Below are 43,721 nucleotides of genomic sequence, written 5' to 3'. Positions count from 1 at the left end.
ATCCCCCGCGATATCGCTACCGGCGCATCTCAGCTCTGAGGCGCACCGCCGCAGCCCCCCACCGCGAGTGGCCAGTTATCGCACGTTACGCCCGAAAAGCGGTGCAATAACTGGCCATTCGACGACCGAAAGCGGAAGCTAGCCGCGCGCCTTGGCCCGTGCCTTGGCCCGAGCCCGCAGCGAGGCGGTCAACTCGACCTTGCGGACCCGGACGACCTCGGGGGTCACCTCGACACACTCGTCCTCGGCGCAGAACTCCATGGCCTGCTCGAGTCCGAGGTCCAGGGGCCGGGCCAGGGTTTCCATGACGTCGGCGGTCGAGGACCGCATGTTCGTCAGCTTCTTCTCGCGGGTGATGTTGATGTCGAGATCCTCGGCGCGCGGGTTGATCCCGACGACCTGGCCTTCGTAGGTGTCCTCGCCCGGCTCGACGAAGAACTGTCCGCGGTCGGCCAGCTGGATCATCGCGAACGGGGTGATCGACCCGGACCGGTCGCTCACCAGCGAGCCGGTGTGGCGGGCCCGGATCTCCCCGGCCCACGGCCGGTAGCCCTCGAACACCGCGTTGGCGATGCCGGTGCCACGCGTCTCGGTCAAGAAGTCGGTGCGGAAGCCGATCAGTCCGCGGCTGGGCACCACGAAGTCCATGCGCACCCAGCCGGCGGCATGGTTGGTCATCTGTTCCATCCGGCCCTTGCGGTTGGCCATCAGCTGGGTGATGGAACCGACAAACTCCTCGGGACAGTCGATGGTCAGCTCTTCGAACGGCTCGTGCAGCTTGCCGTCGATGTTCTTGGTGACCACCTGCGGCTTGCCGACGGTCAGCTCGAAGCCCTCACGGCGCATCTGCTCGACGAGGATGGCCAGCGCCAGCTCACCACGGCCCTGCACCTCCCAGGCATCAGGGCGGCCGATGTCGACGATGCGGATCGACACGTTGCCGACGAGTTCGGCGTCGAGACGGTTCTTCACCATGCGGGCGGTCAGCTTGTGACCCGACACCCGGCCGGCCAGCGGCGAGGTGTTGGTGCCGATGGTGACCGAGATGGCGGGCTCGTCGACGGTGATGCGCGGCAGCGCGTGCGAGTTGTCGGGATCGGCGAGGGTGTCGCCGATCATGATCTCGGGAATGCCCGCGACGGCGACGATGTCGCCGGCAACGGCCTCCTCTGTGGGGTTGCGGTCGACGCCCTCGGTGGCCAGCAACTCGGTGATCTTGGCGTTGGTGATCACCGGCGAGCCGTCGACCTCGCGCATCCACGCGACCTGCTGGCCCTTCTTGAGCCGGCCGTTGTAGATGCGGATGAGGGCGAGGCGGCCGAGGAAGGCCGAGGCGTCGAGGTTGGTGACGAGCGCCTGCAGCGGCGCCTCCGGGTCACCCGAGGGTGCCGGGATGTGCTCCATCAGCACGTCGAACAGCGGGTCCAGGTTCTCGCCGTCAGGGTTCTCACCATTTTCGGGCTGCGTCGTCGACGCGATGCCGGCCCGGCCCGAGGCGTACAGGGTGGGCAGATCCAGTGCCTTCTCGGCGGCCGCCTGGGCCTCGTCGTCAAGATCGGAGGCGACGTCGAGCAGCAGGTCGTGGCTTTCCTCGACGACCTCGGCGATGCGGGCGTCGGGCCGGTCGGTCTTGTTGACCACCAGGATCACCGGAAGGTGCGCGGCCAGCGCCTTGCGCAGCACGAACCGGGTCTGCGGCAGCGGCCCCTCCGAGGCGTCCACCAGCAGGACCACACCGTCGACCATGGACAGGCCACGCTCCACCTCGCCACCGAAATCAGCGTGACCAGGGGTGTCGATGACGTTGATCACCGTCATGGTGCCGTCGGCATGGTGCCGGTGTACCGCGGTGTTCTTGGCCAGGATGGTGATGCCCTTTTCCTTCTCAAGGTCACCGGAGTCCATCAGGCGCTCGACTGCGTCGTCGCCGCGGTGCGTCAAGGCACCGGACTGTCGCAGCATCGCGTCGACTAGGGTCGTCTTGCCGTGGTCGACGTGGGCGACGATGGCGACATTGCGAAAGCTCGGGCGTGAATCCACACCGACATTCTCGCAGGCTGGCCGGTCGATCACGAAAACGAGAGAGCCCCGTCACGTTGAAGTCCGCAAAAATCGCCGGCCTGAAGCCCAAGAAAAAGTGCTGCAAAAGCAAGCCGCGCTGCAAACGCTGCCCGCTGGTTCTGCACAAAGTCCGCAAGGCCGAGAACAACGGATTGCACGGTAAAGAACTGGACAAGGTCTTCAAACGGGCCAGGAAGTCCTAGGTTTCGCGAGTACCGTTTCAGGTATCCGTCACGTTGCGATAGGCGAGCTTGGAGGTGCCGGTCATGACGGTTTATGAAGCGCTCACGGTCGCGTTGATCATGGTGCTCGCTGCGGGAACCACAGTCGCGATCTATGTGGGTATGGCCAACTGGATCGGCGCCTGCTACATGGTCCGCTGCAGCGAATGCCACCACCTGACCTTCGCGTCGGCGAACCAGCCGCAGGCCTCCTGCGCGCACTGCCGTCACCCGATGCTGATGCACCCGCTGTATGCGACGCAGCATCCGGGCCACGCCGTGCGGGTCGTCGACGACCGGCTTCGGTACTAACCGCCGCCCGCCGCACCGTAGTGCGGCATCGCATGGTTCCGGAGCTGACGCCCGGTGACCTTCTCCGACCGTATCCGCACGAAATGATCGCGGCGCCCCTCAGCCCACGGCTGCACGAACGTCCCGGCGACCTGCACCTGCTCGTCCACGTCGGTGATGTGCTCGGCATGCCCGACGATCGTCACGCTCCAGCCGGTGCGTAGGTCGGGGTCGAGCTCGTCGGCCTCGAACGCCACCACCTGACGATCGGTCGCGGCGATCAGCTTGGGCCCGCCGGCCACCCGGATCACCACATCGTCATGCCACACCCGGAAATTGACGGGCTGCACAGCCGGCAGGGCGTCCTCGGTGAACACCAACCTGCCGACGCGTACCCCCTCCAGCAGATCCAGGCACTGCCTGCGGGTGAGAACGCCGAGTTCAGATCCCTTCATCGGTCAACCTCCCTGTACGAGTTGCAGAGTACCCACGGGGGTGGCCCGCCAGTGGCCAATGCCGATATCGACCAGACGGGCGACCGCGCGTTCGATGCCACGGGCCAATTCGGACACATCGGGCGCCGCGTCGTAATCACCGATCACCCCGAACACCAGGCGGTCGGCGTAGCTCATGATGGCCACACCGGTGCGTAGCTGCAACGCCAGCGGCGGAATCGGAAGCAGCCGGACGATGTCGCAACCCATGACACACAGTCGATTCCGCGGGCCCGGCACATTCGTGGCCACGGTGACGACGCCGCGCTGCGGCAACCGGGTCAGTGCCCGCACCGTCCAGGCGGTGAGCGGGAACGGGATTGCGTTGGCCGCCGACACCAGGACATTTCCCGCTTCGCGCTGCCCGCTGGCTTTGGCCCGGGACAGCCGCGAATGCACGGCGCGCAACTGCTGTAGCGGATCGGCCTTGTCGACCGGGAGGTACGGCAACATCACCGACACGCGGTTGTCGGTCCGATCGTCCGCATCCGCGGTGCGCACCGAGACCGGCACCAAGGTACGGAGCGCATCCCGGCTGGGCTTCTCGCCGCGACGGATGAGGGTGTTGCGAAAGCTGTCGGTGATCGCCGCCAGGGCAACATCGTTGACGGTCACCCCGAATTCCCGGCATACCGTGTCGACGTCGTCCATCGACACCTCGCCGGCGGCGTAGCGTCGCATGCTGGTAACCGGGCCGGTCAACGAGGTGGCGGCCGCCGGACGCAGCAGGCCGGTGACGATGCCAACCGCACCCTGGACGGCCTGCATCGCGGCCACGGGCAACCCAGTCGAAATGCGCCACGCCTTACCGATCCACTCGACGGGGTTGAAAACAGCGGTCCCCCCGGCGGTTTGTTGCTTCAGGGCATGGCCGGTCAGGTCGCCGTCGTCGCACAGGCGGCTGAGCAGCCGGGTGGCCGCGATCCCGTCGGCGATGCAGTGGTGGACCTTCAACAGGATCGCCCATCTGTTGCCGGCCAGACCGTCGACGACCCAGCATTCCCACAGCGGTCGGTCCCGGTCCAGGCGCCGTTCCATGATGTCGGCGGCCCACCGGTACAGCGCCGCATCGTCGCCGGGTTGGGGCAGCGCCGCATACCGGATGTGGTGTGCCGCGTCGAAATTGGTGTCCTCTACCCATCGCGGCGCCCCGAGGTCGAGGGGCTGGGTGTGCAGCAGCTGATGCAGGCGGGGCGCGGTCATGGCCCGTTCGGCAAGCGAGGCCACGACGGTGTCGGCGCCGGGCATCGGTCCGTCCAGCACGGCGATCGCCCCGATCGCCAGGCTCGCGTGCCGGTCGGAGTCCTCTGCTTCCAGGAACCCCGCGTCCAGGGCGGTCAACTGCTCCATACCGTTGATCCTCCGCCTGACGGGGATCCGCACAGCAGGGCCGAAGGTCCCTAGTTCGGGATCACCAACCCCGACGCTGCGGGCGGGATCCGACCAGTTCACTCTCCTTGGCGACGTCGCGGCTGCGGTACACGACGTAGGGCCGGAACAGGTAGCCGATCGGCGCGCTGAACACGTGCACCAGCCGGGTGAACGGCCACAGGCAGAACAGCACGAGCGCGATCATCACGTGGATGTGGAAGTACACCGGCGCCTGGACCATCAAGTCGCCGCGGGGCTGGAAGATCCAGATCGAGCGGAACCACGGCGAAACAGTCTCGCGGTAGTCGTGCTCGGCGCCCTCGGGCGTCGCCCCGATCGCCGTACAGGCGAACCCGGCCACCATCGCGGCCACCAGGACGACGTACATCGTCTTGTCGTTGACAGTTGTGGCCATGAACACCGGGCCGGTGGCGCGGCGGCGGTAGATCAGCAGTGCGATGCCGACCAGGGCTGCAATTCCGGCGATGCCGCCGAGGATCACCGCCTGCAGGTGATAGATGTGGTCACTCATCACCAGATCCATCCACGATTCGGGGATGAACAGGCCGATGACGTGTCCGACGAACACCACGAGCATGCCGAAGTGGAACATCGGGCTGGCGATGCGCAACAACCGCGACTCATAGAGCTGGGACGAGCGGGTGGTCCAGCCGAACTTGTCATAGCGGTACCGCCACCAGGTGCCCACGGCCACCATCGCCAAGGTCACATACGGCACCACGTCCCAGAAGATCTCCCAGCCCGACATCAGAGCACCTCCTGTACCCGGCGGGGCGGAACGGTCAGCTGAAATGGCTGCAGTCCCACCGATTCCGCAGGCGGTCCGGACATCATCAGACGCGACACGTCATCGACCGAAGCCAGCGACGGCAGGGTTCGGGCCACCGCCGCGACAACCGGCGAGTACGGTGACCCTGCGTCGGCCAACGCGCGCGCAACCACACCGATGGGCACCCGGTATTTGGCGAGCAGCCGTCGTCCCGCCTCCGGGTCGACAGTGGCCGCAAACTCCAGCACCACCGGAAGATGGTCGGGTGCCTCACCTTTCGGGATCTCGACGCCTGCGGCCCGGTAGGTCTGAGTGAATTCGACCATGTCTGCGCCTCGGTTGCGGGTATCGCCCGATGTCCAGTACGTCAGCAGCATGGTGCACCGCTTCTGGAGGTCGAAGGTGTCGACGTACTCCTGCTGCAGCTCCATGGTGGGGCGCAGGCTCAACCCGACGACGGTTTCGCCGAGCAACGCCCTGGCGTCACCGGTGACGTGGTCCAGCAGGCGTGCCGCGGCCTGCAGCCGGTCGGTATGCCCGTCGTCCGGGTAGGCCAGCATCAGCGACGCCGCCTGCCACACCAAGCGGTCCTGCATGGTGTTGTCGCGGGTGCGACGCGTCAGGCCGCTGTCGCGGGTTCGGTTGCGACGCTTCATCACCGATCACCACCTGGGAACATCCCGGACGGCACTCCCCTGCCGTCCCAGTTGAGCAGATTGACGCGCGAGGGCCGGTCGGCGTTGGCGGCCATGCCGTCGCTGGTCTGCCGGTGTTGCAACGCGTGGAACGTCTCCACCGCCACCGGGACGGGCCCACCGCTGGCCTCACCGAAAGGACCCGACTCGTACATTCCGGGGCCGCCTTCGAAGGACAGCGAGCAACCGGGCTCCTCCGTCCCGGGAATGCCCTCGGTGCTGTACGCAGTCGGAATGACGTAGCGCTCCTCGTATTTCGCGAGCGCCAGCAGCCGGTACATCTCGTACATCTGTTCCTCGGTCATCCCCACCGCGGCCGGGATGTGCGGCTGGGTGTCGCGCCCGAGGTTGATGTCACGCATGTACGAGCGCATCGCCGCGAGACGGCGCAGCACTCCCTCGACGACCGCGGTGTCTCCCGCGGTGAACAAGCCGGCGAGGTATTCGATCGGGATCCGCAGTGCCTCCAGGGCTCCGAACAGATTGCCGACGTCCTCGCCGTCGTGCCCGTCGCGGCTGACCGCGTCGACCACCGGCGACAGCGGCGGGATGTACCACACCATCGGCACCGTCCGGAATTCCGGATGTAGCGGTAGCGCGACACCATAGGTGTGGATCAACTTGTACACCGGGGAACGTTGGGCGGCCTCGATCCATTCATCGGAGATGCCCTCGGCCCGGGCCCCGGCGATCACCTCGGGGTCGGTCGGGTCGAGCAGGATCTGCCGCTGCGCCTCGTAGAGGTCCTTGTCGTCGGGCACCGATGCCGCCTCCAGCACCCGGTCGACGTCGTAGAGCACCAGACCGAGGTAGCGCAACCGGCCCACGCAGGTCTCGGAGCACACCGTGGGTAACCCGACCTCGATCCGCGGGTAGCACAGCGTGCACTTCTCGGCCTTGCCGGTCTTGTGGTTGAAATACACCTTCTTGTAAGGACATCCGGACACACACATGCGCCAGCCGCGGCAACGGTCCTGATCGACCAGCACGATGCCGTCCTCGGAACGCTTGTACATCGCGCCCGACGGGCAGGACGCCACACACGCCGGGTTCAGGCAGTGCTCGCAGATCCGGGGCAGATAGAACATGAAGGTCTGCTCGAGTTCCAGCTTGATCTGTTCGCTGACCTGTTTGAGGACCGGATCCCCTGGCACGATCTCCGGCGACCCGGCCAGGTCGTCGTCCCAGTTCGCCGACCACGACACCTTCATGGGCTTGCCGGTGATCAGGCTGCGCGGCGGCGCGGTCGGGATGTGCTCACCCAGCGGCGCCGAGGTCAGGTTCTCGTAGTCGTAGGTCCACGGCTCGTAGTAGTCGTCGATCGAGGGCAGCTTCGGGTTCGCGAAGATCCTGGCCAGCTTGGCCAGCCGACCGCCGTCACGCAGTCGCAGCCGGCCACGCCGGTCCAGCTTCCACCCCCCGCGCCACTTCTCCTGGTCCTGGTAGGTACGCGGATAACCCTGCCCCGGACGGGTTTCGACGTTGTTGAACCAGACGTACTCGGTGCCGGCCCGGTTGGTCCAGGCCTGTTTGCAAGTCACCGAACACGTTTGACACCCGATGCACTTGTCGAGGTTCATCACCATCGCCATCTGGGCCATGACCTTCACTGGTACTTCACCTCCTGCGAGCGGCGGCGGACCACCGTCACTTCGTCACGCTGATTTCCGGTGGGGCCGAGATAGTTCCAGGCGAACGAGTGCTGGGCGTACCCACCGGCAAGATGGCTGGGCTTGACCAACAGCCGGGTCAGTGAGTTGTGGATACCGCCGCGGGTTCCGGTGGTTTCGCTCAGCGGTACGTCGATGGTCCGTTCCTGGGCGTGGTAGACGTACACCACTCCCTCTGGCATGCGGTGGCTGACCACGGCGCGGCACACCAGTACGCCGTTGCGGTTCACCGCCTCGATCCAATCGTTGTCCTTCACATCGATCTTGTCGGCATCCAACGGACTCATCCACATGGTCGGGCCGCCGCGCGACAGTGACAGCATGAACAGGTTGTCCTGGTACTCCGAGTGGATCGACCACTTGGAGTGCGGGGTCAGATACCGCACGGTCAGGCCGATACCGTCGCGGCCCAGCTTCGATTCGCCGAACAGCCGCGCCATGTCCAACGGTGGCCGGTAGATCGGCAACTGTTCGCCGAGTTCCTCCAACCAGTCGTGGTCGACGTAGAAATGCATTCGGCCGGTGAGGGTGTGGAAGGGCTTGAGCTCCTCGATGTTCACCGTGAACGGCGCGTAGCGCCTGCCGCCGGTCTCACTGCCCGACCACTCGGGGCTGGTGATCACCGGGACCGGTCTGGCCTGGGTGTCGGCGTAGGTGATCCGGCGTTCCTCGTTGCCGATGGCCAGGTGAATGAGCTTGCGACCGGTACGTCGTTCGAGTTCCCGGAAGCCTTCCACCGCGAGCCGGCCGTTGGACGTGCCCGACAGTGCGAGGATCACATCGGACATCCGCTCAGCCGTGGTGATCGCCGGGCGGCCCTGGCCGGCACCCGAATCCATCACCCCGAACTTGGCGGCGAGTTCGGCCACCTCCTGGTCGGGATGGGTGGTGACGCCCTTGGTGGTCAGACCCAAGCTCTCGACCAGTGGGCCCAGTGTTGCCCACTTCTCGGCGATTGCCGTGTAGTCGCGCTCGACCACCACCAGCGGACCCATCGTCTTGCCCGGCACCGGCGTCTCACCGGTGACCCGCCAATCATGTTCGGTGCCACCGGGATACGCCATCGCACCCGGGGTGTCGTGCTGCAGTGTGCCCATCACCACGTCGGTGCGGGTGCCCAGGTGCCGGGCCGCGAGCGCGCTGAAGGTCCGGGCGATCGCACCGAAAGCTTCGAAATCCGAACGGGTTTCCCACGGCGGGTCGACCGCCGGACTGAAGGCGTGAATATAGGGGTGCATATCGGTGCTGGACAGGTCGGACTTCTCGTACCAGGTCGCCGCGGGCAGCACCACATCGGAGAGCAACGTCGTCGACGTCATACGGAAGTCGATCGACATCAGCAGGTCGAGCTTGCCCTCGGGAATGTCCTCGGTCCAGGCCACGTCCTTGGGCCGCAACTCCGCCCCGGCCGGCTCGGCCTGCACGTTCGACGTCGTGCCCAGCAGGTGCCGCAGGAAGTACTCGTTGCCCTTGCTGGACGAGCCCAACAGGTTGGCCCGCCAGACGTTGAGTACACGAGGCCAGTTCGCCGGATTGTCGGGATCGGTGACCGCGAGTTTCAGCCCACCACTTGCCAATTGGCCGGCCACATAGTCGGGCACTTCCTGGCCGGCAGCCTTGGCCTCGTCGACCACATCCAGGCTTGAGCGGTCGAACTGCGGGAAGAACGGTGTCCACCCCATGGCCACCGCCGAACTCATCACATCCATCGTGTGCTTGTCGCGGAATCGGCCCCGCCCGACCGGACTGGACAGCGCGTCGGCCCGGTATCCGTCGTAGCGCCACTGGTCGGTATGGGCGTACCAGTACGACGTGCCGGCCATCTGCCGCGGTGGGCGCGACCAGTCGGTGCCCATCGCCATGGCGGCCCACCCGGTGACGGGACGGCACTTCTCCTGGCCGACGTAGTGTGCCCAGCCACCGCCGTTGCGGCCCATCGAACCGGTGAGCAGCAGCAGTGCCAGCACGGCCCGGTAGGTGGCATCGCCGTGGAACCACTGGCAGATACCGGCGCCCATGATGATCATCGACCGGCCGCCGGATTCCTCGGCGTTGCGGGCGAATTCGCGTGCCACCCGGATGGCCTGGCCCGCCGAGACTCCGGTGATCTGCTCCTGCCAGGCCGGGGTGTACGGCTGGGTGGCGTCGTCGTATCCGGTGGGCCACTCACCGGGCAGTCCGGGCCGATGCACGCCGTACTGGGCCAGCATCAGGTCGAATACCGTGCACACCAGGTGCTCACCGACCCGTCGCACCGGCACCCCGCGCTGCATGGTCGCGCCGCTGCCGTCGACGGTGTCGAACCGCGGCAACGTGATCTCGGCGGTCTCGAAGATGTCCCCCGACACCGTCAGCGCGGGAACCAGGTCCTCCAGATCGAGATTCCACTTACCGACACCATCGGCGCCGTACCGGAACCCGAGCGAGCCCTGCGGGACTGCGACACTGTTGCTCGCACCGTCGAGCAGCACCGGCTTGAACGCCGCGTTCTCCTGCTCGGCGGTCGGGCCGCCGAGATCTGCTGCGGTGAGGTTTTTCCCGGGCACCAGCACACCGTCGCGCTCTTCGAGCTTGACCAGGAACGGCAGATCGGTGAACTTGCGAACGTAGTCGACGAAATAGGGAATCCGCTTCTGCACAAAGCATTCGTCGAGGATGACGTGGCCCATCGCCATCGCCAGCGCCCCGTCGGTGCCCGCCGCGCACGGCATCCACTCGTCGGCGAACTTGGTGTTGTCGGCGTAATCCGGGCTGACCGTCACCACTTTGGTTCCGCGGTAGCGGACCTCGGCCATCCAGTGCGCATCGGGCGTACGCGTCACCGGGACGTTCGAGCCCCACATCATCAGATAAGACGCGTCCCACCAATCGCCGGACTCCGGCACATCGGTCTGATCGCCGAACACCTGCGGAGAGGCCACCGGCAGATCGGCGTACCAGTCGTAGAACGACGTCATCACCCCGCCGATGAGCTCCACGAATCGGGAACCGGCCGCGAACGACACCATCGACATCGCCGGGATCGGTGAGAAACCCGCCACCCGGTCCGGCCCGTAGGTCTTGATGGTGTGCACATGCGCGGCGGCGATCATCTCGGTGGCCTCGGTCCAGCTGACCCGGACCAGGCCGCCTTTACCGCGCGCCCGGTGATAGCGCTTGCGGCGTTCCGGATCGCCCTGAATGTCGGCCCAGGCGAGCACCGGATCCTTCAGGCGCGCCTTGGCTTCCCGATACATCTCCACCAGCACGCCACGCGCATACGGGTACCGCACCCGCGTCGGCGAGTAGGTGTACCAGGAGAACGCCGCACCGCGCGGGCATCCACGTGGCTCGTACTCAGGTCGGTCCGCCCCCACCGACGGGTAGTCGGTCTCCTGGGTTTCCCAGGTGATGATCCCGTCCTTGACATAGATCTTCCAGGAGCAGGAACCCGTGCAGTTGACCCCGTGGGTGGAGCGCACCACCTTGTCGTGGCTCCACCGGTCGCGGTAGAACACGTCGCCCTGACGGCCCCCCTGGCGTGTGACCGTACGCAGGTCGTCGGAGAACTCACCGGCGGTGAAGAACCTCCCACTGCGCTCGAGCAATTCCTCGATCGATCCGCCGACGTGGGGCTTGCTCATCGATGGGCCTCCTTGGCCTGCTGAGGTTCGTGGGCGTGCAGTCGTAGAGCGGTGTAGCCGAACGCCACCAATGCCGTCGCCACCAACAGCACAAGCCCGACGGAGTAGTCGTGATCCACAGCGTCGTACGTAGCGCCCATCACCAGCGGCGGGAAGTAGCCGCCCAAACCACCTGCGGCGGCCACGATTCCGGTGACCGAGCCCACCTCTTTGGCCGGTGAACGACGCGCCACCCAGGCGAACACGCCGCCGGTACCGATGCCCAGGAAGATCGCCAGGCCGATGAAGGTCGCCGCCGACCACACGTCCGGGGGCGGCTGGAACATCGCGATGAAGGCGAGTACCGCGGTTCCGGCGAAGGACGTGAGCACGACGTACTTGGGCGGTATCCGATCCGATAGCGCACCGCCGATCGGCCGGGCCAGCACCGCGGCCAGTGCGAAGCCCGCTGTGCGGGAACCTGCTTCGACGGAGGAGAACTCGTACACGTTCTTGATGTAGGTGGGCAGGTAGTTGCTGAATGCGACGAACCCACCGAAGACCACCGCGTACAGGAACGACATCTCCCACGTCACCGGAAGTTTCAGCGCCGACTTGAGCTTCGGCAGCACCGGGTCGGTGTTCGGCTGGAATGCCGGTGAATTGCGCATCACCACAATGCACAGCACCGCCGTCAGCGCCAGGGCCGCCGCGATGATGAGATGCGTCGGGAACAATCCGAACCACCGCACAAATCGCGGAGTGAAGAATGCCGACAGCGCTGTGCCGACCATTCCCATGCCGAATACGCCGGTGGCATATCCGCGGCGGGACGGCTCGTACCAATTGTTGGCGAACGGGATTCCGACCGCGAATATGGTGCCCGCGATTCCCAGGAAGAATCCGCACACCAACAACATCGGATAGGACCGGGCCTCACCCGCCGCCCCGACGGCCAGCACCGGCACGATCGAGGCCAGCGTCACCGCGAGGAACATGGTGCGACCGCCGTACCTGTCGGTCAGTGAGCCGACCGCTATGCGGCCCAGCGATCCGACCAGTATCGGCGTGGCGACGAGCATCGAAGCCTGCGTGGCACTGAGCTTCATGTCGCCGGCGTAGGTAGTGGAGAGTGGGCCGATCATGTTCCAGGCCCAGAAGTTGATGGCCGAGACCCAGGTGGCCAGCGCAAGATTCATGCCCTGCCCTTGGCCCAGGTACGGCGTACTTGCCGTGGTCACTCGAACAGCAAAACATCATGTTCGGCGCGGTCGCGTCATTTTCCCGGAAACGTTGTGGGTGGTTTCACGGAAATGTAATCCGCAACATCGATATGCCCAAATAAATCTCATGCGCCCGAGGCCCGCGGTCGGGTTGTTGTGCGAGCATGCGCGGCGGCAGCCGAAATCCCGTCGTGTCAGGTACTTTCACGTCCGCTGGCCGGGGTAAGCGCTGCGGTCAGATCCGCAAGCCAAGCCCGATCGGCCGGTACCCATGGGAGTTCGTCGAGTTCGTCGGCGGTGACCCATCGCAGCGCCCGGTGATCGTGCGGTTGCGGGCTGCCCGCGGTCAGTGTGGCCCGGTAGGCGCGCAGGGTCATGCCCGCCTTGAGCGTGACATCCACGCCGAGGCGGGCGCCGACACTCACCTCGACCCCCAGTTCCTCTCGCAGCTCGCGGGTCAGCGCATCGGCGTCGCTCTCGCCGGCGGCCACTTTGCCACCGGGCAGTTCCCACATTCCGGCAAGCTCCGGCGGCCGCCGGCGTTGGGCGACCAACAGCCCGGCCTCGGAGAACAATGCACCGGCCACGACGATCTGTTCATCCATCGCGCCCGACGGTATACCGTCGGGTATGGCCGTGTTATCGAACGATCAGGTCGACGCCGCACTGCCCGATCTGCCGGGCTGGGAACGCGCGGCGGGTGCCCTGCGCAGATCCACCAAATTCCCGACGTTCCTCGACGGCATCGACGCCGTGCGCCGTGTCGCCGAATTCGCCGAGGAAAAAGACCATCACCCTGACATCGACATCCGCTGGCGCACAGTCACATTCGCACTGGTGACGCATTCTGCCGGCGGAATCACCGAGAAGGACCTCCAGATGGCTACCGAGATCAACCGGATTCTGGCCGACCAGCCGAGCTAGACGCGCTTGGCGTAGTCGTCGCGATCCAGGCCATCGTCGCCAGCGTCGCGACGATGTAGACCAGCCCGGCCCAGGCCAGATACCAGGGTCGGCCGATCTCCCAGATCGTCGGCTGGGCGAAGCTGAGCAACCACGGCACGCCGACCAGTGTGAGCGCCAGCCAACCCCAGCCCAGCACCCGCGCGCCCAGCCGGTTCGCCAGCGGCCCGTGCAGCAACCAGATCATCAGTGGAATCAGCCAGACCCAGTGGTGCGTCCACGAAATCGGCGAAAGCAGCAACCCGAACAGGCTCACGATCACGATCGCGCCCAGCCGGTCGGCGCTGCCGCCGATAGCCCGCCAGGCCAGCACGGCAAGGACCGCGGTGACGGCGATGCCGAGCAGGACGGCCGGACCGTATCCCGCGTCATGGCCAAGGATCCGGGAGATCCCGCCCCGCCAGGACTGGTTGAACGACGTGCCGATCGGCCCGATCCGGTCTGCGTCACCGAGAAGCTCGGTGAAATACCGGCGCGCCTCGTCGCCGATCACCAGCACCGAGAACGCGACCGTCCCGAAGAACACCACAGCCGAGAACACCGCAGCGCCCCACCGACGCGCACCGAGGAAGTAGAGCCCCGAGACCGCAGGCGTCAGTTTCACCCCCGCGGCCAGACCGACCAGCAGCCCCGACAGCCACCAGCGGTTGCTGTAGACGGCGCACAGCACCGCCAGCACCAGGACGACATTGACCTGCCCATAGTCGAACGTGCTGCGCAGCGGCTCCGTCCAGATACCGACGGCCGTCCACAACATCGCGACACGCCGGGGCGCCGGTCCGCCGAGCAACAGCTGACTGACCCGCACCACGCCGTACAGAGCGGCGATGATGCCGATCTGCCAACAGAACGCCACCAACCCGAACGGCAGCAGATGCAGCGGGTAGAACACCACCGCCGCGAACGGCGGGTAGGTGAAAGGCAGTGGGAAATCCGGTGTCTGGTCCGCGTAGACGTAGTCGTAGAGCGGGCCGGCGTGACCGTCCAGGGTGGCGGCGCCGCCGACATAGACGTGCAGGTCGACGAAGTTCGCGCCGTTGGGGACGAGATAGGTCCAGGCCAGGCGCGCCGCAATGCTGAGGACCAGCAACGCAGGCGCCAGACGGTAGAGCCGCGCGGTTGCTGAGACGTGGGTGGCCGGTTCGGTGTTAACGGACACGACTTTAGCGACCCGCCCGGCTCGTCTCGTCGGCGGTTTGTCACGCCAGCGTGGCTCTCGCCGCCGAGCGTCACGCTGGAGTGACGGGCGACCCGCGGCCTGGCCCCGATTGTCACGCTGGAGTGGCTCTCGGCGGCAGGCGTCACTCCAGCGTGACAATCGCCGAGAGTGAGGTTTCCGATCCCGACGCATCACGCCCAAGGCACTGCGAGATAACGAATTCGGTCAGGGCAGTAACGGTTGAATAACCGCCACACGTGTCACTTGAGTCCCATCAGTAACTCGATAGTTTTCCCTTCAGACGTGCAAGCAACCGATTGGGAGAACCATGATCTTCACCTGGAAAGCACTTTCCACCAGCATGATCGCGGCCGCCGGCGCAGTCCCGGTCGCGTTGGCCCTCAGCGCCTCAGCGAACGCCGAACCGGTGGCCCCGGCCCCGGTCCCGGCACCGAACCTGCCGATCGTCAACCAACTCGCCGGCGTGCCGGCCGCCGCGCCGCAACTGCTGCAGGGTGTGAGCTCCGCGTTGACCGGCACCCCTGCCGCCGCACCGGCTCCGGTTCCGGGCGCTACCGCCTCGGTGACGCTGCCGCAGGCACCGACGGCTGCCGCACCCGCTGCCGCCTCACCGCTCGGGTCGTTGCTGCCCGGCGCCACCGCACCGGCCGCGGCACCCGCGGTTCCGGCCGCGACGGCTCCGGCCTCCGGCCCGGCATCCCTGATCCCCTCTGCGGAGCTGACGATCCCGCAGGTGCCCGGGATGCCCATCCCGCTGCCCCAAAAGGTGAACATCCCGGGTGATCTGGCCTCGCTGGCTCCGGTTGCCGCCCAGACGGCGCTGCCCGCCGCGGCGTCGCCGTTGGCCCCGGCAGCGGCGGCAGCTCCTGTGGTTGCGGCTCCGGCCGCCGCCGCTCCGGCTGCCCTCAACCCCGAGGTCGCGGCGCTGGCTCCACTGCTGACCGCCGGCCTGCCCTGATCCCCGAACTGGTCTGACCGCCCGAAACGATTGGGAAAACCATGTCACCGCGCAAGTCTCTGAAAACGATGTTCGGCACCGCCGCCGCAATCGGGTCCACCACCCTGTTGCTGTTCAGCAGCGCCGTAGCGAACGCCGATCCGGCACCGCTGCCGATCGACGCGGTACAGGCACCCGGTCTGCCGGCGATGGAGAATCTCAGTCCGATCATCCAGCAGGCTGCAGCCGATCCCGGCGGCGCCGTGCAACTGCTGATGGCAGCCGCGCAGGCATTCGCTGCCAACAAATCGGAATCGGCTGAATCCCGCAACGTCGCCACGGCGGTCAACCATTTCGCGGCGCAGCCCGTCGCCGCACCCGAGCATGTTCCTGCTCTGGGCGCCGGCGGCGACGCTCACCTGCCGATGGGTGTCGACCCGGCCCATGCGGCCGGGCCGGCCCCTGAGGCGCTGCCCGCACCGGCACCCGCGCCCGCTCCCGAGGCCGCACCCGCTCCCGCGCCGGCACCGGCTGCACCCGCTGCCCCGGCGGCACAGGCGGCGGCACCCGCACCCGAAGCTGCACCCGCGCCCGCCCCGACTCCCGGGGCAGTCCCGGTCGCGGCCACCATTCCCGCGCCGGCCCCTGAAGCTGCGCCTGCACCGGCACCCGCGCCTGAAGCCGCCCCGGCGGGTGCCCCGGCTCCGCCCCCTGGCTTCGGGCCCGACACGCCGACGACGCAGGACTTCATGTACCCGTCGATCAGCAATGGCTGCCTCAAGGACGGCGGAAACGTTCTGGCGACGGCGATCTCGGTGGCCGGCCCGGCCACGATCCCGCTGCCCGGTCCGAAGGCCGGTCAGACCGCGTACGTGTTCACCGCGATCGGCACTCCGGGCCCGGCCGCCGAGCAGAAGCTGCCGCTGAACGCCACGTGGGTGAACCTGACCACCGGCAAGTCCGGCAGCGTGACGCTGCAGCCGCGCTCGGACATCAACCCCGAAGGACCGACCACGCTGACCGCGATCGCCGACACCGGATCGGGCAGCATCATGACCACGGTTTTCGGCCAGGTCACCACGACCGAGAAGCAGTGCCAGTTCATGCCCACCATCGGATCCACGGTGGTGCCCTGACCACACCATATGAATGGGGAAACGAAATTCCCGGTCGCTTGCCTCACGGCTGGCGACCGGGAATTTTGTGTAGGGCTGTTTTCGGTTGAGTCTGGAGGCCTCAGTAGGCCATGAAGAGGATCATTTCGCGGTCGTACTCACGCCCGGGGTGCTGCTGAGCCAGATGCGCCTGAGCCTTCTCGACCAGGTCGTCCTCATCGGTCCCGCTGATCGCTTCTCCACACGGGCAGTTCAGATGTGTCTTCGCCATATGTTCACCATTGCATAGGTAGTCGAGCTTTCAACCCCGAGTGTGCACCCAGATCGCGATTTCGCCGCGAAACGCGATCTCAGCGCACGCTCGACGCAGACATCAGCTCTTGGCCTTGGCTTCTTTGGCGGCGGCCTTCATCTGTTTCTTGTAGGTGCGGACCTTCTGCAGCGACCCGGGATCTACCACGTCGGCCACCGACATGAAGCTGCCGGCCGTGCCGTAATCCCCCGCCGCCTCACGCCAACCCGTCGGCGTCACGCCGTACTGCTTGCCCAACAGCGCCAAGAAGATCCGGGCTTTCTGGTCACCGAACCCGGGCAGCCGCTTGAGCCGGCGCAACACCTCTTTGCCGTCGGGGTCGCCACTGGACCACAGCGCCGTGACATCGCCGTCGTACTCGTCGACGATGGCCCGCGCCAGGTCCTGTACCCGCTTGCCCATCGACCCCGGAAACCGGTGAATGGCAGGCGTTTGCGACACCAGCGCGATGAACTCGTCCGGGTTGTAGCCGGCGATCTCGCGGGCGTCGACACGACCGAGACGGTCGGCGATCTTCTTGGGCCCGGCGAACGCCGTCTCCATCGGAATCTGCTGAAAAGTGTCAACACGATTACGATCGTCGGACCGAGCCGCCGCCAAGCGGTCGGCGATCTTCTTCGGTCCCGCGAACGCCACTTCCATAGGTATCTGTTGATCAAGCAACATGCCCGTGAGCAGCGCAAACGGGCTTGACTCCAGCAGGGCGTCAGCCTCGGGGTCCTGGGCCAAGCAGAGCTTCGTCATGCCAATGAGCGTACGACGCGGCCAGGCGTGAAGGCAGCAGACGGGCGCGTTCCTCAACTACGCCGTCGAGATCATGGCGAACTACCGCTACGGCATCGGCTTCTTGCACGAAGAGGCCAACGTGCGCGGCTACCACGCCGCCTGATCATTCAGCCGGCCGGGCGAGGACGGTCACCGCGGCCGTCCTCGCCTGTCTGTATAAGCTCGTAGGAATGGGGGATGATCAATCGAACTCGACGCCGTTGAATCAGTTGTTTCTTGGTGGCGTAGGAGTTCTCGTCATCGCGGGCGCGATTTTCGGATCCGTCAAAGGCGTACCCGATGCAGTAGCCGTCGCGGGAGTCATCGCTGGCTTCGCGTTAATCGTCTGCGCAGCATTCGCGTCGAGGATCAAGAAAATTGTGCTTGCCAAGGACAAGGTCGAGTTTGAACTAGACGCTGCCGAGAAGAAGCTTGAGCAGGGCGAAGTAGTTGACGCTGAACAGGTTCCGGCGGCAGTCGAAGCAGTGAAAGAGGCCGTTTCTCAGTTCGGAGTTCCGACTGTCAGTCAGGAGCCAGCGCCACAGGAGGTCACTCCTCCCCAGCCGCCCTCACAGCAGGAGCCTTCTTCGCAACAATGGAGACTTGGTCGGAATGTGCAACTAGTTGATGACGCGGTCGTCACGATGGCGACGCTGTCTAATGCCGAGGTCGGCCTGGTGCGTACGGAAATTGCCCGAATGAGCAACCCCGGCTTTCGAGAAGAAGACGACCCGCGTGCGATCAGGCCGGGGGACCAAGGGCGTTCGTATCGAGTGCGGAAGGTGCCAGGCACCGACCTTCGCCTGTGGTACCGACCCCTCAACGAGGACCATCCTGAGACGCTCGTTGTAATGCTCATTCAGCGGCAGGGCGAGCGCGTCTAACTGCTGTTCGTTATGCACCCAGGTGTAGGCACTTGGTGTTGGTGCAACCCACGGCGCTCCAGCTCTACCCGAGCCCGGTCGTCGCCCGACCGCGACCGCTCGATTAGCTCAGCGTCATCCCACACTTTGTAGGCCGAGCCGCCACACGTCGGCTGGTCTGGTGGGTCGTACGGGTTCATCCGCTGATCGTTGCACTCGGGTCCGAACCAAGCACCGCGCCCTGGCCTGTTTCAGTGACCCCGATTCTTAGCCACGTGTCGGGTGCAAAGTAGTGGACCGCATCCACCTGCTTCTCACGCATCTCCTGCACGCCGTTCTGGATTCTGATCATGCATTGACCTGTTGACATCCAGGATATGTCTGGCATGTCTTCTCTCCAGAACACGTGAGCCTGTTCGCCGTCTATCCACTCGATCTCATTAGTACTCATCGTGGGATTGTGACCCACCGCGAGCCGCAGCGTGTTGTCCCAAGGGACGAATAACACTTACACCCGTAGGTAGGCAATGTATGGGTCATCCAGTGCACAGAGACCCGACTCACGACACCGTCGCGCCAGACCCAGACGACCCAGGCGTCTTTGTCGTGAGTCTCTGCGATACTTCGCGCATGGGGGTTGTACACGACACAGACGACGTTCAACTAGCGGAGTTGGCGGCTCTCATCAAGGAGCGCAACTCGATAGACGCTCGTCTAGGGGCGATCCTCAATCGACCTGCCTCAATCGGGAACATCGGCGAGTGGATTGCCGCGCAGGTCTTTGACATCGATCTCGTCTCGTCTGGGAGCAACGCTGCTTTCGACGGCCACTTCACTAGCGGGTTGCTGGCCGGAAAGACGGTGAACGTCAAGGCATACGGACGGCAAGAGGGCCTCCTTGATGTCATCACGAATCCAACGCTTGACTACTACCTGGTAATGACTGGCCCAAAAGGGGCGCTCAAATCTTCGAAAGGTGGGTTGCGACCGTTTTGCATTGACTCGGTGTACCTCTTCAACTCGAAGGACTTGTTAGCAGCGTTGGAAGTCACCGGGGTCAAGGTTGGTGTCGCAACCAGTGTTCGAGCCGCGCAGTGGAACGCGGCGGAAATCTTTCCGAACTCCGCGAATCCCGCACTCGTCCTGACTGAGCTGCAGAAGTCGCGTCTGGCGATGTTCGAGTCGGAGAAGGGGGGACGATGAGGTTTCTGACGTGGAACATAGGCAAAGGCGGCGGAAAGCGAATATCGCAGATTATTAACGAGATTGACCTCCAGGCGCCAGACTTCGTCACGCTGACAGAGGTGACCAACACCAATCTGTCATCGCTGCGTCGATCCTTGACAACTAGCGGTCTCGTGCACATCGAAACAACGTGCAGGCCAGGCGGGCCCCACAGCGTCTTTGTCGCATCGAAAGTGCCGTTCGAAATGATGGATGATTCGAATCCGTCCGACCCCGAGCGGTGGCTGCCCGTACGGATTGAGAGTCTGAATCTCAATGTTTTATGCGTCCATATCCCCGGTGCAACCGACCACATACTGGGCAAGGACGGTAAAGGCGACGTACATGGGAAGCGCCGCAAGCAGAACTTCTGGGACGAGGTCATTCGGTATGCTCAGCTGCACAAAGATGAGCGAACGATCCTCACAGGTGACTTCAACACTGGACTGAAAGAAGACGCCCAAGGCACCCCCTTCGAACTTTCAGATAATATCCGCATATTGCGCCTAGAGAAGTACACCGATACTTGGCGACATCTGAATCCCAAAACGAGGGAGTACACGTTCTACTCTCAACAAAAGGGCGCAGACTACAACGGTTTCCGACTCGACTACGTGTATGTCTCGGCAGCTCTGCGTGACAGTATCGTCAAGACTGAACACGTCCACTCTGTCCGCGTGAACAAACTTTCGGATCATTCGATGGTGGTATCGGACTTATCGGTCTAGGGGATGCAGCCGTTGAGCTGACACGGCACTGCATCCTCAGTCGGCGACGCATCACATTTCGCGCGCACTTCTGAGTCAGCGAGTCGCAATCGTATCTACACCTGCTGATCCAACAACATCCCGACCAACAGCGCGAACGGGTTGGACTCCAGCAGGGCGTCGGCCTCCGGGTCTTGGACTAGCTGCAGTTTTCCCACGTCGCCAGTCTAGGACTAGCCACGTTTTTGACGTCTGTGTCGGTGGAGTGTGCGAATGTGTACGCGTTAACCGGTGATGTGCCCACAGGAGATGGACATGAGACGCGTCGTTGCACCCTTCTTTGCAGCGGTGATTACCGCGCTTGCCTTGGCCGCCACGGCCAACGCGATCCCCGATCAGGGCACGCCGGAGTTCGACAACTACATGCAGGGCCTGGAACGCAACGGCTATCACCTGAATCCCGACACCGCGTGGCGCGTTGCTCACCAGGCGTGCCACGGCGGCCTTATCGGATACATCGGTTTGGAAATGTCCGCACAAGGGGTTATCGGCATCGGAGCGCAGGAACGGGTAATGGACGTGGCCCGAAAGTACACCTGCCCCGTTCAGTAGGTGAGCTAGCTGCGGTTTCGCCGCACAGCCATCTAAGGTTGGCCCACGATGTCCGGCGAAGTGGCAGTCGCGCTGGCCCTGGCGCTGATCTTGGCGGCGATCGCCGCCGTCGTCGTGGTGCGCACCCGGCGGGTGGTGGCCACCCCCACCGAGCGTGCCGTACACGCCGCACTGCACACCGCAGCCCAGGCGGCCCGCGCGTTACGTCAAGGCCTGGACACCGAATCCGCCCAGACCGCGGCGCCTTATCTGCGCGAGCTGACCGGGACCGCGGGGCTCGCGCTGTTCGACGATGACGCGGCCCTGCTGGCCCGCGACCACGACGACGAGGCGATCTGGCAGTCCGGCACCGTCGACGTCTGTGCCGACACCGCCCGCGAGTCGATCAGTGCCGGTCGCCGGGTACTGCACACCGCACGATCGACAGCTGTCGTGGCGCAGCCGCTGCTAACCGAGGGCGGCGAGGTACTCGGTGCCCTGGTGGTCCTGGCACCGGCCAGCCCTGGCCCGGGCATGCTCGGCGCGGTCGGCGAGGTGGCGCGCTACGCCGCCAGCCAGCTCGAGCTGGCCGAACTCGACGCGTCACGCGCCCGACTGGACCGGGCCGAGGTGCTGGCGTTGCGTGCCCAGATCAGCCCGCACTTCATCTACAACGCGCTCAACACGATTGCCTCGTTCGTCCGCACCGACCCCGACCGGGCCCGCGAACTGATCCTGGAATTCGCGGATTTCACCCGCTACTCGTTCCGTGCGGCCGGGCAATACACCACGCTCGCCGACGAACTGCGCAACATCGACCGCTACCTGACGCTGGAACGGGCCCGGTTCGGCACCAGTCTGCGGGTGCGGCTTCAAGTGGCGCCCGAGGTGCTCAACGTCGTCGTGCCGTTCCTGGCGCTGCAGCCGCTGGTGGAAAACGCTGTGCGGCACGGGCTGGCGGGTCAGGGCGGCGGATCCGTGGAGATCATCGCCCGCGATGCGGGCACTGAATGCGTGATCACCGTGGAGGACGACGGGGCAGGCATCGATCCCGACACGCTGCGCGCCGGCCCCGGCGACGCACTGGCCGACCGTACCGGGGAGTCCGCGCATGTCGGGCTGACGAATGTGGACCATCGGCTGCGCGCGGCATTCGGCAACGATTACGGTCTTGTGGTCGAGACAGCGGTCGGCGCGGGCACCAAAGTGGTGATGCGCGTGCCGAAGTTCCGTTCAGGGGTCCGAGCCGGCGGAGGTGGTTTCGCATGAGTTCTGGCCTGACCGTGCTCGCCGTCGACGATGAGGCGCCCGCCCTCGACGAGTTGGCCTATCTGCTGGGGCAACACCCCGACGTCGGTGAGGTGCACACCGCGTCCGACGCCACCTCGGCACTACGCGAACTCAACCAGCACGCTTTCGACGCGGTGTTCCTCGACATCAACATGCCCGGCCTGTCCGGCATCGAATTGGCCGGGGTGCTGGCCAATTACGCGAACCGGCCCGCCGTGGTGTTCGTGACCGCCCACGAGGACAAGGCAGTGGCGGCCTTCGATGTCGGCGCCGTCGACTATCTGCTCAAGCCGATCCGGCAGAACCGCCTCGACGAAGCCGTGCGCCGGGTCGCGTCCGCCGCTCCGAAGGCCGCGGCCGCTGAACCGGCGCAGCCCGAGGATCGGGATTGGAACGTGGTTCCCGCCGAACTGGGCGGTATAACCCACCTGGTGCCCCGCGACAGCATCGGCTGGGTCGAGGCCGAAGGTGACTACGCCCGGCTGCACTCGGCCACCGGTGCCCACCTGGTGCGGATCCCGTTGAGCACCTTGGAAACCCGCTGGCGCGACCATGGGTTCCAGCGCATCCACCGGTCGTACCTCGTGTCACTGCGACAGGTCACCGGTCTGCGTACGGCCGAAGGCGCCGTGCTGGTGCGGTTACGCGCCAACGGAACCTCCCCCGCCGTGGAGCTTCCGGTGAGCCGGCGCCAGGCCCGCGAACTGCGGGACCGACTGGTCCGCGATCCGATGCGTTCCCTCAAACCGGTGGGCAGCGATGAGTGAGCGGCCTGGGTCCTCTGGGCGGCCCGCCGCCGCGCGCGAACGCGTCGTGCTGGCCCACCGCCGCGGTACCCGCATGGTGCGAACGCGCATCGAGGTGGCCGAGCAGACACAGGTGGGCGACGCACTGGTACGCGGCCTGGTGCGCACGCAGTTGGGGCTCGCCTTGCGACTCGCCGCCGTAGTGGTCACGGTCGTGGTGGCCCTGGTACTACTCAATTCGGCCGTACCGGAGTTCGCCGCGCTCACCGTACTCGGCATCCGGCTCAACTGGCTGATCCTCGCCGGGCTGCTGTATCCCCTGCTGTACGGCGTAGGCCGGCTCTATATCCGACTGGCCGAGCAGGGCGAGCGCGATTTCGTCCGCGTCGTCGACAGCGAACCATGACCGGCGCACCGCTGACCGCCGCTGCCCTGCTCGCTGCCGTCGTGTCCACCATCGCCATCGGCGCCTACGGGGTTCGGTTGTCGCGCACCACCTCCGACTTCCTGGTGGCCTCGCGCAGCGTCGGCCCGCAGTGGAACGCCGCCGCGATCTCCGGTGAATATCTCTCCGCCGCCTCGTTTCTCGGGGTGGCCGGGCTGATCGCGAAGTACGGCGCCGACGCGCTGTGGTATCCGGTCGGCTTCACCGCGGGTTATCTGGGCGTGCTGCTGTTCGTGGCCGCACCGCTGCGACGCTCGGGGGCCTACACCGTCCCCGACTTCGCCGAATTCCGGCTCGGCTCGGTCCGTCTGCGCAAGGTGGCCATGCTCGTCGTCGTGGTGATCTGCCTGTTCTATCTGGCGCCGCAGTATCAGGGCGCCGGGCTCGCCCTGAAAACGCTTCTGGGCGTGCCGGTCTGGATCGGGCCGCTGCTGGTCGCCGCGATCGTCATCACCAACGTGGTGGCCGGCGGCATGCGGTCGATCACCTTCGTGCAGGCGTTTCAATACTGGCTCAAACTCACCGCCATTGCCGTCCCGGCGCTGGCCCTGCTCGGGCTGTTCATCGGCGACCGTGGCGATTTGGGCGGTCCACTGCCGCCCACTGTGCAACAGCAGACCACCGTGCAGATCGAGACCGCAGTGGTGGTCCAGGTGATCGATCCGGCGGGCATCACCGTGTCCGGCGACCTGGACGGCCGACACGTCGACTCCGCCAGGATCACCGCGCCCGGGCAACATACCCTCGGCGCGGGCACCACGCTCACGCTGGCCGCGGGCGCCGCCACGCCGGTGGTGGCCGGCACTCCGGGGACCGGCAGTGAGTGGATCGCCTCGGGCGGCGGCCTGGGCGGTGGACATCCGCTGTATCAGGTGTTGTCGATCATCGTCGCGACGTTCCTGGGCACCATGGGCCTGCCGCATGTGCTGGTCCGCTTCTATACCAACCCCGACGGTCTGGCGGCCCGCCGTACCGCGCTGGCGGTGGTGGCACTACTGTCGGTGTTCTACTTCTTCCCGATCCTGCTCGGGGTGTTCTCCCGGTTGTACGTGCCGCAGCTGCTCATCACCGGAACTGCCGACGCTGCAGTGCTTTTGGCCCCCGGCGCGGCCGTCGGCGGGATCGGCGGCCAACTGCTGGCCGCCCTGGTGGCCGCCGGCGCCATCGCCGCGTTCCTGGCAACCTCCTCGGGCTTGCTGATCAGCGTCGCCGGCGCCCTGGCCACCGATGTGCTGCGCGGCCGGGTGCGCGACTTCCGGATCGCCGCAGTGTTCGGTGGGCTCATCCCGATCCCGTTGTCGCTGATGGTGTCCGGGCTGGAGTTGTCACGCAGCGTCGGCTTGGCCTTCGCGGTCGCCGCGTCCACCCTGTGCCCGCTACTGGTGCTCGGCATCTGGTGGCGCGGCCTGACCGCGATCGGTGCGGCATGTGGCCTCGCGGTGGGCGGATGTGTGTGCGGCAGCGCGGCACTCGTGGCGATCAGTGGTGGTATCGATGACGACGTACTCGGCGGATGGCCGGCGGTGATGGTCGGTTACCCGGCGGCGGTCAGCGTGCCGATCGCCTTCCTCACCATGATCGTCGTCAGCATGTTCACCCGGCCCATCGCGGGCGTCGCGCAGATCTTCGCGCGCATGCACGTGCCCGAACGCCTCGGCCTCGGCGTCGAGCGGGTGCCCGCAGGCTGAACCGCCTGCCGCTCAGCCCCGACGACCGACCGCTCGGCGCAGCGATGACCGAATTCGGCGTATCGACCTCGATACCCCGCCCATGTGACCCAGCTCTCAATTAGGTTCAGGCGCTATCCGCTCTCACAGCCAATTGTCAGGAGTTCTCGGGTGACCGAAACCGACCTTCCCGAGAGGGTTGCCCCCACCGGGGAGCAGTTCCTCGCCATGCAGGCCAGTCCTGAATTCCAGGAACTGCGTACCCGCCTGCGCCGCTTCGTCTTTCCGATGACCGCGTTCTTCCTGGTCTGGTACGGCCTCTACGTCGCTCTCGGCGCGTTCGCCCACGACTTCATGGCCATCCGGGTGTTCGGCAACGTCAACGTCGGCCTGCTGATCGGGCTGGGCCAGTTCCTCACCACGTTCCTCATCACCGGGTTGTACGTACGCTTCGCGAATCGGGAGCTCGACCCGCGGGCCACCGCCATCCGCGAAGAGCTGGAGGGCACCCGATGACAGTCACAACCCTCGCTGCGGAGACCGTCGGTAACCCGGTGGCCAACATCGGAATCTTCAGCCTCTTCGTCGTCGTCACGATGATCGTGGTGATCAAGGCCAGCAAGCGAAATGCGACCGCCGACGAGTTCTTCACCGGCGGCCGCGGCTTCTCCGGCCCGCAGAACGGCATCGCCATCGCCGGCGACTACCTGTCGGCGGCCAGCTTCCTCGGCATCGCCGGCGCCATCGCCGTCTACGGCTACGACGGCTTCCTGTACTCGATCGGGTTCCTGGTGGCCTGGCTGGTCGCCCTACTACTGGTGGCCGAATTACTGCGCAACACAGGTAAATTCACCATGGCCGACGTGCTGAGCTTCCGGCTCAAGCAGCGTCCGGTGCGGCTGGCCGCGGCCATCTCGACACTGACGGTTTCGCTGTTCTACCTGCTGGCCCAGATGGCCGGAGCCGGCGGTCTGGTCGCCCTGCTGCTCGACGTCAACAGCCGCACCGGGCAGTCGATCGTGATCGCCGTCGTCGGCATCCTGATGATCGTCTACGTCTTGGTCGGCGGCATGAAGGGCACCACGTGGGTGCAGATCATCAAGGCCGTGCTGCTGATCGCGGGTGCCGCTCTGATGACCGTGATGGTGCTGAGCAAGTTCGGGCTGAACTTCTCCGAGATCCTCGGTTCGGCACAATCGGCGATCTCCGGGGCCACCACCAAGGGCGTGTCCAGCCGTGACGTGCTCGCCCCGGGCGCGCAGTACGGCGGATCGCTCACCTCGCAGATCAACTTCATCTCGCTGGCGCTGGCGCTGGTGCTCGGTACCGCGGGCCTACCCCACGTGCTGATGCGCTTCTACACCGTGCCGACCGCGAAAGAGGCTCGGCGATCAGTGGTCTGGGCGATCGCGCTGATCGGCGCCTTCTACCTATTTACTTTGGTACTCGGCTACGGCGCGGCCGCCCTGGTCGGTCCGGACCGCATTCTTGGGGCAGCCGGTGGCGTCAACTCGGCCGCCCCGCTGCTGGCGTTCGAACTCGGCGGGGTGATCCTGCTCGGGGTCATCTCGGCGGTGGCGTTCGCGACGATCCTCGCCGTCGTGGCCGGTCTGACCATCACGGCGTCGGCCTCCTTCGCCCACGACATCTATGCCTCGGTACTCAAGTCGCACAAGGTGACCGAAGACGAGCAGGTGCGGGTCTCGCGTATCACCGCGGTCGTGCTTGGCGTGTTCGCGATCGGGCTGGGCATTCTCGCCAACGGCCAGAACGTGGCGTTCCTGGTGGCCCTCGCATTCGCCGTGGCTGCTGCGGCCAACCTGCCGACGATCGTGTACTCGCTGTACTGGAAGCGGTTCAACACCCGCGGTGCCCTGTGGAGCATGTACGGCGGCCTGATCTCGACCATCGTGCTGATCGTGTTCTCCCCCGCCGTATCGGGTTCGAAGACCGCGATGATCCCCGGCGCGGACTTCGATTTCTTCCCGCTGGCCAACCCAGGCATCGTGTCCATCCCGCTCGCATTCGCGCTCGGCATCATCGGCACGCTCACGTCGCCCGACACCGGGAACCCCGAACTCAACGCCGAGATGGAGGTCCGGTCGCTGACCGGCGTCGGCGCCGAGAAGGCGGTCGCGCACTAGACGCCACTCCGCCGAAACGGCATTCCAGCAGAGAAACTGCGAGTAGCAGCCTGCTGGAATGCCGTTTCGGCGGAAGAAGCGGAATAACAGGTTGGGCGGCGCCGCTACCATTCAGCGTGCGCCGCCTCTCCTTTCCTCTCCTCGCGTACGCGTTCGCCGCGATCATGGTGGGCACGACGCTGCCCACCCCGATGTACGCGCTGTACGCCGACCGCATGCATTTCGCGGTGCTGACCACGACGGTCATCTATGCCACCTACGCCGGCGGTGTGTTGTTCGCGCTGCTCGTGTTCGGCCGCTGGTCGGATGCCATGGGCCGGCGGCCCATGCTGCTGGCCGGCGTGGCGGCGGCCCTGGTCAGCGCCGTGGTGTTCCTGTATGCCGATTCGGTGCCACTGCTGCTGATCGGTCGGGTCCTGTCCGGTCTGTCGGCGGGTCTCTTCACCGGAACGGCCACGGCGGCCGTCATCGAGGCCGCCCCGCAGGCCTGGAAATCCAGGGCCGCGGCGGTGGCGACAGTGGCCAACATCGGCGGCTTGGGCGCCGGCCCGCTGCTGGCCGGTCTCCTGGTGCAGTACGCAGCCCAACCCCTTCTGCTGCCGTTCCTGATTCACATCGGCCTCGCTGTGCTGGCCGGGATCGCGGTGTTGGTTGTGCCGGAGACGTCGGCGCGCACCGGGAGGATCGGGTTGCAGCGGCTTTCCGTGCCCACCGAGGTGCGGACCGTCTTCGTCATCGCCGCACTCGCCGCGTTCGCCGGATTCGCGGTGACCGGACTGTTCACCGCGGTCGCGCCGTCATTCCTGTCGAACGTCATCGGCATCGGCAACCACGCGGTGGCGGGCGCGATCGCCTGCTCGATCTTCGCGGCCTCGGCCCTGACCCAGGTGGCAGCGAATCGAACGGCCGCCGAGCGGGCGGTGGCGGTCGGCTGCGGACTGCTGATCGTGGGCATGATGATTCTGACTGCGGCACTGTATTTTTCCTCGCTGCCCGGCCTGATCGCAGCCGCAGTGGTATCCGGCATCGGCCAGGGCATGAGCTTCAGCCGGGGCCTGGCCGCGGTCGTCGAGCGGGCCCCGGCCCAGCGTCGCGCCGAGGTCAGCTCCACCTACTTCGTCGTCGCCTATGTCGCCATCTCGCTTCCGGTGATCGGCGAGGGCCTGGCCGCTCAATCACTGGGCCTGCGGACCGCCGGCATCACTTTCGCGATCACGGTCGCGGTGCTGGCCGCGGTCTGTCTGACCGCGATCCTGTTCGCGGAGGCCAGAGCGAAGTTGAGTGCTTCTACCTAGGGACTACGCAGCCGTGGGGCCATAGCGTTCTAGCCATGACCGTTGCTGCTGACACAGCTGCCAAGAATGCCCCCGCGAAAGCCGGGCTGTTCCCCTCGCCCGCCGAGGTCGAGGCGCAGACCCCACCCGACCGGGACCGCGCCATCGACGTCATCCGGATCGTGTCCCTGGTCGGTGTGGTGTTCGGCCACACGATCATGGCGACCAGCACGATCCGTGACGACGTGTTCATCTGGAGCAACCTGCTCACCGCGTCCGTCGTGTTTCAGGCGCTGACCTGGGTGTTCCAGATCATGCCGTTGTTCTTCTTCGCCGGCGTGGCCGCTTCGGTGCAGTCCTGGAAGCCGGGCTCCTCGTGGGGCGGGTGGCTGCTGCGACGCTGCACCCGGCTGTACCGGCCGGTGTTCTACTACCTGGCTTTCTGGACCGCGGGCCTGGCGGTGTTGCGGTTCGTGCTCCCCGAGCACGTCTACGAGCCCATCGCCGGGATCTCCATACAGCTGCTGTGGTTCCTGGGCGCTTATGTCCTGGTGCTGGCGGCGGTGCCGCTGCTGGCCCGTATCACCACCACCGGGCAGATGGCCGGCGCGATCATCGGCACATATGCGTTCATCGCCGTGATCGACATGGTCCGGATAAACATGGACGGCTACGCCACACTCGGCTACCTCAACACCGTGGTGTGGTTGATCCCCGGAGTGTTCGGTGTGGCCTACCGTCGCCACCTGCTGTCCAGCAGTGCCGCGCTGAAGATCGGGATCGGCATGCTCGGGGTGAACCTGGCATTGCTGTACTTCGGCCCCTACGAGCTGAGCCTGGTCGGCATCGAGACCCAGCACCTGAAGAACATGACGCCGCCGTCGCTGCTGCTGGCCGGCCACGCAATCATGATGTGCGCGTTCGCGATTGCCGCCGCCCCCGCCATCAACCGGTGGGCCCGGCGGCCGCGGGTGTGGTGGCTGACCGCGATCGGCAACTCCGGTGCGATGACGCTGTACCTGTGGCACATGCCGCTGCTGCTGGGCCTGCACCTGGTGTTCGACTACCTTGGGCTCGACCGCATCGACCCGTCTGCCCCCGGCTTCATCGCGCTGTCAGTGCTGCAGTTGGCCGTGATGGCCGGACTGGTCGCGGTCGCCTTCGTCGCGCTGCGACCGCTGGAGAACTCGCCGCTGCCACTGTGGGACGGTGGCGCGGTGGCCGACACCGGCATCCGCAGCGCCACGGTAGGACTGCTGCTGTGCCTGGCCGGTGCGGCGACACTGACCTCGGTCGCTTGGGGCCTGAAGGATCAGGGCGTGTACTGCGTGGCGGTCATGTTGGCCGCCCTCGTGGCGGCCCGGGCGCTGGCCCGCGACTAACACGTCGAGTGTGCGTACAGATCGCGAATTTCCACGGAATAGCGATCTGTACGCACACTCGGCGTTGACGAACCTGTATCTACCCGCTCTTGCGGCGGAATTCCCGCCGGTTCTCGACCGGGCCATGTGCCCGCGATTTGTCACGCCCGCCGTCCTTGTGCGCAGCGCCCCCAGACGACTGCGCCTTCTTGCGCTCCAGGGCCTCCCGGAATTTGCGCTTGTTGTCGTCTTCCGGTGTGTCGTCAGCCATACGCCGCAGCGTAGTCCGACTCCGAGTCCATAGTCACGCGTATTACCGACGGCCCGGCGGCATCCCGTACACGTGCGTGATCGGCAGGGTCAGCAACACGCGGCGATCGTCGACCATGGCGCGCCGGTAATCGTCCCAGTCGGGATGCTCTCCGGCGATGTTGCGGTACAAGGCAATCAGCCCCTCGACCGTATCGTCGTCGGGCGCGGCGGCGGGTGGGGTGAGGATCGCGTCGCCCTCGGCAACCGCATACGACCAGCCGTCGTCGGAGCTGACATGGACGGATGCCCGGGGATCCCGCCGCAGATTGCGGGTCTTGGCCCGCGGCTCGGTGATGGACACCTGGATCTGCACTGCCCGCGGGTCGAAGTAGTAGGAGACATTCGACAGTTGCGGACGACCGTCCTGCTTGATCGTCGCGAGAACTCCCATCGAGTTGCCGCCGATCAAGGCCAAAAGCTTGTCGTCGAAAACCTGGCGCCCCATGTGACGAGCGTACGTCTTTACCATCGGTTCGATGAGCGTGATTGACGGCAACACCCTCGACGGCGTCTCGGCGACGTCGCTGTGGACCCTGAGCAACCGTGGTCTCGAGGCCAGACGTTCCGACGGCGTGATCCGCGACCCGTGGGCCGTGGCCCTTCGTGACTCCATCGACTACGACTACCGCAAGTTCGGCAGGCCCACCCAAGCCCATGCGCTGCGGGCCCACACCTTCGACGTCGAGACCCGCGACTACCTCTCGTCGCATCCGAAGGCCGCGGTGGTGGCATTGGCCGAGGGGCTGCAGACCAGCTTCTGGCGCCTCGATCAGGCCGGGGTGGCTGACGAATTGACCTGGTATTCAGTCGATCTACCGCCTGTGGTCGCGATCCGGGACAAACTATTGCCTCATGACGACCGCATCGTCGCCCTGGCCCAGTCGGCACTCGACCGCAGTTGGATGGACCACGTCGACGCCACCAACGGTGTGTTCATCACCGCCGAGGGACTTCTGATGTACCTGGAACCCGACGACGTGCGCAGCCTGATCGCCGACTGCGCGGCACGGTTCCCCGGGGGGCGGATGGTGTTCGACTCGATCCCGCACTGGGCGAGCCGGCGCACCATCAAGGGTCTGCACCTGTCCGACCGCTACATCGCGCCGCCGATGCCGTTCGCGCTGACCGCCGAAGAGGGCCTGGCCATGGCTGGGACGGGACCGGGAGCCATCGCCGGGGTGAGGTCGGCTCGGGACGTGCCCATGCAGGCCGGGCGCGGCCTGTTCAAGCTGGCGGCCGAGCCGTGGCTGGACCGGATCGGCGCGATCCACCGCATCAGACCGTCCATCACGGCACTGGACTTCTGACCCGAGGGATCGAGAAAGAGACGACTGTGCTGATTCCAGGACTGCATCGCCGGCGGTACCGGCGGGCGCTGATCGCGCTCACCGCTTTGCTCGTCGTCGGTGTCACGCCGTCCTGCACGACTGTGGCGAAAACGGAAAAGAGGTCCGCTGCGGTCGCGGTGGTTCCCGAGGCCCTCACCCTGCACGACGTGACTGTCACCCGCGTCCACTACCGGTCCGACGCCCGGCCCACCGACCGGTACCCCGACCAGAACTGGGCCGATCTCTACCTGCCCGCCGGTAGGCATGCGTTCAATTCGGTCCCGCTGGTGGTGCTGATCCACGGCGGCGGGTGGCAGAGCACGATGGGCGCGGGGGTGTTCCAGGGCCTGGCCCGCGAGCTCAGTAGCCGCGGCATGGCGGTCTACAACATCGAGTACCGCAGGATGGGGTCGGGCGGTGGGTGGCCGACCACGTTCGACGACGTGGCCGGCGCCATGGACTATGTCGCCGAGGTGGCCCTGCAGTATCCGCAGCTGGCCATCGACGACGCGCTGGTCGTGGGCCACAGTGCAGGAGCCCAATTGGCAGTATGGGCCAGCACCCGCCAGGACCTGCGCGGTGACGAGGTCGGATCCCGGCCTCGGTTCCGGCCGACCAGGGTCATCTCGCTGGCCGGTCCGCTCGACATGGTCTACGCCGCCGACCACGGCGACAAACGCATCGTCGCAGTGCTCGGCGGCCGCCCGGCAGAGGTGCCGCAGCGGTACGCCTCGGTCGATCCGATCCAGAACCTCGACCCGAGCGTGCCGGTGATCGCGGTGCACGGAACCCTCGACACCGTTGTGGCACCGGCCAATTCGCAGCGCTACGTCGCAGCGCTCAAGAAGCGCGGCGGCCGGGCCAGCGTCGAACTGCTCCCGGGTGAGAATCACACGTCGATCGTGTCGACGCGATCCCCCAGCTTCCGGCGGGTGCTCCACCTCATCACCGCCACCTCGAAGGCCGAATTGGACCAACTGCCGGTGAAGTGACTGGTTAGGCTGGAGCGGTGACGGGCTACATCGCGTTCCTGCGCGGCATCAACGTGGGAGGCGTGAATCTCAAGATGGCCGACGTGGCCAAAGCCATGGAGGCAGCCGGATTCACCGAGGTCAAGACGATTCTGGCAAGCGGAAATGTCTTGCTGGACAGCACTTCCAAGGCCCCGAAGGTCCGCACCACCGCCGAGAAGGCACTGCGCGACGCCTTCGGCTACGAGGCGTGGGTGTTGGTGTACGACATCCCAACGCTGCAGAAGATCTCCGCCGGTTATCCGTTCGAGCGGGAAGTCCCCGACCACCACTCCTATGTCACGTTCGTGAGTGACGACAATCTGCTCGACGAGCTCGCGGCGCTGACCCCGGGCGACGACGAAAAGGTGCAACGCGGCGACGGGGTGCTCTATTGGCAGGTGCCCCGAGCCGCGACGCTCGACAGCGCGATCGGCAAGACCATGGGCAAGAAGCGCTACAAATCCTGCACCACCACCAGAAATCTACGGACCCTGGACAAGGTGCTGCGCTGAGCCGTCACCCGCGCGCTCTTCGCAGCCACCCCAACCCTGCGCTCGTACCGGCGGCGGGACGGTACTCACAGCCCACCCAACCGTCGTAACCGGTCTCGTCGATGACGGCGAGCAGGTAGTCGATCGCCAGTTCGCCGCTGTCGGGTTCGTGACGATCGGGAACTCCGGCGATCTGCAGGTGCCCGACGCGACCGGTCGGAATGTCCGACCGCAGCCGGACCGTCACGTCACCCTCGGTGATCTGGCAGTGATACAGGTCGAGTTGCACCTTGAGGTTCGGCGCCCCGATACCGCCCACGATGCGGTGCGCCTCGTCCTGCCGGCTCAGCAGATAGCCGGGCATGTCGCGCTGGTTGATCGGTTCGATCAGCACGTCGACGCCGAGGCCGGCGGCCTGATCGGCGGCCCAGGTGAGGTTGTCGCGGTACACCGCCAGCCGCTCCTCGCGCCCGGCACCGGTCGGGACAACGCCGGCCATCACGTGCACCCGTGGGCAATTCAGCGCCTCGGCGTAGCCCAGTGCGCGGACGAATCCATCCCTGAACTCGGCCTCGCGGCCGGGCAGGGAGGCGGTGCCGCGTTCCCCCGCCGTGAAATCGCCGGGAGGAGCGTTGAACAACGCCTGCTCCAGACCGCAGGCATCGAGGCGACCGCGCAGCTGCTCGGCCGGGTACTCGTACGGGAAGAGGAATTCCACCGCGGTGAACCCGTCGGCCGCCGCGGCGGCGAACCGGTCGAGGAAGGCGTGTTCGGGGTACATCATGGAGAGATTGGCCGCGAAGCGTGGCACGGCGGACTCCTTCCAGCTGAACCGAATCACCCTTTGAGAGCATCTTTGCGCGTGCGATCGACGAGGTTGGCACCGGCCGGCGGAACGCGGGTACATTCGCGCCATGACGGGTGGCTCAGAGAAGGTCAGTGGCAGTGCGCTCACCGGTGTCTCCGAGACGGCACTGCTTACCCTGCAGGTGCGCGCGCACGAGGCACGCCGCCCGGACGGTCTGATCGACGATCCGGTGGCGGTGCAACTGGTCGACTCGATCGATTTTGATTTCGCCAAGTTCGGCTACACCCGCCGCCAGGACATGGCCCTGCGCTCACTGCTGTTCGACCGGATCACCGGCGACTATCTTCGCGAGCATCCGAAGGCCACCGTGGTGGCGTTGGCCGAGGGGCTGCAGACCAGCTTCTACCGCCTGGACGCCGCCGGCGTGGGACATGAGTTCCGCTGGCTGTCAGTCGATTTGGAGCCGATGATCGAGCTCCGCAACAAGCTGCTGCCCAAGCCCGACCGCGTCACGCAGCGCGCCCAGTCGGCACTGGACTTCAGCTGGATGGACCACGTCGACACCGATCACGGCGTGTTCATCACCGCCGAGGGCCTCCTGATGTATCTGCAGCCAGAGGAGTCCATGTCACTGATCCGTGCCTGCGCGCAGCGCTTTCCGGGCGGACAGATGATGTTCGACCTGCCTCCGGCGTTCTTCGCGTTTCTCACCCGCAAAGGGATGCCGACCTCGATGCGCTATCGGGTGCCGCCCATGCCGTTCAGCCTGTCCCCGGGCGAGCTCGCCGATCTGGTCAACACCGTCCCCGGAGTACGGGCGGTGCGCGATCTGCCGATGCCACCCGGCCGCGGCGCGATCTTCAACGCCCTGTTGCGGACCTACCACCTGCCGATCTTCGACCCCGTCCGCCCGGTGGTAGGTCTGCTGGAGTTCGGCTAGTCCGCCGAACTAGACGGCCACCAAGGACTTTTCGAACCTGAGGTGAGGGTCCTCGACGGGTCCGTTGCGCAACGTCTCGGCATCCAACGTGTAGTTCATGGTCATCTGCCACGGTCCGTCGACCCCCTGGCGGGGAATCTCGTCGATGGCACGCTGCACGTACCCGGCCCCGAAATCCAGGAGGGGGCGGGTCTGACCGCCGGCGAACTCCGGCCGGACGACGTCGAAACCGTTGTCGTCCATGTGCTTCAACAACCGGCAGAAGTGCTCGCAGAGCAACCCGACCTTGAGCGTCCATGACGAGTTGGTGTAGCCGAAGGCGAAGGCGAAGTTCGGCACGCCCGAGAGCATGATGCCCTTGTAGGCGACCGTGTCGGCGAGGTCCACCGGTGCGCCATCGACGGTCAGCGACATCCCGCCGAACAGCTGGATGTTGAGACCCGTTGCGGTGACGATGATGTCGGCGTCAAGCTCACGGCCGGACTCCAGCAGGATTCCGTTCTCGGTGAACGTCGCGATGCGGTCGGTGACCACCGAGGCGCTGCCGTTGCTGATGGCCTCGAAAAGGTCGCCGTCGGGTACGGCGCACAACCGCTGGTCCCACGGGTTGTAGTGGGGCGCGAAGTGCTCGTCGACGGGGTAGCCCTTGGGCAGCTTGGCGGCGTTGACCTTCTGGATCAGCCACCGGGCGGCCGTCGGGTACTTCTGGCACAGCACGTAGACGGAGCGCTGCTTGATGATGTTCTTGCGCCGGGCCGCGGCATACCCGAGGCGGTCACCCAGCAGCCGCCTGGCGGTGTTGGCGAAGGCGTCCTTGGCCGGGACGGGAAGCACGTAGGTGGGTGAGCGCTGCAGCATCGTGACGTGCCCGGCGGTCGGCGCCATCGACGGCACCAGCGTCACCGCGGTGGCACCGCTGCCGATCACGACGACCTTCTTGCCGGTGTAGTCGAGATCCTCCGGCCAGTGCTGCGGATGCACGATACGTCCGGTGAACTGGTCCTGACCTTCGAAGGTCGGGGTGTAGCCCTGGTCGTAGCGGTAGTACCCGCCACCGCAGAACACCCAGTTCGCCGAGATCTGCACGAGTTCGGGATCCGCGTCGTCACTGCCGGTCCGCTCGATGTCCACGGTCCAGGCGGCAGTCGCGGAGTCCCAGGCCGCGCCGAGCACCTTGTGGTGCAACCGGATGTGGCGGTCGATGCCGTTCTCCGACACCGTCTCGCGCAGGTAGGCCAGGATCTTGTCGGCGGTCGCGATGGCGTGCTCGTCGCGCCACGGTTTGAATTCGTACCCGAAGGTGTGCAGGTCTGAGTCCGACCGAATGCCCGGGTAACGGAACAGGTCCCACGTGCCGCCGGTAGCGCCACGGGCCTCCAGGATCGTGTAGCTGCGGCCCGGGTGTTCGCGCTGCAGGTAGTAGGCGGCACCGATGCCGGAGATTCCGGCGCCGATGATGAGTACGTCGACGTGTTCGGTGTGGTTCATGTCTCAATGGTTGCGGTCAGCCGACCGTCGCCCAAGGTTGGAAGTTCCAAATTTACGGTATCCGATGGTGCAGTTTGCACCACAGATCTACGCTGGGGTGATGGCGTGGAAGCCACCGTCACCTCGGGCGCAGGACCTGATCCGGCAATGCGCACAGATAGTGCTCAACCCCCGCCAGGAATGGCTCGACGAATTCGATGCCGCAGTGTTGGCCGCCAGCCCGGCAATCGCGTCCGACCCCGAGCTCGCCGGCGCGGTCGTCCGCAGTAACCACGCCAACCTGTTCTTCTGGGGCACGGCGAATGTGCGCGATCCAGGTGCTCCGGTGCCGCCGAATACCGGTCCGGAGCCACTCAGCATCGCGCGGGAACTGGTGCGCCGCGGCGTCAGCGAGTTCCCCCTGGATGCGTATCGGGTCGGCGAGGGTGTGGCGTGGCGCCGGCTCATGGAGATCGCCTTCGAGCTCACGTCCGACCCCGGCGAACTACACGAGATGCTCGACGTGTGCTCGCAGTCCATCAGTGCGTTCGTCGACGCCACGCTGGCCGGGATCGCTGCCCAGATCGACCTGGAACGCGATGACCTGACCCGCGGCACCCATGCCGAACGGCGCGAGACCGTCGCGCTCCTGCTGGAGGGCGCCCCGATCCCCCGGCAGCGCGCCGAGGCGCGCCTGGGCCACGCGCTCACCGGAACGCACACCGCGGCGGTGATCTGGAGCGAGGACCCGGCGGGCGACCTGTCCGGATTGGACCGGGCCGCCGAGGCATTCGGCCAGGACTGCGGCGATCCGCGGCCGTTGAGCGTGCTGGCCAGCACCGCCACCCGCTGGGTGTGGGCCGCAGGTGGCGCCGATGTTCAGCACGGCTTCCAGGCACTCACCCGCGTCGCCGCAGAGTTGGACGGCGTCCGGATCGCCATCGGCCCGCCGTCCGACGGTCTGGATGGGTTCCGGCGCAGCCACTTCGACGCGATCACCACACAGCAGATGATGGCCCGGCTGCACTCCACACAGCAGATCGCAAAGTTCGCCGACGTCGAACTCGTCGCACTGGTCACCGCCGACCCCGATCGTGCCGCCGAGTTCGTCAGCCGCAATCTCGGCGATCTTGAGACCGCCGACCCTGAATTACAGGAAACGGTAAGGGTATTCGTCGACGAACAGTGCAACGCCTCACGCGCCGCGGCACGGTTGTACCTCCACCGCAACACGCTGCTGCGACGACTGGCTCGCGCCGACCAGCTCCTGCCCCGCCCGCTCGCCGAAAACAGTGTCGCGGTAGCCGTCGCCCTGGATGTGCACCGCTGGCACGGCATCCGGACCGGCTGAGCCAGCCCGGATCAGTCGAACGCGCTGTCCAGATAACGCAGGGCGTCGGCCTTGCCGATCCCCAGCGCATGGGCGGCCTCGGCGAACGAATGCGCGGCGGCGGCCATCGCGGCATCGGCCGGATCGGCCCGTGCGACGAAGGTGCCGTACCGCCCCCGGGTCTCCAACACCCCCGCCGACTCCAACTCGCGATAGGCCCTGGCCACGGTGTTCACCGCAAGCCCGACCTTCGCCGCCAGCTCACGCACCGTCGGCAACCGGGTACCCGGCGTCAGGCGCCCCTGCCGGATGCCCTCGATAATCTGGATCCGGAGTTGATCGAACAGCGGCTTTTCCGCGCTCGAATCAATCAGAACCCAATCCCCCAACTCAACCACGTGCTCAAGTATCACCCAAACCGACTACGTTGGTGATGTGCAAGTGACTGTCCTCAGTGGTGCCGGAATCTCGGCGGAGAGCGGTGTACCTACGTTCCGCGACGTCGAAACGGGCCTGTGGGCAAAGGTGGACCCCTACGAGATCTCCAGCATCGAAGGCTGGCAGCGGCACCCGGAGAAAGTCTGGGCCTGGTATCTGTGGCGCCACTACATGATGTCCCACGTGCAGCCCAACGACGGACATCGGGCCGTGGCCGCCTGGCAGGACTTCGCCGACGTCCACGTCATCACCCAGAACGTCGACAACCTGCACGAGCGCGCCGGCAGTACGAACGTCTACCACCTACACGGCAACTTGTTCGAGTTCCGTTGCGACGCATGTGGTTCGAAGTTCGAGGGCGAGCTGCCCGAGATGCCTGAGCCGGTCGAGACGATCGAACCTCCGGTTTGCCCGTGCGGCGGCCTGATCCGGCCGAGCGTCGTGTGGTTCGGCGAGCCGCTGCCCGACGATGCCTGGCAACGGTCAGTACTGGCCGTCAGCAACGCCGATGTGGTGATCGTGGTGGGCACCAGCTCGATCGTCTATCCCGCGGCGGGGCTGGCCGAAGCCGCCGTCGCCGCAGGCACCGTGGTGGTCGAGGTCAATCCGGAACGCACCCCGCTGTCGGACAGCGCGACGCTCTCACTCCGCGAGACCGCGGGCGGCTCCCTGCCGAATCTGCTGCAGCGGTTGCCGACGCTCCTCGGTACTCGCGACGCCGGCTAGGCCGGCCTGACCGCACGCCCGATCGCGAACTCCGTCACCGGCAGCGGCACCCAGGCCGGCATCGCCATCTCACGGTGCGCAGTCTCAACCTGGAATCCACTGTCGGCGATCGCCTGCTCGGTGTGCCGGTGGGTGTGGCAGTTGCCGAACAACCGCGGCCACACGGTGGCATCGGCCACGCGCTGCATTCCGGCCCGCCAGCCGAGACCGGCGACATGCTCCAGGTACCGCAGTTCGCCACCTGGCCGGACAATCGAAAACAACTGGCGCAGCACCGTATCGGGTTGATCGATCGAGCACAGCACCAGTGAGCAGACCACCGCGTCGAACGGCTCTGCGCTGCTGAACTTCTCGGCGGTGTCGCTGGTGACGGTCACTGGCACCGGGGCCCGCGTCGCCGCGCTGCGGGCCACTTCGGCAAGGTGACGTTCGGGCTCGATGGCGACCACCTCGGTCACCGTCGACGGATAGAAGGCAAAGTTCGTCCCGGTACCTGCACCGATCTCCAGCACCCGGCCGCTGAGTCCGGCGAGGTTGTCACCGCGCAGCCGGCGCAGTGCCTTGGGCTCCGAACTCGACAGCGTCTTCCACACCCGGGCGAAGAACGGATTGTCGACGGTCTTGTCAGTCACGGCTTCTACCCTTCGTCGGCGCCTTGGTCGGCGGGTTCACTGGCCAAGCCCTGCAACCGTGCGATTGCTTCGGCAGGTGCGAGGTCGGTTCCGATGATCCCCGAGACGATCTGGCCGGTGGACACCGCACGTAGCACGCGGTCGGTGAACTCCTCGACATCTCCCCACGGCAGATACGGCTTGGAGATCAGGATCGCGGCAACCCCGTGCGCCGCGGTCCACAGTTCCAACGCCAGCATCGTGGGGTCGCCGGGCGGATACACGCCCTCGGCGATCAGCGCCTCCATGGCAGCGCGCATGTGTTGGAACGCAGAGCTGTTGAGTGCGACGTCGACGTCACTGCCGGGCCTGCCCTCACCCATGGTCGCCAGGCGGTACAACTCGGGTGTGCGTCGCGCGAAGTTCACGTAGGCGTGTCCCTGCGCACGCAACACCTCGATGGTCGAGTCGTGGTCGGCGGCGGCGCGCTGCATCTCCTCGTCGAGTTTCTCGAAATACCGCGAACACACTGCATCCAGCAGCGCGTCCTTGTCCTCGAAGTGCAGGTAGATCGACGGCGGTGTGACCCCGACCTGCTGAGCGACCGACCGGATCGAGACGGCCTTGGCATGACCGGTTTCCAGCAGTAGTTCGGTTGTGGCGTCGAGGATCTCATCGCGCAGCAGCTCCCCGGAGCCACGAGGGGCGCGGCGCCGCTTGCGCGATTGCATGACCACGCTAACCAGCGTCCTTCACGCAGGCATCGGCCGGCTCACGCTTGTCCCGGTCCGTGGGAGCATCGCCGGCTCCGATGGCGTCCGACTCGGCCGGTCCCGACTCACTGATCCCGATTCGCTTGTGCAGCCGAGCCAACGGTGCGGGCGCCCACCAGTTCCACTGTCCCATCAGGTGCATGAAGGCCGGCACCAACAACATGCGCACCAAGGTGGCGTCGACGAGTACCGCGATGGTCAGGCCGAGGCCGAACATCCGCATGAAGGCGACCTGAGCGGCGATCAGCGCCGCGAACGAGATCGACATCAGCAGTGCCGCTGCCGTTACCACCCGGCCGGTGCGGGCCAGCCCGAGCGCGACGCTCTCGTCGTTATCCTCTCGGGTCTGGCCGGATTCGAGCCAGTATTCGCGGATGCGCGAGACCAGGAACACCTCGTAGTCCATCGACAACCCGAATGCGATGCAGAACAACAACACCGGCAGGTTGGCCACCAAGGTGCCCGTCGATGTCGTCCCGAGCGCGCCCAGGTGTCCGTCCTGGAAGATCCACACCAACGCACCGAACGCCGCCGACAGCGACAACACGTTGAGCACCAACGCTTTCAACGGCAGCACCACGCTGCCGGTGAGCAGGAACAACAACACGAAAGTGATCGCGGCGATGATGCCCAGCACCAGCGGCAACCGGGAGGTGATCGCGTGTGAGCTGTCCCGGTTGACCTGCGCGAGCCCGGTGAACTGCACCTCGGCCGGCGCAGGCACGGCGTGCAACGCGTCGAGCTGGGCCTCAGAGGCGTCGCTGAACAGCGGGACATGGCTGCCGACGGTGAGATAGGCACTGCCGTCGGCTATTCCGGTTCCCGACGTCGGCGGCCCGACCCGGCGCCCGTCGACGAAGGTGCCCCCGGGCGCGGACACGGAGACCCCGTCGGCGGCGCGGGACAGATCGCCGGCATAGCGGTCGAGTTCGGCGGGTGCCAGCCGGGTCACGTCGGGCAGCACCACGGTGACGGCGGTCGACGAGTCGACGGCGAAGTCGTTGCGCAGTTCGTCGCCGAGTTGACGGGACGACGCCGACGATGGCAGCACCCGGTCGTCGGGGAATCCCCATTTGATGCCGAGGAACGGGGCGCCCAGCATGAGCAGCAGCGCGATCACGGCGAGCCCGACCGGAACCGACCGGCGCATGACGCGCTTGGTCATGCGGTACCAGAACGTCTGCTCCACGGGCTTACGCACGGGCTCCGGCCGGCCCAGGACGCGGCGGATGAACCGGCGCACGTCGTAGGCGTCCAGGCGGTCACCCAACAGCGCGATGGCGGCCGGGGCCACCACAATGGCCGCGAATGCCGCGAGCGCCACCACCGCGATGCCCGCGTACGCGAAGGACTTGAGGAAGTACATCGGGAACAGCACCATCGCCACCATCGACAACGCCACCGTCATCGCCGAGAACAGCACCGTGCGTCCGGCCGTCACCATGGTGCGCACCAACGCCCGGTCCGGGTCGACGCCCTCGGCGAGTTCGTCGCGGTAGCGGCTGACGATCAGCAGGGTGTAATCGATGGCCAACGCCAGGCCCATGGCGACGGTGAGGTTGAGGGCGAAGATCGAGACGTCGGTGACCATGGTGAACCCGCGCAGCACCGCCAGCGATCCCAGGATGGCGAAGCCCCCGACGGCCAGCGGCAATGCCGCGGCGAGCAATCCACCGAACACCCACACCAGCACCAGGAAGCTCAACGGGATCGCGATGGATTCCATCATCAAGAGGTCTTTTTCGCTCTGCCCGTTGATCTGGACATAGATCATCGCCTCGCCGCCGGCGCGCACGGTGACGCCGTCGCGGTCGTGCACGAGTTGATCGGTGAGCTCCTTGGCGTGTTTCTGTGCGCCGCTCTCCCCGCCGGTGATGCCGGCCAGGATCAGACCGGTCTTGCCGTCCTTACTGATGAGCGTGGCCGCCGCCGGTGCGGGCACGGTCCATGCCGAGCTGACCTCGGTCACGAATGGCGATGCTTTGAGCTGGGCGGCGATGTCCGCGCCTGCGGCTCGTGCGGCGGGGCTCTGGGCGCCGGCGTTGTCGTCGGTGACGCTGATGACCAACTGCATGTCGCCGCGGGCGAACTTGTCCGACAGCAGCTGCGTGGCCCGTGCCGATTCCGATGTCGGGTCCTGGAATCCGCCGGCTGACAGGCTCTTGGCCACCGGGATGCCGAAGATGCCTGCGGCGACCATCGCCAGTGCGGCCACGACAAGAACCCGCCGCGGTGCGGCGAGGGCCAGATGGGCGATTCGGTGCAGCACTGCGTGTCCTTCCCCCGATGAATACCGCCGTTAAGTTAACAACGGTAAGTTTCCAGCGTCAACGTGGGCCTCGCTCTACATACGGCGACCGGCACCGAAGAGTTCAACTCCCCGTACGCGATGAATTCGGCGGGTTCGGTGCGTCTAATAAGGCATGACGATCACCAGCGACCCCGGAACCACGACTACCGGCATGACCGACACCGGATTGCTCATCCTGCGCATCGCCACCGGCGCGACCATGCTGCAGGCCGGCCTGATCAAGGCATTCGACTTCGGCACCGCCGTCGAATTCATGGAATCCGCCGGTTGGCGGTTACCCGCATTCGGCGCGTTCATGGTCACGGCGGCCGAAACCCTCGGCGGCATCGGCCTGCTCCTGGGCATCCTCACCCCGTTGGCCGCCTGCGCCGTGATCGGTGCAATGGTCGACGCCTGGGCGGTGAACGTCTCGGCCGACGCCTTCTGGTCCCAGCCGTTCAACGTTCCGTTCCTGGCCGCATTCGCCGCCGTCGCGCTGCTGTTCACCGGCGCCGGCGCGTTCTCGGTCGATCACCGGGTGTTCGGCCGCTCCCGGGTGTCGGCCCGGTCATCCGTGGGTCTCGTGGTGATCGGCGTCGTCGCCGCGGTGGTGACCTGGATCGCGCTGAACCCCAGCAATCCGATCCACTTCACCAAGCCGGGTGCCTGATCACATTTTCGCGCTTGATCGCCGGCCGGTTTTCTACACCCGGGCTGCGGCCAGCGCGCCCAAGCGACCCTTGCGTAGAAATCGGCGGCAACCACCCGGCCGCCACGCCCCCGCGGCCACCGTCACAGCCACGCACGCCCGCCGGTCGGAGCTACTCGCCAGAAACCTACCCAAAAGTAGGATTGCCACCATTTTCCGAACCGTGACTCAAAGATTCCTTAATAGTGACCCATACGCTCAGTGTCATGTGGATCGACGACACCAGTGCAGATGTCATCAAGGTCGACTTCGAGGCCCTCTACCACGGCGATTTCCTCGTCGAGGGCGACACCTCGGAGCAGTTTGACGACTACCAAGAGCTGCCCACCGCAGTATGAGAAAACGCGCGCCTGAGGGCGCGCGTTTCCCATGCTGAGTTTGCCCGTAACGGGCTGCAGTCCTCGTCTCAGGCGAGGAGCTGATCAGTGGGCGCCTGGCGAACATGATCGGCGCGGACGAAGCCGAGCCGGAGAAAGAAGCAG

45 protein-coding genes and 1 pseudogene are annotated in these 43,721 nt (G+C 66.1%); 24 read left to right on the top strand and 22 right to left on the bottom strand.

The window, feature by feature from the left end; all coding sequences use genetic code 11:
• Positions 1-138: 138 nt before the first annotated feature.
• Positions 139-2,040: a translational GTPase TypA gene (gene typA / locus A5779_RS13770; RefSeq protein ID WP_064882728.1), complete on the bottom strand. Its 1,902-nt coding sequence runs from the start codon at positions 2,038-2,040 to the stop codon at positions 139-141.
• A 287-nt stretch (positions 2,041-2,327) separates the two neighbouring features.
• Between typA and A5779_RS13765 the strand changes: the two genes are divergently transcribed.
• Positions 2,328-2,594, top strand: coding sequence for a hypothetical protein (locus tag A5779_RS13765; RefSeq protein ID WP_055120552.1), 267 nt, complete (start codon positions 2,328-2,330; stop codon positions 2,592-2,594).
• Here A5779_RS13765 and A5779_RS13760 read toward each other — a convergent pair.
• From A5779_RS13760 to A5779_RS13725, 8 genes are all read right to left on the bottom strand, one after another.
• Positions 2,591-3,028: a pyridoxamine 5'-phosphate oxidase family protein gene (locus A5779_RS13760; RefSeq protein ID WP_064882726.1), complete on the bottom strand. Its 438-nt coding sequence runs from the start codon at positions 3,026-3,028 to the stop codon at positions 2,591-2,593. The two genes, A5779_RS13765 and A5779_RS13760, sit on opposite strands and share 4 nt — an antisense overlap.
• A 3-nt stretch (positions 3,029-3,031) precedes the next feature.
• Positions 3,032-4,417, bottom strand: coding sequence for a WS/DGAT/MGAT family O-acyltransferase (locus A5779_RS13755; RefSeq protein WP_064882724.1), 1,386 nt, complete (start codon positions 4,415-4,417; stop codon positions 3,032-3,034).
• 61 nt (positions 4,418-4,478) lie between these two features.
• Positions 4,479-5,207 carry a respiratory nitrate reductase subunit gamma gene (gene narI, locus A5779_RS13750; RefSeq protein ID WP_064882722.1) on the bottom strand — a complete coding sequence of 243 codons (729 nt, stop codon included), beginning with the start codon at positions 5,205-5,207 and terminating at the stop codon, positions 4,479-4,481.
• Positions 5,207-5,884, bottom strand: a complete 678-nt coding sequence (gene narJ, locus A5779_RS13745; RefSeq protein WP_174554304.1) for a nitrate reductase molybdenum cofactor assembly chaperone — start codon at positions 5,882-5,884, stop codon at positions 5,207-5,209. Before narJ ends, narI begins: the two co-directional genes overlap by 1 nt.
• A complete protein-coding gene (gene narH, locus A5779_RS13740) occupies positions 5,884-7,533 on the bottom strand; it encodes a nitrate reductase subunit beta (RefSeq protein WP_064882719.1) in 1,650 nt (549 codons plus the stop codon). Before narH ends, narJ begins: the two co-directional genes overlap by 1 nt.
• Complete coding sequence (locus tag A5779_RS13735; RefSeq protein ID WP_064882717.1) at positions 7,530-11,216, bottom strand: nitrate reductase subunit alpha; 3,687 nt, start codon at positions 11,214-11,216, stop codon at positions 7,530-7,532. Before A5779_RS13735 ends, narH begins: the two co-directional genes overlap by 4 nt.
• Entirely contained in the window at positions 11,213-12,436 is a 1,224-nt protein-coding gene (locus tag A5779_RS13730; RefSeq protein WP_064882715.1) for a nitrate/nitrite transporter, read from the bottom strand. Before A5779_RS13730 ends, A5779_RS13735 begins: the two co-directional genes overlap by 4 nt.
• A gap of 176 nt (positions 12,437-12,612) precedes the next feature.
• Positions 12,613-13,023 (bottom strand): (deoxy)nucleoside triphosphate pyrophosphohydrolase, encoded by a 411-nt coding sequence (locus A5779_RS13725; RefSeq protein ID WP_064882713.1) that lies wholly within the window; start codon positions 13,021-13,023, stop codon positions 12,613-12,615.
• A gap of 25 nt (positions 13,024-13,048) precedes the next feature.
• On the opposite strand from A5779_RS13725, the gene A5779_RS13720 reads away from it, so the two are divergent.
• Positions 13,049-13,342 (top strand): 4a-hydroxytetrahydrobiopterin dehydratase, encoded by a 294-nt coding sequence (locus A5779_RS13720; RefSeq protein ID WP_064882711.1) that lies wholly within the window; start codon positions 13,049-13,051, stop codon positions 13,340-13,342.
• Here the strand turns inward: A5779_RS13720 and A5779_RS13715 are convergent.
• Complete coding sequence (locus A5779_RS13715) at positions 13,311-14,540, bottom strand: mannosyltransferase (protein WP_082941678.1); 1,230 nt, start codon at positions 14,538-14,540, stop codon at positions 13,311-13,313. The two genes, A5779_RS13720 and A5779_RS13715, sit on opposite strands and share 32 nt — an antisense overlap.
• A 328-nt stretch (positions 14,541-14,868) precedes the next feature.
• On the opposite strand from A5779_RS13715, the gene A5779_RS13710 reads away from it, so the two are divergent.
• Together A5779_RS13710 and A5779_RS13705 are read left to right on the top strand one after the other, a co-directional pair.
• Complete coding sequence (locus tag A5779_RS13710; RefSeq protein ID WP_064882709.1) at positions 14,869-15,519, top strand: hypothetical protein; 651 nt, start codon at positions 14,869-14,871, stop codon at positions 15,517-15,519.
• A gap of 41 nt (positions 15,520-15,560) precedes the next feature.
• Entirely contained in the window at positions 15,561-16,634 is a 1,074-nt protein-coding gene (locus A5779_RS13705; RefSeq protein ID WP_064882708.1) for an Rv1157c family protein, read from the top strand.
• Positions 16,635-16,734: 100 nt separating this feature from the next.
• Here the strand turns inward: A5779_RS13705 and A5779_RS13700 are convergent, their stop codons facing one another.
• Both A5779_RS13700 and A5779_RS13695 read right to left on the bottom strand, forming a co-directional pair.
• On the bottom strand, positions 16,735-16,884 hold the full coding sequence (locus A5779_RS13700; RefSeq protein ID WP_003882209.1) for a DUF1059 domain-containing protein: 150 nt from the start codon (positions 16,882-16,884) through the stop codon (positions 16,735-16,737).
• A 102-nt stretch (positions 16,885-16,986) separates the two neighbouring features.
• Positions 16,987-17,670, bottom strand: a complete 684-nt coding sequence (locus tag A5779_RS13695) for an HhH-GPD-type base excision DNA repair protein (protein ID WP_064882707.1) — start codon at positions 17,668-17,670, stop codon at positions 16,987-16,989.
• 212 nt (positions 17,671-17,882) lie between these two features.
• Between A5779_RS13695 and A5779_RS34515 the strand changes: the two genes are divergently transcribed.
• Entirely contained in the window at positions 17,883-18,575 is a 693-nt protein-coding gene (locus A5779_RS34515) for a hypothetical protein (protein ID WP_236734764.1), read from the top strand.
• Positions 18,576-18,750: 175 nt separating this feature from the next.
• On the opposite strand, the gene A5779_RS13685 is transcribed toward A5779_RS34515, so the two are convergent.
• Positions 18,751-19,005 (bottom strand): hypothetical protein, encoded by a 255-nt coding sequence (locus A5779_RS13685; protein WP_131811645.1) that lies wholly within the window; start codon positions 19,003-19,005, stop codon positions 18,751-18,753.
• Positions 19,006-19,184: 179 nt separating this feature from the next.
• On the opposite strand from A5779_RS13685, the gene A5779_RS13680 reads away from it, so the two are divergent.
• Both A5779_RS13680 and A5779_RS13675 read left to right on the top strand, forming a co-directional pair.
• Positions 19,185-19,757 (top strand): hypothetical protein, encoded by a 573-nt coding sequence (locus A5779_RS13680; protein ID WP_064882705.1) that lies wholly within the window; start codon positions 19,185-19,187, stop codon positions 19,755-19,757.
• Positions 19,754-20,506, top strand: coding sequence for an endonuclease/exonuclease/phosphatase family protein (locus A5779_RS13675; protein WP_064882704.1), 753 nt, complete (start codon positions 19,754-19,756; stop codon positions 20,504-20,506). Before A5779_RS13680 ends, A5779_RS13675 begins: the two co-directional genes overlap by 4 nt.
• A 98-nt stretch (positions 20,507-20,604) precedes the next feature.
• Here the strand turns inward: A5779_RS13675 and A5779_RS33535 are convergent.
• A pseudogene (locus A5779_RS33535) lies at positions 20,605-20,703 on the bottom strand (HhH-GPD-type base excision DNA repair protein); the annotation flags it as partial.
• A gap of 91 nt (positions 20,704-20,794) precedes the next feature.
• Here A5779_RS33535 and A5779_RS13670 point away from each other — a divergent pair.
• The 9 genes from A5779_RS13670 to A5779_RS13630 all read left to right on the top strand — a co-directional run bounded on the left by A5779_RS13670 (position 20,795) and on the right by A5779_RS13630 (position 30,024).
• Positions 20,795-21,097, top strand: a complete 303-nt coding sequence (locus A5779_RS13670) for a hypothetical protein (protein ID WP_064882739.1) — start codon at positions 20,795-20,797, stop codon at positions 21,095-21,097.
• A gap of 48 nt (positions 21,098-21,145) precedes the next feature.
• The gene (locus tag A5779_RS13665; protein ID WP_064882703.1) at positions 21,146-22,345 is read left to right on the top strand and encodes a sensor histidine kinase; all 1,200 of its coding nucleotides are present in this window, start codon (positions 21,146-21,148) and stop codon (positions 22,343-22,345) included.
• Positions 22,342-23,133, top strand: coding sequence for a LytR/AlgR family response regulator transcription factor (locus A5779_RS13660; protein WP_064882702.1), 792 nt, complete (start codon positions 22,342-22,344; stop codon positions 23,131-23,133). Before A5779_RS13665 ends, A5779_RS13660 begins: the two co-directional genes overlap by 4 nt.
• A 73-nt stretch (positions 23,134-23,206) precedes the next feature.
• Complete coding sequence (locus A5779_RS13655) at positions 23,207-23,518, top strand: hypothetical protein (protein ID WP_110777271.1); 312 nt, start codon at positions 23,207-23,209, stop codon at positions 23,516-23,518.
• The gene (locus A5779_RS13650) at positions 23,515-25,245 is read left to right on the top strand and encodes a sodium/solute symporter (protein WP_064882699.1); all 1,731 of its coding nucleotides are present in this window, start codon (positions 23,515-23,517) and stop codon (positions 25,243-25,245) included. The genes A5779_RS13655 and A5779_RS13650 overlap by 4 nt, the downstream gene beginning before the upstream one ends.
• 150 nt (positions 25,246-25,395) lie before the next feature.
• The gene (locus tag A5779_RS13645) at positions 25,396-25,740 is read left to right on the top strand and encodes a DUF485 domain-containing protein (protein ID WP_055116574.1); all 345 of its coding nucleotides are present in this window, start codon (positions 25,396-25,398) and stop codon (positions 25,738-25,740) included.
• Complete coding sequence (locus tag A5779_RS13640; protein ID WP_064882697.1) at positions 25,737-27,368, top strand: monocarboxylic acid transporter; 1,632 nt, start codon at positions 25,737-25,739, stop codon at positions 27,366-27,368. Before A5779_RS13645 ends, A5779_RS13640 begins: the two co-directional genes overlap by 4 nt.
• Positions 27,369-27,484: 116 nt before the next feature.
• Positions 27,485-28,663: an MFS transporter gene (locus tag A5779_RS13635; RefSeq protein ID WP_207549075.1), complete on the top strand. Its 1,179-nt coding sequence runs from the start codon at positions 27,485-27,487 to the stop codon at positions 28,661-28,663.
• A gap of 35 nt (positions 28,664-28,698) precedes the next feature.
• On the top strand, positions 28,699-30,024 hold the full coding sequence (locus A5779_RS13630) for an acyltransferase family protein (protein WP_064882696.1): 1,326 nt from the start codon (positions 28,699-28,701) through the stop codon (positions 30,022-30,024).
• A gap of 79 nt (positions 30,025-30,103) precedes the next feature.
• On the opposite strand, the gene A5779_RS33530 is transcribed toward A5779_RS13630, so the two are convergent.
• Positions 30,104-30,274, bottom strand: a complete 171-nt coding sequence (locus tag A5779_RS33530; protein WP_110777269.1) for a DUF5302 domain-containing protein — start codon at positions 30,272-30,274, stop codon at positions 30,104-30,106.
• 42 nt (positions 30,275-30,316) lie between these two features.
• Positions 30,317-30,760, bottom strand: a complete 444-nt coding sequence (locus tag A5779_RS13625; protein ID WP_064882694.1) for a PPOX class F420-dependent oxidoreductase — start codon at positions 30,758-30,760, stop codon at positions 30,317-30,319.
• 31 nt (positions 30,761-30,791) lie between these two features.
• Here A5779_RS13625 and A5779_RS13620 point away from each other — a divergent pair, with 31 nt between their 5' ends.
• From A5779_RS13620 to A5779_RS13610, 3 genes are read left to right on the top strand one after another with little or no spacing between them, the layout of a single operon-like run.
• Positions 30,792-31,622, top strand: a complete 831-nt coding sequence (locus A5779_RS13620) for a class I SAM-dependent methyltransferase (RefSeq protein WP_064882692.1) — start codon at positions 30,792-30,794, stop codon at positions 31,620-31,622.
• Between the two features lie 26 nt (positions 31,623-31,648).
• Positions 31,649-32,635, top strand: coding sequence for an alpha/beta hydrolase family protein (locus A5779_RS13615; RefSeq protein ID WP_413784916.1), 987 nt, complete (start codon positions 31,649-31,651; stop codon positions 32,633-32,635).
• 17 nt (positions 32,636-32,652) lie between these two features.
• Positions 32,653-33,168 carry a DUF1697 domain-containing protein gene (locus A5779_RS13610; protein ID WP_064882690.1) on the top strand — a complete coding sequence of 172 codons (516 nt, stop codon included), beginning with the start codon at positions 32,653-32,655 and terminating at the stop codon, positions 33,166-33,168.
• Positions 33,169-33,172: 4 nt separating this feature from the next.
• Here A5779_RS13610 and otnI read toward each other — a convergent pair whose 3' ends face one another.
• Positions 33,173-33,958: a 2-oxo-tetronate isomerase gene (gene otnI / locus A5779_RS13605; protein ID WP_064882734.1), complete on the bottom strand. Its 786-nt coding sequence runs from the start codon at positions 33,956-33,958 to the stop codon at positions 33,173-33,175.
• Between the two features lie 103 nt (positions 33,959-34,061).
• Between otnI and A5779_RS13600 the strand changes: the two genes are divergently transcribed.
• Positions 34,062-34,895 (top strand): class I SAM-dependent methyltransferase, encoded by an 834-nt coding sequence (locus A5779_RS13600; RefSeq protein WP_064882688.1) that lies wholly within the window; start codon positions 34,062-34,064, stop codon positions 34,893-34,895.
• A 9-nt stretch (positions 34,896-34,904) separates the two neighbouring features.
• Here A5779_RS13600 and A5779_RS13595 read toward each other — a convergent pair whose 3' ends face one another.
• The gene (locus A5779_RS13595) at positions 34,905-36,383 is read right to left on the bottom strand and encodes a flavin-containing monooxygenase (RefSeq protein ID WP_064882686.1); all 1,479 of its coding nucleotides are present in this window, start codon (positions 36,381-36,383) and stop codon (positions 34,905-34,907) included.
• Positions 36,384-36,483: 100 nt separating this feature from the next.
• Between A5779_RS13595 and A5779_RS13590 the strand changes: the two genes are divergently transcribed.
• Positions 36,484-37,713 carry an Rv1453 family transcriptional regulator gene (locus tag A5779_RS13590; protein WP_064882732.1) on the top strand — a complete coding sequence of 410 codons (1,230 nt, stop codon included), beginning with the start codon at positions 36,484-36,486 and terminating at the stop codon, positions 37,711-37,713.
• Between the two features lie 11 nt (positions 37,714-37,724).
• Here the strand turns inward: A5779_RS13590 and A5779_RS13585 are convergent, their stop codons facing one another.
• A complete protein-coding gene (locus A5779_RS13585) occupies positions 37,725-38,090 on the bottom strand; it encodes an Rv1152 family transcriptional regulator (protein ID WP_064882684.1) in 366 nt (121 codons plus the stop codon).
• A 37-nt stretch (positions 38,091-38,127) separates the two neighbouring features.
• On the opposite strand from A5779_RS13585, the gene A5779_RS13580 reads away from it, so the two are divergent.
• The gene (locus A5779_RS13580; protein ID WP_064882681.1) at positions 38,128-38,856 is read left to right on the top strand and encodes an NAD-dependent deacylase; all 729 of its coding nucleotides are present in this window, start codon (positions 38,128-38,130) and stop codon (positions 38,854-38,856) included.
• Here A5779_RS13580 and A5779_RS13575 read toward each other — a convergent pair.
• The 3 genes from A5779_RS13575 to A5779_RS13565 are packed head-to-tail and all read right to left on the bottom strand — an operon-like array spanning position 38,853 to position 42,509.
• On the bottom strand, positions 38,853-39,488 hold the full coding sequence (locus A5779_RS13575; protein ID WP_064882679.1) for a class I SAM-dependent methyltransferase: 636 nt from the start codon (positions 39,486-39,488) through the stop codon (positions 38,853-38,855). The two genes, A5779_RS13580 and A5779_RS13575, sit on opposite strands and share 4 nt — an antisense overlap.
• Positions 39,489-39,493: 5 nt before the next feature.
• On the bottom strand, positions 39,494-40,198 hold the full coding sequence (locus A5779_RS13570; RefSeq protein ID WP_064882730.1) for a TetR/AcrR family transcriptional regulator: 705 nt from the start codon (positions 40,196-40,198) through the stop codon (positions 39,494-39,496).
• 7 nt (positions 40,199-40,205) lie between these two features.
• Positions 40,206-42,509, bottom strand: coding sequence for an MMPL family transporter (locus A5779_RS13565; protein WP_064882678.1), 2,304 nt, complete (start codon positions 42,507-42,509; stop codon positions 40,206-40,208).
• Between the two features lie 154 nt (positions 42,510-42,663).
• Here A5779_RS13565 and A5779_RS13560 point away from each other — a divergent pair, with 154 nt between their 5' ends.
• Positions 42,664-43,200 (top strand): DoxX family protein, encoded by a 537-nt coding sequence (locus A5779_RS13560; RefSeq protein ID WP_064882675.1) that lies wholly within the window; start codon positions 42,664-42,666, stop codon positions 43,198-43,200.
• Between the two features lie 245 nt (positions 43,201-43,445).
• Positions 43,446-43,577 (top strand): hypothetical protein, encoded by a 132-nt coding sequence (locus tag A5779_RS34800; RefSeq protein WP_088305117.1) that lies wholly within the window; start codon positions 43,446-43,448, stop codon positions 43,575-43,577.
• The last annotated feature ends 144 nt before the right edge of the window (positions 43,578-43,721 follow it).

Origin of the sequence: Mycolicibacterium peregrinum (assembly GCF_001665625.1) — a bacterium.
GTDB lineage: Bacteria > Actinomycetota > Actinomycetes > Mycobacteriales > Mycobacteriaceae > Mycobacterium > Mycobacterium peregrinum_B.
This window is presented reverse-complemented; position numbering and strand designations above follow the sequence as displayed.

Bases quoted from the DNA above. Each gene is read 5' to 3' on its own strand.
- A5779_RS13640 (WP_064882697.1), top strand. From the start codon at position 25,737: ATGACAGTCACAACCCTCGCTGCGGAGACCGTCGGTAACCCGGTGGCC.
- A5779_RS13680 (WP_064882705.1), top strand. From the start codon at position 19,185: ATGGGGGTTGTACACGACACAGACGACGTTCAACTAGCGGAGTTGGCG.
- A5779_RS13665 (WP_064882703.1), top strand. From the start codon at position 21,146: ATGTCCGGCGAAGTGGCAGTCGCGCTGGCCCTGGCGCTGATCTTGGCG.
- A5779_RS13590 (WP_064882732.1), top strand. From the start codon at position 36,484: ATGGCGTGGAAGCCACCGTCACCTCGGGCGCAGGACCTGATCCGGCAA.
- A5779_RS13560 (WP_064882675.1), top strand. From the start codon at position 42,664: ATGACGATCACCAGCGACCCCGGAACCACGACTACCGGCATGACCGAC.
- A5779_RS13600 (WP_064882688.1), top strand. From the start codon at position 34,062: ATGACGGGTGGCTCAGAGAAGGTCAGTGGCAGTGCGCTCACCGGTGTC.
- A5779_RS13620 (WP_064882692.1), top strand. From the start codon at position 30,792: ATGAGCGTGATTGACGGCAACACCCTCGACGGCGTCTCGGCGACGTCG.
- A5779_RS13670 (WP_064882739.1), top strand. From the start codon at position 20,795: ATGGACATGAGACGCGTCGTTGCACCCTTCTTTGCAGCGGTGATTACC.
- A5779_RS13765 (WP_055120552.1), top strand. From the start codon at position 2,328: ATGACGGTTTATGAAGCGCTCACGGTCGCGTTGATCATGGTGCTCGCT.
- narI (WP_064882722.1), bottom strand. From the start codon at position 5,207: ATGTCGGGCTGGGAGATCTTCTGGGACGTGGTGCCGTATGTGACCTTG.
- A5779_RS34800 (WP_088305117.1), top strand. From the start codon at position 43,446: ATGTGGATCGACGACACCAGTGCAGATGTCATCAAGGTCGACTTCGAG.
- A5779_RS13720 (WP_064882711.1), top strand. From the start codon at position 13,049: ATGGCCGTGTTATCGAACGATCAGGTCGACGCCGCACTGCCCGATCTG.
- A5779_RS13595 (WP_064882686.1), bottom strand. From the start codon at position 36,383: ATGAACCACACCGAACACGTCGACGTACTCATCATCGGCGCCGGAATC.
- A5779_RS13655 (WP_110777271.1), top strand. From the start codon at position 23,207: ATGGTGCGAACGCGCATCGAGGTGGCCGAGCAGACACAGGTGGGCGAC.
- A5779_RS13625 (WP_064882694.1), bottom strand. From the start codon at position 30,760: ATGGGGCGCCAGGTTTTCGACGACAAGCTTTTGGCCTTGATCGGCGGC.
- A5779_RS13630 (WP_064882696.1), top strand. From the start codon at position 28,699: ATGACCGTTGCTGCTGACACAGCTGCCAAGAATGCCCCCGCGAAAGCC.
- A5779_RS13725 (WP_064882713.1), bottom strand. From the start codon at position 13,023: ATGGATGAACAGATCGTCGTGGCCGGTGCATTGTTCTCCGAGGCCGGG.
- A5779_RS34515 (WP_236734764.1), top strand. From the start codon at position 17,883: ATGGGGGATGATCAATCGAACTCGACGCCGTTGAATCAGTTGTTTCTT.
- A5779_RS13660 (WP_064882702.1), top strand. From the start codon at position 22,342: ATGAGTTCTGGCCTGACCGTGCTCGCCGTCGACGATGAGGCGCCCGCC.
- A5779_RS13650 (WP_064882699.1), top strand. From the start codon at position 23,515: ATGACCGGCGCACCGCTGACCGCCGCTGCCCTGCTCGCTGCCGTCGTG.
- A5779_RS13755 (WP_064882724.1), bottom strand. From the start codon at position 4,417: ATGGAGCAGTTGACCGCCCTGGACGCGGGGTTCCTGGAAGCAGAGGAC.
- A5779_RS13760 (WP_064882726.1), bottom strand. From the start codon at position 3,028: ATGAAGGGATCTGAACTCGGCGTTCTCACCCGCAGGCAGTGCCTGGAT.
- A5779_RS13570 (WP_064882730.1), bottom strand. From the start codon at position 40,198: ATGCAATCGCGCAAGCGGCGCCGCGCCCCTCGTGGCTCCGGGGAGCTG.
- narJ (WP_174554304.1), bottom strand. From the start codon at position 5,884: ATGAAGCGTCGCAACCGAACCCGCGACAGCGGCCTGACGCGTCGCACC.
- A5779_RS13735 (WP_064882717.1), bottom strand. From the start codon at position 11,216: ATGAGCAAGCCCCACGTCGGCGGATCGATCGAGGAATTGCTCGAGCGC.
- A5779_RS33530 (WP_110777269.1), bottom strand. From the start codon at position 30,274: ATGGCTGACGACACACCGGAAGACGACAACAAGCGCAAATTCCGGGAG.
- A5779_RS13675 (WP_064882704.1), top strand. From the start codon at position 19,754: ATGAGGTTTCTGACGTGGAACATAGGCAAAGGCGGCGGAAAGCGAATA.
- A5779_RS13685 (WP_131811645.1), bottom strand. From the start codon at position 19,005: ATGAGTACTAATGAGATCGAGTGGATAGACGGCGAACAGGCTCACGTG.
- A5779_RS13700 (WP_003882209.1), bottom strand. From the start codon at position 16,884: ATGGCGAAGACACATCTGAACTGCCCGTGTGGAGAAGCGATCAGCGGG.
- A5779_RS13695 (WP_064882707.1), bottom strand. From the start codon at position 17,670: ATGACGAAGCTCTGCTTGGCCCAGGACCCCGAGGCTGACGCCCTGCTG.
- A5779_RS13705 (WP_064882708.1), top strand. From the start codon at position 15,561: ATGTCACCGCGCAAGTCTCTGAAAACGATGTTCGGCACCGCCGCCGCA.
- A5779_RS13710 (WP_064882709.1), top strand. From the start codon at position 14,869: ATGATCTTCACCTGGAAAGCACTTTCCACCAGCATGATCGCGGCCGCC.